Source organism: Castellaniella defragrans, from assembly GCF_014203015.1.
Classification (GTDB): Bacteria; Pseudomonadota; Gammaproteobacteria; order Burkholderiales; family Burkholderiaceae_B; genus Castellaniella; species Castellaniella defragrans.
The window spans coordinates 56,853-102,184 of sequence record NZ_JACHIB010000020.1 but is presented as its reverse complement, the minus strand read 5'-3'; the positions used below and the strand labels follow the sequence as shown (position 1 = coordinate 102,184).

General features: G+C 69.6%; 42 protein-coding genes, 1 tRNA gene and 2 pseudogenes (1 of these 45 only partly in view). 32 read left to right on the top strand and 13 right to left on the bottom strand.

The annotated features are described in order from the left end of the window. Window positions 1–123: 123 nt before the first annotated feature. The 6 genes from HNR28_RS15965 to HNR28_RS15940 all read left to right on the top strand — a co-directional run bounded on the left by HNR28_RS15965 (window position 124) and on the right by HNR28_RS15940 (window position 5,010). Window positions 124–1,746 (top strand): PHA/PHB synthase family protein, encoded by a 1,623-nt coding sequence (locus HNR28_RS15965; RefSeq protein ID WP_151025515.1) that lies wholly within the window; start codon window positions 124–126, stop codon window positions 1,744–1,746. A 13-nt stretch (window positions 1,747–1,759) separates the two neighbouring features. Then, complete coding sequence (locus HNR28_RS15960) at window positions 1,760–2,497, top strand: 3-ketoacyl-ACP reductase (RefSeq protein ID WP_043683491.1); 738 nt, start codon at window positions 1,760–1,762, stop codon at window positions 2,495–2,497. A 2-nt stretch (window positions 2,498–2,499) separates the two neighbouring features. Then, the gene (gene phaR / locus HNR28_RS15955) at window positions 2,500–3,072 is read left to right on the top strand and encodes a polyhydroxyalkanoate synthesis repressor PhaR (protein ID WP_043683488.1); all 573 of its coding nucleotides are present in this window, start codon (window positions 2,500–2,502) and stop codon (window positions 3,070–3,072) included. A gap of 142 nt (window positions 3,073–3,214) precedes the next feature. Continuing rightward, the gene (locus HNR28_RS15950) at window positions 3,215–3,751 is read left to right on the top strand and encodes an iron transporter (RefSeq protein ID WP_151025514.1); all 537 of its coding nucleotides are present in this window, start codon (window positions 3,215–3,217) and stop codon (window positions 3,749–3,751) included. A gap of 16 nt (window positions 3,752–3,767) precedes the next feature. Next, window positions 3,768–4,127, top strand: a complete 360-nt coding sequence (locus HNR28_RS15945; protein WP_409360373.1) for a cupredoxin domain-containing protein — start codon at window positions 3,768–3,770, stop codon at window positions 4,125–4,127. Between the two features lie 25 nt (window positions 4,128–4,152). Next, window positions 4,153–5,010, top strand: a complete 858-nt coding sequence (locus HNR28_RS15940) for an FTR1 family iron permease (protein WP_151025513.1) — start codon at window positions 4,153–4,155, stop codon at window positions 5,008–5,010. Between the two features lie 118 nt (window positions 5,011–5,128). Here HNR28_RS15940 and HNR28_RS15935 read toward each other — a convergent pair whose 3' ends face one another. After that, entirely contained in the window at window positions 5,129–6,148 is a 1,020-nt protein-coding gene (locus HNR28_RS15935; RefSeq protein ID WP_151025276.1) for a zinc-binding alcohol dehydrogenase family protein, read from the bottom strand. Between the two features lie 80 nt (window positions 6,149–6,228). On the opposite strand from HNR28_RS15935, the gene HNR28_RS15930 reads away from it, so the two are divergent. Further along, complete coding sequence (locus HNR28_RS15930) at window positions 6,229–7,647, top strand: 4Fe-4S binding protein (protein WP_151025277.1); 1,419 nt, start codon at window positions 6,229–6,231, stop codon at window positions 7,645–7,647. Window positions 7,648–7,838: 191 nt separating this feature from the next. Then, window positions 7,839–11,000, top strand: a complete 3,162-nt coding sequence (locus HNR28_RS15925) for a bifunctional diguanylate cyclase/phosphodiesterase (RefSeq protein ID WP_151025278.1) — start codon at window positions 7,839–7,841, stop codon at window positions 10,998–11,000. Between the two features lie 117 nt (window positions 11,001–11,117). Here the strand turns inward: HNR28_RS15925 and HNR28_RS15920 are convergent. Then, window positions 11,118–11,194, bottom strand: a tRNA-Met gene (locus HNR28_RS15920). Window positions 11,195–11,261: 67 nt separating this feature from the next. Here HNR28_RS15920 and scpB point away from each other — a divergent pair. The 8 genes and pseudogenes from scpB to typA all read left to right on the top strand — a co-directional run. Then, window positions 11,262–11,930, top strand: a pseudogene (gene scpB / locus HNR28_RS15915) (SMC-Scp complex subunit ScpB); the annotation flags it as partial. A gap of 82 nt (window positions 11,931–12,012) precedes the next feature. After that, window positions 12,013–13,683: a pseudouridine synthase gene (locus HNR28_RS15910; protein ID WP_151025280.1), complete on the top strand. Its 1,671-nt coding sequence runs from the start codon at window positions 12,013–12,015 to the stop codon at window positions 13,681–13,683. Window positions 13,684–13,999: 316 nt separating this feature from the next. After that, on the top strand, window positions 14,000–14,470 hold the full coding sequence (gene rimP / locus HNR28_RS15905) for a ribosome maturation factor RimP (protein WP_043683471.1): 471 nt from the start codon (window positions 14,000–14,002) through the stop codon (window positions 14,468–14,470). Further along, complete coding sequence (gene nusA / locus HNR28_RS15900) at window positions 14,467–15,951, top strand: transcription termination factor NusA (protein ID WP_043683469.1); 1,485 nt, start codon at window positions 14,467–14,469, stop codon at window positions 15,949–15,951. Before rimP ends, nusA begins: the two co-directional genes overlap by 4 nt. Before the next feature lie 55 nt (window positions 15,952–16,006). Then, window positions 16,007–18,904 (top strand): translation initiation factor IF-2, encoded by a 2,898-nt coding sequence (infB, locus tag HNR28_RS15895; protein WP_184143051.1) that lies wholly within the window; start codon window positions 16,007–16,009, stop codon window positions 18,902–18,904. 16 nt (window positions 18,905–18,920) lie between these two features. Further along, entirely contained in the window at window positions 18,921–19,331 is a 411-nt protein-coding gene (gene rbfA, locus HNR28_RS15890) for a 30S ribosome-binding factor RbfA (protein WP_043683465.1), read from the top strand. A 35-nt stretch (window positions 19,332–19,366) separates the two neighbouring features. Next, on the top strand, window positions 19,367–20,125 hold the full coding sequence (truB, locus tag HNR28_RS15885; protein WP_043683462.1) for a tRNA pseudouridine(55) synthase TruB: 759 nt from the start codon (window positions 19,367–19,369) through the stop codon (window positions 20,123–20,125). Then, complete coding sequence (gene typA / locus HNR28_RS15880; protein ID WP_043683459.1) at window positions 20,122–21,942, top strand: translational GTPase TypA; 1,821 nt, start codon at window positions 20,122–20,124, stop codon at window positions 21,940–21,942. Before truB ends, typA begins: the two co-directional genes overlap by 4 nt. Before the next feature lie 137 nt (window positions 21,943–22,079). On the opposite strand, the gene HNR28_RS15875 is transcribed toward typA, so the two are convergent. Together HNR28_RS15875 and HNR28_RS15870 are read right to left on the bottom strand one after the other, a co-directional pair. Beyond that, entirely contained in the window at window positions 22,080–22,994 is a 915-nt protein-coding gene (locus HNR28_RS15875) for a DMT family transporter (protein WP_151024416.1), read from the bottom strand. A 143-nt stretch (window positions 22,995–23,137) separates the two neighbouring features. Further along, window positions 23,138–23,812, bottom strand: a complete 675-nt coding sequence (locus HNR28_RS15870; RefSeq protein WP_151024417.1) for a helix-turn-helix domain-containing protein — start codon at window positions 23,810–23,812, stop codon at window positions 23,138–23,140. Window positions 23,813–23,980: 168 nt separating this feature from the next. On the opposite strand from HNR28_RS15870, the pseudogene HNR28_RS18875 reads away from it, so the two are divergent. Beyond that, window positions 23,981–24,709: pseudogene (locus tag HNR28_RS18875) on the top strand (YqiA/YcfP family alpha/beta fold hydrolase); the annotation flags it as partial. Beyond that, entirely contained in the window at window positions 24,683–25,162 is a 480-nt protein-coding gene (locus HNR28_RS15860) for a GNAT family N-acetyltransferase (protein WP_242404322.1), read from the top strand. The pseudogene HNR28_RS18875 and the gene HNR28_RS15860, both read left to right, overlap by 27 nt. A 102-nt stretch (window positions 25,163–25,264) precedes the next feature. On the opposite strand, the gene HNR28_RS15855 is transcribed toward HNR28_RS15860, so the two are convergent. Further along, window positions 25,265–26,278, bottom strand: a complete 1,014-nt coding sequence (locus HNR28_RS15855; protein WP_151024418.1) for a DUF4351 domain-containing protein — start codon at window positions 26,276–26,278, stop codon at window positions 25,265–25,267. Window positions 26,279–26,552: 274 nt separating this feature from the next. Between HNR28_RS15855 and HNR28_RS15850 the strand changes: the two genes are divergently transcribed. The 3 genes from HNR28_RS15850 to HNR28_RS15845 all read left to right on the top strand — a co-directional run bounded on the left by HNR28_RS15850 (window position 26,553) and on the right by HNR28_RS15845 (window position 27,365). Beyond that, the gene (locus tag HNR28_RS15850; RefSeq protein ID WP_151024419.1) at window positions 26,553–26,783 is read left to right on the top strand and encodes a hypothetical protein; all 231 of its coding nucleotides are present in this window, start codon (window positions 26,553–26,555) and stop codon (window positions 26,781–26,783) included. Window positions 26,784–26,785: 2 nt separating this feature from the next. Continuing rightward, window positions 26,786–26,911, top strand: coding sequence for a hypothetical protein (locus HNR28_RS18730; protein ID WP_276808398.1), 126 nt, complete (start codon window positions 26,786–26,788; stop codon window positions 26,909–26,911). A gap of 79 nt (window positions 26,912–26,990) precedes the next feature. Next, window positions 26,991–27,365 (top strand): hypothetical protein, encoded by a 375-nt coding sequence (locus HNR28_RS15845; RefSeq protein ID WP_043683453.1) that lies wholly within the window; start codon window positions 26,991–26,993, stop codon window positions 27,363–27,365. A 24-nt stretch (window positions 27,366–27,389) separates the two neighbouring features. Here HNR28_RS15845 and HNR28_RS15840 read toward each other — a convergent pair whose 3' ends face one another. The 5 genes from HNR28_RS15840 to HNR28_RS15820 all read right to left on the bottom strand — a co-directional run bounded on the left by HNR28_RS15840 (window position 27,390) and on the right by HNR28_RS15820 (window position 31,358). Beyond that, window positions 27,390–28,157: an ABC transporter ATP-binding protein gene (locus HNR28_RS15840; RefSeq protein WP_043683450.1), complete on the bottom strand. Its 768-nt coding sequence runs from the start codon at window positions 28,155–28,157 to the stop codon at window positions 27,390–27,392. 21 nt (window positions 28,158–28,178) lie between these two features. Continuing rightward, the gene (hisM, locus tag HNR28_RS15835) at window positions 28,179–28,889 is read right to left on the bottom strand and encodes a histidine ABC transporter permease HisM (protein ID WP_151024420.1); all 711 of its coding nucleotides are present in this window, start codon (window positions 28,887–28,889) and stop codon (window positions 28,179–28,181) included. Then, complete coding sequence (locus HNR28_RS15830) at window positions 28,886–29,575, bottom strand: ABC transporter permease (protein WP_043683445.1); 690 nt, start codon at window positions 29,573–29,575, stop codon at window positions 28,886–28,888. Before HNR28_RS15830 ends, hisM begins: the two co-directional genes overlap by 4 nt. Before the next feature lie 170 nt (window positions 29,576–29,745). After that, on the bottom strand, window positions 29,746–30,534 hold the full coding sequence (locus HNR28_RS15825; RefSeq protein ID WP_151024421.1) for a transporter substrate-binding domain-containing protein: 789 nt from the start codon (window positions 30,532–30,534) through the stop codon (window positions 29,746–29,748). Between the two features lie 152 nt (window positions 30,535–30,686). Next, window positions 30,687–31,358 (bottom strand): LOG family protein, encoded by a 672-nt coding sequence (locus tag HNR28_RS15820; protein WP_043683440.1) that lies wholly within the window; start codon window positions 31,356–31,358, stop codon window positions 30,687–30,689. On the opposite strand from HNR28_RS15820, the gene polA reads away from it, so the two are divergent. Further along, window positions 31,357–34,077, top strand: coding sequence for a DNA polymerase I (gene polA, locus HNR28_RS15815; RefSeq protein WP_043683438.1), 2,721 nt, complete (start codon window positions 31,357–31,359; stop codon window positions 34,075–34,077). The two genes, HNR28_RS15820 and polA, sit on opposite strands and share 2 nt — an antisense overlap. 70 nt (window positions 34,078–34,147) lie before the next feature. On the opposite strand, the gene HNR28_RS15810 is transcribed toward polA, so the two are convergent. Together HNR28_RS15810 and htpX are read right to left on the bottom strand one after the other, a co-directional pair. Next, entirely contained in the window at window positions 34,148–35,803 is a 1,656-nt protein-coding gene (locus tag HNR28_RS15810) for a Na/Pi cotransporter family protein (protein ID WP_043683437.1), read from the bottom strand. A 25-nt stretch (window positions 35,804–35,828) separates the two neighbouring features. Continuing rightward, on the bottom strand, window positions 35,829–36,704 hold the full coding sequence (htpX, locus tag HNR28_RS15805; RefSeq protein WP_043683435.1) for a protease HtpX: 876 nt from the start codon (window positions 36,702–36,704) through the stop codon (window positions 35,829–35,831). Between the two features lie 80 nt (window positions 36,705–36,784). Here htpX and HNR28_RS15800 point away from each other — a divergent pair, with 80 nt between their 5' ends. After that, the gene (locus tag HNR28_RS15800; RefSeq protein WP_084330665.1) at window positions 36,785–37,660 is read left to right on the top strand and encodes a DMT family transporter; all 876 of its coding nucleotides are present in this window, start codon (window positions 36,785–36,787) and stop codon (window positions 37,658–37,660) included. 25 nt (window positions 37,661–37,685) lie between these two features. Next, complete coding sequence (locus HNR28_RS15795) at window positions 37,686–38,552, top strand: sulfurtransferase (RefSeq protein ID WP_043683432.1); 867 nt, start codon at window positions 37,686–37,688, stop codon at window positions 38,550–38,552. A 46-nt stretch (window positions 38,553–38,598) separates the two neighbouring features. Here HNR28_RS15795 and HNR28_RS15790 read toward each other — a convergent pair whose 3' ends face one another. After that, a complete protein-coding gene (locus HNR28_RS15790; RefSeq protein ID WP_151024422.1) occupies window positions 38,599–39,756 on the bottom strand; it encodes an aromatic ring-hydroxylating oxygenase subunit alpha in 1,158 nt (385 codons plus the stop codon). A gap of 292 nt (window positions 39,757–40,048) precedes the next feature. On the opposite strand from HNR28_RS15790, the gene HNR28_RS15785 reads away from it, so the two are divergent. The 8 genes from HNR28_RS15785 to rplI form a co-directional block, all read left to right on the top strand. After that, window positions 40,049–40,327 carry an exodeoxyribonuclease VII small subunit gene (locus tag HNR28_RS15785; RefSeq protein ID WP_151024423.1) on the top strand — a complete coding sequence of 93 codons (279 nt, stop codon included), beginning with the start codon at window positions 40,049–40,051 and terminating at the stop codon, window positions 40,325–40,327. After that, the gene (locus tag HNR28_RS15780) at window positions 40,324–41,241 is read left to right on the top strand and encodes a polyprenyl synthetase family protein (protein ID WP_151024424.1); all 918 of its coding nucleotides are present in this window, start codon (window positions 40,324–40,326) and stop codon (window positions 41,239–41,241) included. Before HNR28_RS15785 ends, HNR28_RS15780 begins: the two co-directional genes overlap by 4 nt. Window positions 41,242–41,266: 25 nt before the next feature. Beyond that, on the top strand, window positions 41,267–43,129 hold the full coding sequence (dxs, locus tag HNR28_RS15775) for a 1-deoxy-D-xylulose-5-phosphate synthase (RefSeq protein WP_151024429.1): 1,863 nt from the start codon (window positions 41,267–41,269) through the stop codon (window positions 43,127–43,129). Then, the gene (folE2, locus tag HNR28_RS15770) at window positions 43,126–43,938 is read left to right on the top strand and encodes a GTP cyclohydrolase FolE2 (protein WP_043683426.1); all 813 of its coding nucleotides are present in this window, start codon (window positions 43,126–43,128) and stop codon (window positions 43,936–43,938) included. Before dxs ends, folE2 begins: the two co-directional genes overlap by 4 nt. A 214-nt stretch (window positions 43,939–44,152) precedes the next feature. Beyond that, on the top strand, window positions 44,153–44,521 hold the full coding sequence (rpsF, locus tag HNR28_RS15765) for a 30S ribosomal protein S6 (RefSeq protein ID WP_151024425.1): 369 nt from the start codon (window positions 44,153–44,155) through the stop codon (window positions 44,519–44,521). A 19-nt stretch (window positions 44,522–44,540) separates the two neighbouring features. Beyond that, entirely contained in the window at window positions 44,541–44,834 is a 294-nt protein-coding gene (priB, locus tag HNR28_RS15760) for a primosomal replication protein N (RefSeq protein ID WP_043683422.1), read from the top strand. A 49-nt stretch (window positions 44,835–44,883) separates the two neighbouring features. Then, the gene (gene rpsR / locus HNR28_RS15755; RefSeq protein WP_043683419.1) at window positions 44,884–45,156 is read left to right on the top strand and encodes a 30S ribosomal protein S18; all 273 of its coding nucleotides are present in this window, start codon (window positions 44,884–44,886) and stop codon (window positions 45,154–45,156) included. A gap of 16 nt (window positions 45,157–45,172) precedes the next feature. Then, window positions 45,173–45,332 carry the 5' portion of a 50S ribosomal protein L9 gene (rplI, locus tag HNR28_RS15750; protein WP_043683416.1) on the top strand. The gene runs 296 nt beyond the window's last position, so 160 of the gene's 456 nt are visible here — the first part of the coding sequence; the start codon lies at window positions 45,173–45,175; its stop codon lies off the right edge, out of view.

Sequence of the window (45,332 nt, the reverse complement as noted above, 5' to 3'; positions counted from 1 at the left end):
CAGTTCTGCTGCCATCGGGCAGCCGTTCGTTCAACCGTAGGGGGGGTCAGTTTTAGGTGTCGCCAGGGGGTCAATTCCTGGTGTCGCTTGACACGGGGTCCTTGCAGTACAAGGGATGGTGGAATGGCTGATCGGAATTCTTCACACAGGCGGACGCCGCCCGGGGTCGCACCCGCCCAACTGGCGTCCATTCAGTCAGATTTCACCCAGGCGTGGCAGGCGCTGCTGGACCGGTTCCGGCAAGGCGCGCTGACCCCGCCGGCCGACCGCCGTTTCGCTTCCGACGCCTGGGCCGCCAGTCCCCAGGCCCTGTTCTCGGCGCATGCCTATCTGCTCATGGCCGATGCGCTGCGGCGCCTGGCGCAGGCCGCCGATCTCGAAGAGGCCGCGCGCGAACGCCTGCAGTTCTCCGTCATGCAATGGATCGAGGCCGCTGCGCCGTGCAATTTCCTGGCGTCCAACCCCGACGCCCTGAAGGCCCTGGCCGACAGCGGCGGCGAATCCCTGCAGCGCGGGCTGGCGAACCTGATGCGCGACATGACGCGCGGCCGCATCACCCAGACCGACGAATCCGCCTTCGCGCCGGGCGAAAATCTCGCCGTCACCCCGGGGACGGTGATCCACGAAAACGCCCTGATGCAGCTCATCCAGTACCGGCCGCAGACGGCGAAGGTCCGCCGGCGGCCCCTGCTGATGGTGCCGCCCTGCATCAACAAGTTCTACATCCTCGACCTGCAGCCGGCCAATTCCCTGGTGCAGCATGCCGTGCAGGCCGGCTTCGAGGTCTTCATGGTGTCCTGGCGCAACCCGCTGCCGGACGACACCGACGGCATCGAGTGCAAGACCTGGGACGATTACGTCGAGGACGGCGTGCTGCGGGCCATCGAGGTCGTGCGCGACGTGACCCGCCAGCCGCAGATCAACGCCCTGGGCTTTTGCGTGGGGGGCACGCTGCTCGCCAGCGCCCTGGCCGTGGCGCGTGCGCGCGGCGAAGACCCGGTGGCCGCGCTGACCCTGCTGACCACCTTCCTGGATTTCCGCGAGACCGGCATCCTCGACGTCTTCGTCGACGAGCAGCATGCCCGCGCGCGCGAGCAGCAGCTGGGCGCGGGCGGCCTGATGACGGCGGGCGAGCTGGCCACCACCTTCTCGTTCCTGCGGCCTTCCGAACTGGTGTGGAACTACGTCGGCTCCAACTACCTGCTGGGCGAATCCCCCCGGGCCTTCGACCTGCTGGCCTGGAACGCCGACGGCACCAACCTGCCGGGGCCGTTCTTCACCTGGTATTTCCGCAATACCTACCTGGAAAACCGCCTCATGACCGGGCAGCTGCGCATCTGCGGCGAAGCCGCCGATCTCGGTGCCCTGGACATGCCCGCCTACCTGTACGCCTCGCGCGAAGACCACATCGTGCCCTGGACCTCGGCCTACGCCTCGACGCGGCTGCTGCGCGGGCCGCTGTGCTTCGTGCTGGGCGAATCGGGCCACATCGCGGGGGTGGTCAACCCTCCCGAGCGCGGCCGCCGCGGCTACTGGTCCCAGGATCGGGACGCCGCCCTGCCGGGCGATCCGGACGCCTGGCTGGAACAGGCCGCCCATGCCCGCGGCAGCTGGTGGCCCGACTGGCTGGAATGGCTGGCCGGGCACTCGGAGGACTGGCGGCCCGCCCGCCGCACCCCGGGCAATCGAAAATATCCCGCCATAGAGCCCGCACCCGGGCGCTATGTCAAAGTCAAAGCAGTCTGAAAAGGAGAACACCATGAGCGGCAAACTGGCTTACGTGACGGGGGGCATGGGCGGCATCGGAACGTCGATCTGCCAGCGCCTCGCGAAAGAAGGCTTCACGGTGGTGGCCGGTTGCGGTCCGAGCCGGGACCACGCCAAGTGGCTGGACGAGCAGGCCGCGCTGGGCTACAAGTTCAGCGCCTCGGTGGGCAACGTGTCCGACTGGGATTCCACGGTCGAGGCCTTCGTCAGGGTCAAGGAACAATTCGGTCCGGTCGACGTGCTGGTGAACAACGCGGGCATCACGCGCGACGGCGTCTTCCGCAAGATGAGCCAGGAAGATTGGCGCGCCGTCATCGACACCAACCTGAACAGCCTGTTCAACGTGACCAAGCAGGTCATCGACGACATGGTGGACCGCCAGTGGGGGCGGATCATCAACATCAGTTCGGTCAACGGCCAGAAGGGCCAGTTCGGCCAGACCAACTATTCCACCGCCAAGGCGGGCATCCACGGCTTCACCATGGCCCTGGCCCAGGAAGTCGCCAGCAAGGGCGTCACCGTCAACACCGTCTCGCCGGGCTACATCGGCACCGACATGGTGCGGGCCATCCGCCCCGACGTGCTGGAAAAGATCGTCGCCACCATCCCGGTCAAGCGCCTGGGCACGCCGGAGGAAATCGGCTCCATCGTCGCCTGGCTGGCGTCCGACGATTCAGGCTTTGCCACGGGGGCGGATTTCTCGCTGAACGGCGGCCTGCACATGGGTTGATCATGGCACGCCACACCCATCCACCCCAGGCGGAACGGCTGATCAAGAAATACCCCAACCGCCGCCTCTACGACACCCAGTCCAGCGCCTACATCACGCTGGCCGACATCAAGCAGCTCGTCCTGGACAACGCGGTGTTCAAGGTCGTCGACGCCAAGACCGGCGACGACCTGACCCGCAGCATCCTGCTCCAGATCATCCTGGAAGAAGAATCCGGCGGCGTGCCCATGTTCTCGGCCGAGGCGCTGGCGCAGATCATCCGCTTCTACGGCCACGCCATGCAGGGCGTGATGGGCACCTTCCTGGAAAAGAACATCCAGGTGCTGATGGACATCCAGGACCGCATGGCCGAGCAGTCCCAGGGGCTGTACCAGCAGCATTTCGGCCCGGAAGCCTGGGCCCAGCTGATGAGCATGCAGACCCCGGCCCTGCAGAACATGATGAACAACTACATCGAGCAAAGCCGCGGCCTGTTCGTCCAGATGCAGGACCAGATGCAGGACCAGACGCGCACCATGTTCTCGGCCTTTCCCTTCGCCGGGCAGCCGCCCGAAGGCGGAAAGAAAAAGAAATGACCGCGGGCCGGCCGGGCCCCGCGTCCGGTCGCGCCGCACCTCCGCGGCGCATTCTTTTTGATCCAACCCCGTTCCAATCCGGCCTCCGGGTGTTATAGTTTCGTAACGAGAATCATTCCTCTTATTACCACGGAGATCGTTCATGGTGAAAAAACTGTTCGTCGCGCTGGCCGGCATCGGCCTGGCTTCTTCCGCCCTGGCGGCCGAATACCCCATCGGCGAGCCCAGCGAGCTCAACGGGCTGGAAGTGGCGGCGGTCTATCTGCAGCCGGTGGAAATGGAACCGGAAGGCATGATGCGCGCCGCGAAGGATTCCGACATCCACCTGGAAGCGGACATCCACGCCACGGCGGACAACAAGAACGGCCTGCCCGAAGGCGCCTGGGCGCCGTACCTGAACATCCAGTACGTGCTGCAGAAGCAGGGCAGCGACAAGGTCCTCAAGGGCGACCTGATGCCCATGGTGGCCAACGACGGTCCGCACTACGGCGACAACGTCAAGCTCGAAGGCCCGGGCAAATACAACCTGACCTTCGTCATCGGCTCGCCCGAGACCGCGCACAACAACCACTTCGGCCGCCACGTGGACAAGGAAACCGGCGTCGCGCCGTGGTTCAAGACCTTCGAGGTCAAATACGAGTTCGTCTATGCCGGCACCGGCAAGAAGGGCGGCTACTGATCGCGGGGCGGCTGTCATGACGACACGCATGCGCGTCTGGATGGCCCTGGCGGCCCTGGCGTGGGCGGGCTGGCTGGCGCCGCTGCCGGCGGCCCGCGCCGCCGACATGCCGGTCTACACGCTGACCTTCAAGGCCGACGGCACCTTCGAGCCGGCCCGCCTGGAAGTACCGGCGGGCCGCTTCAAGATCGTCCTGGTCAACGAAAGCAGCGAGGCCGTCGAATTCGAGAGCCTGCCGCTGCGCAAGGAAAAGGTGCTCGGGCCGGGGGTCACCTCGTTCGTGGTGCTGACCCTGTCGCGGCCGGGCGAATATCCCTTCTTCGACGACTTCCATCCCCAGGTGAAGGGCACCCTGGTGGTGCTGCCCAAGCCCTGACGAGCATGGATGGATCCTGATCATCATGGAACAAGTCGGCTTCATCGTCTGGCGTGAAAGTGTCGAGGCCCTGCTGGTCGTCGGCATCCTGTATTCCTGGCTGCGCGCCTCGCCGGAAGGCCGGCGCGGCCTGCCCTGGCTGTGGGGCGGTGTCGGCGCCGGGCTGCTGCTGGCCGGCGCGCTGGCGCTGGTGCTGCTGGGGATTTCCTCCTGGCTGTCCGACGAGGGCCAGGAATGGTTCCAGGCCCTGATGGCGCTGGCGGCCTGCGGGCTGGTGGTGCAGATGGTCGTCTGGATGCGTGCCCACGGGCGCGGCCTGAAGCGCGAGCTGGAATCGGGCGCGTCCGAGCAGGTCGGCGGCGATCACTGGTGGGGCCTGCTCGCCCTGGTCATGATCGCCGTCGCGCGCGAAGGCAGCGAGACCGTGGTCTTCCTGTATGGCACCGTCCTGTCCTCGCAGGACGCGGGCGGCGTCGGCGCCATGGTGCTGGCCGGGCTGGGCGGGTTCGCGGCGGCGCTGCTGACTTTCTGGCTGCTGCAGCTGGGCGGGCGGATCATCACCTGGCGGCGCTTCTTCAAGCTGACGGAAATTCTTTTGCTGCTGCTGGCCGGCGCGCTGCTGGTGTCGGCCACGGACCGGCTGATTTCGCTCGACGTGCTGCCGACCCTGATGGACCCGGTGTGGGATACGTCCTGGCTGCTGGACACCGAAGGCGGGCTGGGCAAGGTCCTGGCCGATTTCGCCGGCTACCGCGCCTACCCCGCGCTGTCGCAGCTGCTGATCTGGCTGGCGTACTGGGGCATCGTGGCGTGGCTGCTGCGCCGCGCCTCGCGCGGGGCCGCGCCGGCCGCCGCCGGGGCCAAGGCGGGCGCGGCGGCGTAGCGCGCCGCGGGTCTGGCGCGCCGCGGGTCGCTGGTCCCCACGCGCCGTCGGGCCCGTTCCTCGGCTCCCGGTCGCCGGCGCCCCGTCCGCGGCGTCCGGGCCCGGGGGCCCCGGCCCTTCAGGTCCGGAAGCCTTCCAGCACGATCTTGCCCCGGGCGCGGCCGCTTTCCAGCAGGGCGTGCGCCTTCCGCAGGTTGGCCGCGTCGATCGGCCGCAGGGTCTCGGTCAGCGTGGTGCGCAGCCGGCCCGCGTCCACCAGGCGGGAGACCTCATCCAGCAGGCGGCCCTGTTCCTCGATGTCCACGGTCCCGAACATCGAGCGGGTGTACATGAATTCCCAATGGATGGACACCGACTTGCGCTTGAACAGCTTCACGTCGATGGCCTCGGGGTCGTCGATCAGGCCCAGGCGGCCCTGCGGGGCGATCAGCTCGGCGATCTGCGCCGCGTGCCGGTCGGTCGCGGTCGTCGAGAAGACGAAGGCGGGCTGGCCGAGGCCCAGGGCCGCCACCTGCGCGGCCAGGGGTTCGCGGTGATCCACGACGTGGTCGGCGCCCAGCGCCTCGACCCAGGCCCGGGTCTCCGGACGGGACGCGGTGGCGACGACGGTCAGGTCCGTGAGCGCCTTGGCGAGCTGGATGGCGATCGAGCCCACGCCGCCCGCGCCGCCGACGATCAGGACGGCGTTCGCCGCGCCGGGCACCGGACGCCGCACGTCGAGCCGGTCGAACAGCATTTCCCAGGCGGTGATGGCCGTCAGGGGCAGGGCGGCCGCCTCGGCGTCGCCGAGCGAGCGGGGCTTGCGGCCGACGATGCGTTCGTCGACCAGGTGGAATTCGCTGTTGGCGCCCGGCCGGTCCAGCGCGCCGGCGTAGAACACCGCGTCGCCAGGCTGGAAGCGCGTGGCCTCGGGGCCGGCGGCCGCGACCCGTCCGACGGCGTCCCAGCCCAGCACCTTCCACTGGCCGGGCTCGGGCGACACGTTCCGGCGGATCTTGGTATCCACCGGGTTGACGGACACCGCCGCGACTTCGACCAGCAGGTCGCGGCCCCGGGGCGCGGGGCGATCGAGTTCGATGTCGACCAGCGCGTCGTCGCGGTCGAGGGGGCCGGCCTGCCGGTATCCGATGGCTTTCATGAGGCAACTCCTGTTTGCTTGGAAGAGGGGATGCGGGGAGAATACCGCCTTGGCCTCAAGACGTGAAATGGCATAGCCGCATGATTTCGTCACATTCCTTCCGTTCCGGCGTCGCGCGCGCGGGGGATTTCCTGCGCGACCACCAGCGCGCGATCCGGCGGATGCAGTGGGCCATCGTCGCCGTCTACGTCGCCCTGCTGGCGATTCCGGCGGCCATGCCGCTGCCGGACCGCACCGCCTCCGTCTTCAACAACCTCACCGTCCTCGCCCAGTTCGCCTTCTGGGGCATCTGGTGGCCCTTCGTGCTGGTGTCCATCCCTCTGTTCGGGCGCGCCTGGTGCGGCCTGTTCTGTCCCGAGGGCGCGCTGACCGAATGGGCCAGCCGGCACGGGCGCGGGCGGGCCATCCCGCGCTGGATGCGCTGGGGCGGCTGGCCCTTCGTGGCCTTCAGCCTGACCACGATCTACGGCCAGCTGGTCAGTGTCTACCAGTATCCCTGGGCGGTCGCGGCCGTGCTGGGCGGCTCCACCGTGGCCGCCATGATCGTCGGCTGGCTCTACGGGCGCGACAAGCGCGTCTGGTGCAAGTACCTCTGCCCGGTCAACGGGGTGTTCAACCTGCTGGCCAAGCTCGCGCCCTGGCACTACCGGGTGGACGCCGCCGCCTGGCGCGCGCCCGTGCGGCGGACCGAAACCATCAATTGCGCGCCGCTGCTGCCCCTGCGCAACATGCAGGGCGCGGCCGAATGCCACATGTGCGGCCGCTGCAGCGATTACCGCGGCGCCATCACGCTGACGCCGCGCTCGCCGGAGGCCGAGATCGTCCACGTGGCCGAGGGCGGCGGCTGGCAGACGGCGCTGATCGTCTTCGGCCTGATGGGCCTGGCGGTGGGCGCCTTCCTGTGGAGCGCCAGCCCCTGGTTCGTGTCCCTCAAGCAGTCCGCCGCGGCCTGGCTGGTGGCGCGGGACATCTACTGGCCCCTGGCCGACAATGCGCCCTGGTTCATCCTGACCCACTATCCGGAAGTCAACGACAGCTTCAGCTGGCTGGACGGCGCCGTCATCCTGTGCTTCATCGGCGGCGCGGCGGCCGTCGTGGGCGGGGCCGTGTTCTGCGGCCTGTGGCTGGCCGATCGCGCGCTGCCGGCCGCCGAGCGGCCCGGCGTCCGCGATGCGGACGGCCGGCTGCTGCGCAGCCGCCTGGCGGGCGTGCACAAGCTCGCCCAGGGCCTGATCCCGGCCGCGGGCGCCGGGGTGTTCCTGGGGCTGTCGGCCACGACGCTGACCCTGCTGCAGCACGAGGGCGTCTCCACCGGCTGGGCCAATCCGGTGCGCTTCACGCTGCTGGCGCTGGCGCTGGCCTGGAGCCTGCGCTTCGAGTGGCGGCTGGCGGGCCTGCGCACGTGCCAGCCGCTGCGCAGGCTGGCGGCCGTGGTCCTGGTGGCCGCCGGCCTGCTGCCGTTCTGCTGGGCCTGGGTGCTGTTCTTCGTGCGCTGGTGAATCCGCGGCGACGCCGGCGGGGCCGTGGTTCCGCCGGGACGCGCGTTTCGAGGCCGCAAGCGCCGCTATTTGAAACATTCCACGACAACCGCGGAAAAACCGCTATTCTTATCCCAGGAGCGCCGCCGCCCGGCGGGGTGCGCATGAATTCCCCCCTGCGTCTTTGCCTGCCCTTACGATCGAGGAGCCTCATGGCGGCATTTTCCGCAAGACGAACATTCAGCCTCTGGTTTCCCGGCCTCGTGGTGGCCGTGTTCGGCTTCGGTCTCACCTACGCGCTGGCGCTGCAGCAACGGGATACGGGGCGGTCGATCGCCCAGCTCCGGTTTTCCGAGGAGGTCCGCTCTTCCACCGACGCCATCGCCCAGCGCATCGTGGCCTATGCCGAGGTCGTGGCCGGCCTGCGCGACCTGTTCACGGTGAATCCCGAGCTGGACGACCGGCTGTTCGACCGCGTGGTGACGCAGCACGACGTCCGCAAGAACTATCCCGAACTGGTGAACCTGTCCTTCGTGCGCTGGGTGCCCGCCCGCGAACTGCCCGCCTACGAAGCGCGGCTGCGCGCCCGCAGCGGGGCGCCTGCCGGTGCCTCCGTGCCCGTCATCCATCCGCGCATCGAACGGCCCGACCACTACATCGTCGAATACCTCTGGCCCAGGGAGGGCAACGCGGGCGTGTGGGGCCTGGACATCGCCTCCCAGCCCGCCAACCTGGCCTCCCTGCTGATGGGGCGGGCGACTGGCCATCCGGCCGCCTCCGCGCCTTTCGCCCTGCTGCAGGAAAAAGAGGACAGCACGGCCTTCGTCCTGCGCTTCCCGGTGTTCCATCGCGGCGAGGGCGACCGCTTCATCGGCGCGGTCGCCGCCGTGGTGCGGGTCAGCGGGATGCTGGACGCCATCCGCGCCTCCGGCTTCCTGCGCGGCCTGTCGGTGCGGCTGGAGGACGTGGGCGGCACGGGCGTGCCGGGGGTGCCGGCCGCGCTGGGCGTCTCGGTGCTGCCGCCGGACGATTCCGCCTCCCTGCTGGGGCTGGAGGAAACCCGCCTGCTGGACGTGATGGGCCGCACCTGGCGCCTGAGCTTCACGCCCAGCCATCCCCTGCTGTCTCCCACCGAGCGCCGCATGCCCTGGTGGATCGGTGGCGCCGGCGCGGTCCTGACCCTGCTGCTGGCGGCGCTGGCCACCCTGGCGGCGCGCCAGCGCACGCGCGCCTACACCGAAGTCGCCTCCACCCACGAGGCCCTGCGGCGCAGCGAGGAACGCTTCCGCGCCGTCTTCAACCAGGCGGCGGTGGGCGTATCCCTGACCGACGTGAAGACCGGCCGCCTGGTCCGCGTCAACCAGAAATACTGCGACATCCTCGGCTATGCGCGCGACGAACTGCTGCGGCTGGACTTCCGCCAGCTGACCCATCCGGACGACCTGGCATTGGACCTGGAACAGATGCAGCGCGTCCAGGCGGGGGAAATCCGCGAATTCCGCATCGAGAAGCGCGTGCTGCGCAAGAGCGGCGAGCCGATCTGGGTGGACCTGACGGTCTCGCCCATCTGGCAGCCGGGCGAGGCGCCCGACTACCACATCGCCGTCATCCAGGACATCGACGAGCGGCGCCGCATGCAGGACGCGCTGCGGGAGCGGGAGCGGCGCCTGCGCAGCATCCTCGACCACCTGCCGGTGGGCGTGTGCCTGGTGCGGCACGACGAACGCATCGCGTTCCGCAACCGGCAGTTCGTGCAGATCTTCGGCTACACCGAGCAGGATGTCCCGGACGTGCAGGCCTGGTGGGCGCGGATCTGTCCCGACCCGGCCGTGCGCGAACGGGCGCGCCAGCGCTGGTCGCGCCTGTGCGACGCGGCCCGCCGGTCGGGCGAAGGCGTCATCGCGGCGGGCGAATACCGCATCCTGTGCGGCGACGGCCGCCATCGGACGATCGAGGTCGCCGGCGTCCTGCTGGGCGACGACTACCTGCTGACCCTGGAGGACCTCACCCAGCGCCGCGCGGCCGAGGAGGAAATCAACTACCTGGCCTTCTACGATTCCCTGACCGGCCTGCCCAACCGCCGCCTGCTGCTGGACCGGCTGCAGCAGACCCTGGCGTCGGCGGCGCGCCATCAGCGCTGGGGCGCGCTGCTGATGCTGGACCTGGATCATTTCAAGACCCTGAACGAAACCCGCGGCCACGACAGCGGCGACCTGATGCTGCGCCAGGTGGCCGAGCGCCTGCGGACCAGCCTGCCCGATTCGCAGACCGTGGCGCGGCACGGGGACGACGAATTCGTGGTCGTCCTGGAGGACCTGGGCGCCTCGCCCGAAGAGGCCGCCGCCCAGGCGGAGGAAATCGGCCAGCGCATCCTGGCGCTGCTGAGCGCGCCCTATCTGCTGGGGGCGGAGCACTACCACGCCACCGTCAGCATGGGGGCGGCGGTGTTCCAGGGGCTGGAGCAGGGCGTGGACGAGCACATCAAGCGGGCCGACCTGGCCATGTACCAGGCCAAGGCGGCGGGGCGCAACACGCTGCGCTTCTACGATCCGCTGATGCAGGCCGCGGTGCACCGGCGGGCCACGCTGGAGCTGGACATGCGCATCGGCCTGGAGCGGGGCCAGTTCGAGCTGTTCTACCAGCCGCAGATGGACCGGGACCGCATCATCGGCTGCGAGGCGCTGCTGCGCTGGCACCATCCCCAGGACGGCTTCGTCTCGCCGGCCGCCTTCATCCCCCTGGCCGAGGAAACCGGCCTGATCCTGCCGCTGGGCGAATGGGTGCTGCGCGCCGCCTGCGAGCAGCTGGCCCGCTGGGCCCGGGATCCCGTGTTCGCGCACCTGAGCCTGGCCGTCAACGTCAGCCCGCGCCAGTTCCACCAGCCCGGCTTCGTCGATCAGACCCTGGCGGCCCTGGCGGGCAGCGGCGCGGACGCGAGCCGGCTCGAACTCGAACTCACCGAAGGCCTGCTGCTGCGGGACGTCGAGGACACGATCCGCAAGATGGTGCAGCTCAAGGGCTATGGCGTGGGCTTCTCGCTGGACGATTTCGGCACGGGCTATTCGTCGCTGGCCTACCTGAAGCGCCTGCCGCTCGACCAGCTGAAGATCGACCAGAGCTTCGTGCGCGACGTGCTGACCGATCCCAACGACGCGGCCATCGCGCGCACCATCGTCGCCCTGGGCATCAGCCTGGGCCTGCGCGTCATCGCCGAAGGGGTGGAAACCGAAGCCCAGCGCGCCTTCCTGGAGCGGCACCACTGCCATGCCTGGCAGGGCTACCTGCTCAGCCGCCCGCTGCCGGCCGCCGAATTCGAGGCCCTGGTGCGGCAGCAGGCCATGCGCTCGCACGCCCCCCCGGGGGTCGGGGCGTAGCGGGGAGGATGGGCGGTCTGGGGTTGGCGGTCGGGGGTCGGAATACCGGGGTCGGATACCCGCACCCGAAACGAAAACAGGCCGGATTCCACGGGAATCCGGCCTGCGTTCTGAATCTGGTTGCGGGGACAGGATTTGAACCTGTGACCTTCGGGTTATGAGCCCGACGAGCTGCCAGACTGCTCCACCCCGCGTCTGGAAAGCAAGACTATAGCAAGTCTGCGAAAATAATGCAAGCAACCGAGCGGAGTTCAAGCTAAAATGACGGAAACGGAAATCCTGCGCGTATTGGAAACGGCCTTGTTGTGCGCCGATGCGCCTCTCTCGGTCGCCGATCTGCGCAGTCTCTTTGAAGACACGATTTCCGGGGACGACATCCGCCGCCATCTGGCTGCCCTGCAGCTCGACTGGCAGGAACGGGGGCTCGAACTGGTGCAGATCGCCAGTGGCTGGCGCTTCCAGAGCCGTCCCGACATGCAGCGTTACCTGGGGCGCCTGAACCCCGAAAAACCGCCTCGCTATTCTCGCGCCGTGCTCGAAACGCTCGCCATCATCGCATGGCGGCAGCCCGTGACGCGCGGGGACATCGAGGACATCCGCGGCGTCACGGTCTCGGCACAGATCATCCGCACCCTCGAAGACCGGGGTTGGATCGAAACCCTGGGCTATCGCGACGCGCCGGGGCGTCCGGCCCTGCTGGGGACGACGCGCCGTTTCCTCGAAGACCTCGGGCTGCGGGCGCTGGACGAACTGCCCGCGCTCGACGCGGAGGACCCTGCGGAAGCGCTGGGCGTCCTGGCGTTCGACGCGGCGGAAGGACCGCGGGCCGCGCAGGAAGCGGACGCCGTGGTTGACGGGGACGGAGCCGGCGAGGCGGCCGGCGCGGATGCGGCCGGGCCGGCGCCCGCGCAGGAAGCTGCGGCGCGCGCCGATGCGCTCGATCCCCCGGCACCGCGGCCGCGAGGCCCCGACGAATGAAGAACAGAATTTTGTGTAGGAGTCACCGAACCCCATGACAGCAGAAATAGAGACGATGCCGCGCGCCGGAACGGACGCGCCCGAAACCCCGCCCGCCGCCGACAGCCGGCCGGAAAACGGCAAGCCGCGCGGACGCAAGCTGCGTACGCCGTTTCGCCGCCGCCGGGGAGACGCGCAGCAGGGCGATGCCCCGGGCGCCGAAGCCCGGGCAGCCGATCCCGGCGCGGGCATCGATGCGGGCACGGCGGAAGAAGCCGACCGCGCCCTGAACTACCTGAACGACGCCCACCCGACCGCCAAACGGCTGGACCGCTACCTGAACAGCGACGTCCTCATGCCGAAGCTGCACAAGGTCCTGGCCGACGCGGGCGTGGGTTCGCGGCGCGAGATGGAAGAGCTGATCATCGCCGGCCGCGTCTCCGTCAACGGCGAGCCCGCCCACGTGGGCCAGCGCATCGGCCCGGACGACAAGGTCCGCGTCAACGGCCGCCTGGTGGCGCGCCCCAAGGCGGGCAAGCTGCCCCGCGTCATCCTCTATCACAAGCCGGCCGGCGAGATCGTCAGCCACGACGACCCCGAAGGCCGCGCCTCCGTGTTCGCCCGCCTGCCGCGCATCCGCACCGGCAAATGGCTGTCGGTGGGACGCCTGGACCTGAACACCGAAGGCCTGCTGATCCTGACCACCTCGGGCGACCTCGCCAACCGGCTGTCGCATCCGCGCTACGGAGCCGAACGCGAATACGCGGTCCGCGTCCTGGGCGAGCTGGGCGAAGACGCGCAGGCCCGCCTGACCAGCGGCATCCAGCTGGAAGACGGCGAGGCCCATTTCAATTCCCTGGACTACATCGGCGGCGAAGGCAGCAATCGCTGGTACCGGGTCACGCTCAGCGAAGGCCGCAACCGCGAGGTGCGGCGCATGTTCGAGGCGGCGGGGGTGACCGTCAGCCGCCTGATCCGCACCCGCTTCGGCGACGTGATGCTGCCCACCAATCTGCGCCGCGGGCGCTGGGACGAGCTCGATTCCAGCCTGGTCGGCGCGCTGATGGTGCAGCTGGGCCTGCTGCGCGGCGCCGACGAGGACGACAGCCAGTCCGAGCGCCAGCCGCTGTCGCACGCCAGCGCCCTGCCGCCGGGGTTCGGCACGCCGGGCCAGAACGGCCAGAACGGCGCGCGCCTGAACCGCCGGGGGAAAGTGTCGGGCGGCCGCAAGGGCGGCATCGATCCGTTCACCACCGGGCTGCTCATCAGCGGCGGACTGGCCAACGGCCATCCCGACGGCGGCAAGTCCGGCCAGGCCGCGAAGCCCGGCCGCAAGCCGGCCCGGAAATCCCATGCCCCCGGCTTCGAGGCCGCGGAGACGCATGCCGAAGGCCGGCCCGCGAAGGCCCGTCCCGCGCGTCCCGGCAAGCCGGGCAAGCCCGTGGGCAAGGCGGCCGGAAAACCGGCGGGCAAGTCCGCCGGCAAGCCGGCCCGCTCCGGCAAGTCGGGCAAGCCGGCCCAGGGCGGGGCGGGGCAGCCCCCCGCCGAGGGCGCGCCCGCGGCGGCGCGTCCGCCCAAGGCGGCCCAGAAATCCGGCCGCAAGCCGGGCGCCAAGCCAGGCGGCAAGCCCGCGCGCAAGCAGGCGGGCGGCGAGGGCGGCGAACGCCAGCCCCGGGGCGCCCATGCGCACGAGTCCCGTTTGGGCTTCCTCGGCCGCGGCCGCTGATTTCGCGGAAGGCCGCGGGCGGCGGGTACGGGGCGAAGCGGCGGTCCGCCCCGTACCCCGCAGGATCCGGCCCGTGCGCGGGCTTCCATGAAAAAGGGTCTTCGGGCAAAGAAATGCTGTTATAATGTAAGGCTTTACAGCACCTTTGTGCTGTGTCCACCGGGGGTTTTGCCAGCGTGCGCGCCAGCGGCGCCACGTCAGCCAGCATGCCGGCCATTGTGCCGACACATGCGAGCCGCCGGCGGTTCCTGAATGGGCTTCGGGTTTTCCCGGGGCGAACAAAGGGCTGCGGGACAGCCCCTTTTTTTTGGAATTTATGGCGGATATCTTGACGGTCGCCCAGCAGGCCCTGCTGGGTTTCGATGTGGAACTGGTCGATGTGGAACGCGCGCCCCTGGGGCTTTTGCGTGTGGTGATCGATCGCCCCGGCGGGGTGCGCATCGAGGACTGCGAACAGGTCTCCCGCCAGTTGTCGCATGTGTTCGAGGTCGAAAACATCGACTACAAGCGCCTGGAGGTCAGCTCCCCCGGCGTGGACCGGCCCCTGCGCCGCCTGGCGGACTACGTCCGCTTCGCCGGCGAGCGCATCGAACTGCGCCTGCGCGAGCCGGTCGATTCCCGCAAGACCTTCACCGGCATCCTGCGGGCCAGCGGGGACGAACCGCCCGTGCTCAGCCTGGATTGGGAAGACCCGTCCGGCCAGCCACGGACGCTGCCGTTTTCTTTTGACGATGTGGACCGGGCTCGGCTGGACCCCGTTCTCGATTTCAAGGGTAAGAAGCGATGAGTCGCGAAATTCTGCTGTTGGTCGACGCCCTGGCGCGTGAAAAAAACGTCGAACGCGAAGTGGTGTTCGGCGCTCTCGAAAGCGCGCTGGCCTCGGCCATGAAAAAGCGGTTCAAGGAAGACGTGGACATCCGCGTGGCCATCGACCGCCAGACCGGCGAGCACGAAGGCTTCCGCCGCTGGCTGGTCGTGCCCGACGAGGCCGGCCTGCAGGAGCCCGACGCCCAGGAACTCCTCACCGACGCCCAGGACATCGTGCCGGGCATCGAGGTCGGCGAATACATCGAAGAACCCCTCGAACCCATCGAATTCGGCCGCATCGGCGCGCAGGCCGCCAAGCAGGCCATCCTGCAGAAGATCCGCGACGCCGAGCGCGAGCAGGTGCTCAACGACTTCCTGGACCGGGGCGAGACCATCGTGTCCGGCACCGTCAAGCGCCTGGACAAGGGCGACGCCATCGTCGAGATCGGCAAGGTCGAGGCCCGCCTGCCGCGTACCGAGATGATCCCCAAGGAAAACATCCGCGCCGGCGACCGCGTGCGCGCCTACGTCCTGAAGGTCGATCACGCCGCGCGCGGCCAGCAGGTCATCCTGTCGCGCACTTCGCCCGACTTCATCCGCGAGCTGTTCGAGAACGAAGTCCCCGAGATCGAGCAGGGCCTGCTCGAAATCAAGGCGGCCGCCCGCGACCCGGGCGTGCGTGCCAAAATCGCCGTCGTGGCGTACGATAAGCGCATCGATCCGATCGGCACCTGCGTCGGGATGCGTGGTTCGCGCGTCACGGCCGTGCGCAACGAGCTCGGCGGCGAGCAGGTGGACATCGTCCTGTGGGCCGACGACCCGGCGGAATTCGTGATCGGCGCGCTGGCGCCGGCGCACGTCGAATCGATCCTGGTGGACGAGGACAAGCACGCGATGGACGTGGTGGTGGACGAGGAAAACCTCCCCAAGGCCATCGGCGCGCGCGGGCAGAACGTCCGCCTGGCGTCCGAGCTGACCGGCTGGCAGATCAACATCATGACGCCCGAGGAAAGCCAGAGCCGCCAGGATGCCGAACGCGCGGCGCTGCGCCACACCTTCATCACGAAACTCGACGTGGACGAGGAAGTCGCCGACATCCTCATCGACGAAGGGTTCACCGGTCTCGAGGAAATCGCCTACGTGCCCCTGCAGGAACTGCTGGATATCGAGGCCTTCGACGAGGAAACCGTCAACGAATTGCGCACGCGTGCGCGCAACGCCTTGCTGACCGAGGCCATCGCCCAGGAAGAGCGCGTGCAGACCGCCCGCGACCTGCTGGAAATCAAGGGCATGGACCCGGCCCTGGTGGCGAAGCTGGCCGAAAAAGGCATCACCACGCTCGACGACCTGGCCGAACTGGCCGCGGACGAGCTGGCCGAACTGACCGGGCTGCCCGAGGACACCGCCAGCGACATGATCATGCAGGCGCGGGCCCACTGGTTCGAGGACGACGAGGCCTGATCGCCACGTCGCATCGAACCGCGCAGCCCTTCAACGTAGTGAAAGAGAGAGTCGAATGCCGAGTAACACCGTCGCCCAATTCGCCGAAGAACTGAACATGCCCGCCAACGTCCTGCTGGATCATTTCCGCTCGGCCGGCGTCGAGCTGGACTCGGTGAACGCCGACGTGACCGAAGCAGACAAGAGCGCCCTGCTCGAATCCCTGCGGCGTTCGCACGGTTCCGACACGGGCAAGAAGGTCGTGCTGACGCGCCGCAAGACGTCCGAGATCCACCAGGCCGACAGTTCCGGCCGTTCGCGCACGATCCAGGTCGAGGTGCGCAAGAAGCGCGTGCTGGTCAAGCGCGACCGCCCCGAGCCGGCCGAGGCCGCCCGGGCCGAAGCCGCCGCCCAGACCGCAGCGCCTGCCGCCCCGGCCGCCCCGGCCGCCGCCGCGCCGGCGCCGGAAGCGCCCGCCGTCCGGACCGAGCCCGCCGCCGCGGCCCAGCCGGCCGCCGAGAGCCGCCCGGCCGGGCCCGCTGCGCCCCAGGCGGCGCCGGCCGCGCCGGCCGCGCCGGCGGCCGAGGCCGCCCCCGCGCCGGCCGAGCCCGACGCACAGCAGAACGAACCCGCCGAGGCCCAGGCCCCGACCGCAACCAAACAGGACACCGTGAGCACAACCCCTGTTGCCGAGCCCGCGGCCCAGGCGCCCGCCGCGCTCGAACCCGCGCCGGCCGCCGAACCGCCGGCTTCGCGTACCGAACCCGCAGCCGCATCCTCCGCGCCGGTGGCTGCGCCGCAGGCCACGCCGGGCAAGGCCCGCCGCGCGCCGGCCGACGCCGACCGCGAGCGCGCCCGCCGCGCCGCCGAGGCCGAGGCCGCCGCCCTGCGCGAAATGATGCGCCAGCCGCGCAAGGTCCTGCGCGCGCCGGAACCCGAGGAGCCCGCCACCACCGGCACGCTGCACAAGCCCGCCGGCACCAAGGCGGCTCCCGCCAAGAAGGAATCCGAGGGCAAGAAGGTCATCAAGACCGCCGACGTGTCCTCGAGCTGGTCCAACGACGGCCGCAAGAAGCCTTCCAAGGCCGAGACGCTGTCGCCGGGCGCCGGGCGCGATGCCTGGCGCGCGGGCGGCAAGGGCGGCCGCAGCAGCGGCAAGGGCGCGCGCGGCAAGGGCCGCCGCCAGGCCGAGCACCAGGAACCGATGCAGGCCGAATTCATCGCCCGCGAGATCCACGTGCCGGAGACGATTTCCGTCGCCGACCTGGCCCACAAGATGTCCGTGAAGGCGGCCGAAGTCATCAAGCATCTGATGAAGCTCGGCCAGATGGTCACCATCAACCAGATCCTGGACCAGGAAACGGCCATGATCGTGGTCGAGGAACTGGGCCACACCGCCATCGCCGCGAAGCTGGACGATCCGGAAGCCTTCCTCGCCGACACCGAATCCTCCGACGAGGCCGAGGCCCTGCCGCGCGCGCCGGTGGTCACCGTCATGGGCCACGTCGACCACGGCAAGACCTCGCTGCTGGACTACATCCGCCGCACCAAGGTCGCCACCGGCGAGGCCGGCGGCATCACCCAGCACATCGGCGCCTACAGCGTCAAGACCGACCGCGGCGTGGTGGCCTTCCTGGACACCCCGGGCCACGAGGCCTTCACGGCCATGCGCGCCCGCGGCGCCCAGGCCACCGACATCGTCATCCTGGTGGTGGCGGCCGACGACGGCGTCATGCCCCAGACCCGGGAAGCCATCCACCACGCCCGCGCGGCCAACGTGCCCCTGGTCGTGGCGATCAACAAGATCGACAAGCCGGAAGCCAATCCCGAGCGCGTCAAGCAGGAACTGGTGGCCGAGCAGGTCGTGCCGGAAGAATACGGCGGCGACGTGCCCTTCATCCCCGTATCCGCCAAGACCGGCCAGGGCATCGACGAGCTGCTGGAAAACGTCCTGCTGCAGGCCGAGATCCTGGAACTCAAGGCGCCCGTCGACGCGCCGGCCAAGGGCATCGTCATCGAGGCCCGGCTGGACAAGGGCCGCGGCCCCGTGGCCACGATCCTGGTCCAGAGCGGCACCCTGCATCGCGGCGACGCCGTGCTGGCGGGCGTGGCCTTCGGCAAGGTGCGCGCCATGCTGAACGACACCGGCAAGCCCACGTCCGAAGCCGGCCCCTCGACCCCGGTCGAGATCCAGGGCCTGGCCGAGGTCCCGGCCGCCGGTGACGAGGTCCTGGTCCTGAACGACGAACGCAAGGCGCGCGAGATCGCCCTGTTCCGCCAGGGCAAGTTCCGCGACGTCAAGCTCGCCCGCCAGCAGGCGGCCAAGCTGGAGTCCATGTTCGACAACCTGGGCGAGGGCGTGCGCACCCTGCCGCTGATCGTCAAGACCGACGTCCAGGGTTCCCAGGAAGCGCTGGTGCAGTCGCTGCTCAAGCTCTCCACCGACGAGGTCCGGGTGCAGGTGGTGCACGCGGCCGTGGGCGGCATCTCCGAAAGCGACGTCAATCTGGCGATCGCCTCGGGCGCCGTGGTGATCGGCTTCAACGTGCGGGCCGACGCCTCGGCCAAGAAGCTGGCCGAGACCAACGACATCGACCTGCGCTACTACAACATCATCTACGACGCGATCGACGACGTGCGCAACGCCATGTCGGGGATGCTGGCGCCCGAAAAGCGCGAGGAAGTCATCGGCCTGGTCGAGATCCGCGAGATCTTCACCGTGTCGCGCGTGGGCAACATCGCCGGCTGCATGGTGCTCGAAGGCCTCGTGCGCCGCGATTCCCAGGTCCGCCTGCTGCGCAACCACGTGGTGCACTGGACCGGCTCGCTGGATTCGCTGCGCCGCTTCAAGGACGACGTCAAGGAAGTCAAGGCGGGCTTCGATTGCGGCATCACGCTCAAGGGCAACAACGACATCCAGGTGGGCGACCAGCTCGAAGTCTTTGAAATCAAGGAAGTCGCCCGCACGCTCTGAGCGCGCGGCATGAATCATGGGTCGTCATAAATCCAAGCCGAATCCCGGACGCAACACGCGCCTGGCCGACCAGATCCAGAAGGACCTGGCGGCCCTGGTGCAGCGCGAGCTCGACGTCGCGCGCGCCGGCCTGATCACGCTCACCGGCGTCGATCTGTCGGCCGACTACGCCCATGCCAAGGTCTACTTCACCGTGCTGGGCGCCGAGCCCGAAGCCGCCGCCCAGGCCCTCAACGACAAGGCGGGCTGGCTGCACTCGCAGCTCTTCCGGCTGCTGCACATCCATACGGTGCCCACCCTGCGCTTCGTGCACGACGCGCAGCTGGCACGCGGCATCGAACTCACGCAACTGATCGATCGGGCCAACCGTCCCCAGGCGGGCGCTTCGGACATCCCCGAACTCGAAGACCCGGACGGCCAGCCCTGACAGGGCGGTCGTCACTCATCTGGACGGATTGAACGATGGCTTCCCGACGCGGGCAGATGCTCGACGGAGTCCTGTTGCTGGACAAACCGGAGGGCCTGTCGAGCAACCATGCGCTGCAGCGCGCCAAACGCACGGTGGACGCCCGCAAGGCGGGCCACACCGGCACGCTGGACCCGTTCGCCACGGGCCTGCTGATCTGCTGCTTCGGCCGCGCGACGAAGATTTCCGCCGCCATGCTGGAGGCCGACAAGGTCTACGAGGCGACCCTGGCCTTCGGCGAGGAGACCGACAGCGGCGACCTGACGGGCCACGTCACGGCGCGCGCGCCGGACGATTTCGCCGGCGTGGACGCCGCCGCGCTGGAAGCCGCGCTGGCTCCGTTCCGGGGCGAGATCGAGCAAATCCCGCCCATGGTGTCGGCGCTCAAGCGCGACGGCAGGCCGCTGTACGAATACGCCCGCCAGGGCATCGAGCTGGAGCGCCCGCCGCGCCGGATCGTGATCCATGCGCTGGAGCTGCTGGCCTGCGACGGCCGCAGCGCCCGGCTGCGGGTGCATTGCAGCAAGGGCACCTACGTGCGCACCCTGGCCCAGGACATCGGCCGCCGCCTGGGCTGCCTGGCGCACCTGTCGGCCCTGCGGCGCACCGCCGTCGGGCCGTTTTCGATCGAGCAGGCCGTGGGGCTGGAAGCCCTGCAGGCCATGGAAGCGCCGGCCGCGGCGCTGATCCCTTTACACGCCTTGCCGGACGGTCTGCGCCCGGCAAGCGCTTCCACCGAGGACAACATTCTATGAAACGAGCTTTGCGCAACGTGGCCATCATCGCCCACGTGGACCATGGCAAGACCACACTGGTCGACCAGCTGCTGCGGCAGTCCGGCACCTTCCGCGACAACCAGCAGGTGTCGGAGCGGGTGATGGATTCGGGCGATATCGAGCGCGAGCGCGGCATCACGATCCTGGCCAAGAACTGCGCCGTCGAATACGAAGGCACGCACATCAACATCATCGACACCCCGGGCCACGCCGACTTCGGTGGCGAGGTCGAGCGCGTGCTGTCCATGGTGGACGGCGTGCTGCTGCTGGTCGATGCCGTCGAAGGCCCGATGCCGCAGACCCGCTTCGTCACGCGCAAGGCGCTGGCGCTGGGCCTGAAGCCCATCGTGGTGGTCAACAAGGTCGACCGCCCGGGCGCGCGCCCGGACTACGTGGTCAACGCCACCTTCGACCTGTTCGACAAGCTCGGCGCGACCGAGGAGCAGCTGGATTTCCCGGTGATCTACGCCTCGGGCCTGTCGGGCTACGCCGGGCTGACCGACGACGTGCGCTCGGGCACCATGCGGCCCCTGTTCGACGCCATCCTGCAATACGTGCCGCAGCGCGACGACGACGCCGACGGTCCCCTGCAGCTGCAGATCATTTCCCTGGACTACAGCAGCTACGTCGGCAAGATCGGTGTGGGCCGCATCAACCGCGGCCGTCTGCGCGCCGGCCAGGACGTGGCGGTGAAGTTCGGTCCCGAGGGCGAGTCCTTCAAGGGCCGCGTCAACCAGGTGCTGAAGTTCAAGGGTCTGGAGCGCGAGCTGGTGAACGAGGCCGAGGCCGGCGACATCGTGCTGATCAACGGCATCGAGGACATCGGCATCGGCTGCACCCTGATGGACCCGGCCGTGCCCGAGGCGCTGCCCATGCTGCGCATCGACGAGCCCACGCTGACCATGAACTTCATGGTGAACACCTCGCCCCTGGCCGGGCGCGAGGGCAAGTTCGTCACCAGCCGCCAGCTGCGCGACCGCCTGGACCGCGAGCTGAAGTCCAACGTCGCCCTGCGCGTGAACGACACCGACGACGACACCGTGTTCGAGGTCTGCGGCCGGGGCGAACTGCACCTGACCATCCTGCTGGAGAACATGCGCCGCGAGGGCTACGAGCTGGCGGTGTCGCGTCCGCGCGTGATGTTCAAGGAGATCGGCGGCGTCAAGTGCGAGCCGTACGAGCTGCTGACCGTGGACGTGGAGGATGCGCACCAGGGCGGCGTGATGGAAGAACTGGGCCGGCGCAAGGGCGACCTGCAGGACATGCAGCCCGACGGGCGCGGCCGCACCCGTCTGGAATACCGCATCCCGGCGCGCGGCCTGATCGGCTTCCAGAGCGAATTCATGACGCTCACGCGCGGCACGGGCCTGATGAGCCACATCTTCGACGACTACGCGCCGGTGCGCGAGGGCGGCGTCGGCGAGCGCCGCAACGGCGTGCTGATCAGCCAGGACGACGGCACCGCCGTGGCCTACGCCCTGTGGAAGCTGCAGGAGCGCGGCCGCATGTTCGTGTCGCCCCAGGATCCGGTCTATGAAGGCATGATCATCGGCATCCATTCGCGCGACAACGACCTGGTGGTCAATCCGATCAAGGAAAAGAAGCTGACCAACGTCCGCGCCTCCGGCAAGGACGAGCACATCGACCTGGTGCCGCCCATCGCCATGAGCCTGGAATACGCCGTCGAGTTCATCGCCGACGACGAGCTGGTCGAAGTCACGCCCAAGTCGATCCGCCTGCGCAAGCGCTACCTGCAGGAGCACGAGCGCCGCCGCAGCCTGCGCGAATCGGCCTGATCGAATCGGCCTGATCCTCGGGCCAGCCGAACCAGCGAAGACCCCGCCTCATGGCGGGGTCTTCGTGTTTGCACGGGTTTGCATCGGCCATATCGCGCCGTGGCTTGCCTCGCGCCTCGGTCGAATGCGGGCCCGGATCAGCGGGTTTCCGCCCGGATCACGATGGCCAGTCCCGCCAGCAGTGCCGCCAGGCCGGCGTAGGCCAGCGCGCCGGGACGCTCGCCCACCACCACCAGGGCGAGCAGGAAGGCGGTGACGGGCTCCATCAGGGCCAGCGACACGCCGCTGGCGGCGCTGATGCTGCGCAGGCCCGTGGTGAACAGCAGGTAGGCGACCCCCGTCGAGGCGATGCCGAGGAATCCCACCACCAGCCAGCCCGAGGGCGTGATCTGCAGCGGCCCGGCCCACAGTGCGGCGGCCGGCAGGGCCAGCAGGGCGCTCACCAGGAACACGCCCAGCGTGGTGACGGCCGGCGCCGAGCGATCCACCAGCCGCTTGTTCAGCAGGGTGTAGAGCGCGTAGGCCAGGCCGGCGGCCAGGCACAGGGCGATGCCCAGCGGATCGGCCTGGAGGTCGCCGGCGCGGCCGAACACCAGCAGCACGCCGCCGCCCACCGCCAGCAGCGTGCCCGTCCACCAGCCGGCGCCAGGCCGCGCGCCGCCGGCCAGCTGCAGCAGGCCGGCCCAGATCGGGCCGCTGCCGATGGCCAGCGCCGTGCCCACCGCCACGCCCGTGGATTTCACCCCGGCGAAGAACGCCAGGTTGTAGCCCGCGATGCAGGCGCCGGCCCAGGCGGTGCGCCGCCAGTCCAGGCCCGCCAGCTGGCGGGCCAGGTGGGGCAGGCCATTGACCGAGCCGGCATAGGCCAGGAAGAAGAGGGCCGCCACTCCCAGGCGCAGGGCGCCCACCCAGTAGGGCGAGAGCGCGCCGTCGGAGAAACTCTGGGCCGTGCCCGTGGTGCCCCACAGCATGCCGGCGCCCAGCACCAGCAGGATGCCTTGCAGGGGCCGCGCCTGCGAGGCGGCGGGGGAAGGATTCGATGTCGTGCTCATGCCCTCATGATGGCGTATCCAGCGCCGGGCGTCTGTCGAGAAACGCTCATGGTCCGTCCGGGGGCTGGCGGCGATGGTGCGGGGACGCCCGGGCGTGTGCCGCGCCGTGGCGGTGGCCGGAGGCGTTCGCGCCGCAGGCGGATTCAGGATGCGGGCTGGCGCAGCGCGCGGGCGCCGGTCCCCCGGTCGCGCCGCAGCGCATAGGCCAGGGCGCTGCCCGAACGGTAGCCGACCTGCGCGGCGACGGCTTCCAGCGTCGCGCCGCGCGCCAGCGCCCGGCTGGCGCGCCCCAGCCGCAGGGCGCGCAGGTGGTCGCCCGGCGTGCGGCCGGTGAGCTCCAGCAGCCGGGCGTGGAAGCGCTGCGGGCTGAGGTTGAACAGCCGCGCCATGCGGGCCGTCGGCCAGGCCTCGTGCAGCGCCCCGGCCAGGGCGGCGTCCAGGCGCGCCAGATCCAGGCCCCGGCGCGAGGCCAGCACCGTGGGCAGGTCCAGCAGCAGGGCCAGCTGCCGCGCGGCATCGCCCTGGCCGCCCAGGGCGCGGCAGGCCGGCGTCAGGGCGAAGCGCCGCAGCCGCTCCAGCCCGGCCGATTCGGGCGCGTCGATCACCAGGATGCGGGTGCCGGGCCGCGCGCAATAGGCGTGCCGGGCGCCCGCCGGAATCAGCATGCCGCAGGACGGATCCGTGAACAGGGCATGCCCGTCGACTTCCAGTTCCATGCGCCCGGCCAGCGGCATCATCACCTGCGCATGATCGTGGACGTGGACGTCCGCCTGTCCATCGTAGGTGCGCAGCGTGCTGACCGGTTCGAGTAGCGGCATGGCGGGGGAGGGATCGGGATGCGGAAATGCGGATGCGTCGATCTTACAGCGTCTTGCGGCGCGCCGGCGGTGTGCCGCACGGCGCTGCTGGCGGCGGGGCCGCTTAAAATGGGCCCACGGCTCCGTCGCGCGCCGCCGTGGCGCCCGGAACGCCGCGCCGCGTTTTTCATGATCCTCTACCTGCACGGATTCCGATCCTCTCCCGATTCCTTCAAGGCCCGCCTGATGGCCCGGGCCCTGGCCGAGCGCGGCCTGGCGTCCGACTGGTGCTGCCCGCAGTTGCCCGCCAGTCCGGCCGCCGCGCTGGAACTGGCCCTGGGGCTGGTGCGGGACCGCCTGGGCGCGGGGGCTGCCGGCTCATGCCCAGGCGCGGCGCCCGAAGCTGCCGATGCGCCGTCCGGCGACGGACGTTCGGGCGGTGCGCCGCCAGCCGGCGACGATACGCCCGCCGGAGAGGGGGAGGGGGGCCGGGCGCCGTCCGGCGAGGACGCTGTGGCCCGCCTGACAGTCGTCGGCTCGTCCCTGGGCGGCTTTTACGCCACCTGGCTGGCCGAGCGCCTGGGCTGCCGCGCCGTGCTGCTCAATCCCGTCGTCCATGCGGCGCGCGACCTGGCGACCCAGGTCGGCTCGCACCGCACCTTCCATGGCGACGCGCCGTTTGAATTCCTGCCCGGCTACGTGGAGGAGCTGGCGCGGGCCGAGGCCGACATCCCGGTCTTGACGCGGCCGGAACGCTATTTTCTGCTGGCCGCCACCGGCGACGAGGTCCTGGACTGGCGCGAGATGCGGGCGCGCTTCGCGGGCTGCCGCCAGCGCATCATCGAGGGCAGCGACCACGGCATGTCCGATTTCGCCGACTGGCTGCCCGAGGTGCTGGATTTCGCCCTGGGCGATCCGGGGTCATCGGCCGAGGCAGCGCGGGATGCCGCTGGCCGGTGCGTCGTCACGGGCAACTGGGACGCGCTGGGCGTCGAGGCCAGCCGCATCCGCCTGGAGGTCTTCGTCGAGGAACAGCGCGTGCCGCTGGAAGAAGAGCTGGACGCCCGCGACGCGCAATGCCTGCACGCCATCGCCTACGATGCCGACGGGCAGGCCATGGGCACCGGCCGCCTGCTGCCCGACGGCCACATCGGCCGCATGGCCGTGCGCAGGGCCTGGCGCGGCCAGGGCGTCGGCTCGCTGCTGCTCACCGCATTGATGGATGCGGCCCGCCGCCGCGGCGATGCGGAAGTCGTGCTGGACGCGCAACTGCAGGCCCGGCCCTTCTACGCCCGCCACGGTTTCGTGGAGGAGGGCGACACCTTCATGGACGCGGGCATCCCGCACCGGGTGATGCGGCGGCGGTTCTGAAGGCTGCCGGAGCAGCCCCGCGAGGGCGTGGGCGCGAATATCATCCCGCGCCGGGTGATGCGGCAGCGGTCTTGAACGATGCGGGAGCGATCCCGCCAGGGATCAGGAGCGGAAGATCTCGTCCAGGGTCGTGGCGTCCACGAAGTTCAGCGACCAGGCTTCCAGATCGTCCGCGCCGGCGGCGCGGATGCGCTGCTCGATGGCGGCATCCACCGCCCCGAAGCGGCGCTGGATCTGGCGCAGCAGCAGGTCGGCCTGGCCCTCGGTGCGGCCCTTTTCCACGCCTCTTTGCGTATACAGCCGCTCGGCGATCGTCACGTAGCTCATCTTGCGCTCCTGTTCCAGGCGTTCCACCGCCGCCAGATAGGCCGGCTCCTGCTGTGCGGGCAGCCGCAGCATCCATTCGATCAGCCGCAGCAGCGGCTGGATGTGTTCCCGGTCGTAACCGTACCCGTACAGCAGCCGCACCAGCGAGACAGTGGGCTCCAGCCGCTGCGCCCCGGTCCGATACCGCAGGGCCTGCAGCTGCGCCATGATCACCACGGCAAACGGGTTCGTGCGCGCCAGCGATTCCAGCTCGCTCCAGCGGCCCAGCCACTGGGACAAGTGTACGGCATGAAAGGAAAAATACACACCCTGGCCGAGGAACTCGCGCCGGTATTCCAGGCGTTCGGGACCCGAGCGGCTGGCCACCAGGATGGCCAGGCTGAACAGCGCCGGCGGCGCGCGCCCCGCGCGGGCGTTCAGGCCTTCGTGGCGGTGTTCGATGCGCGTCCTGTAGCGGTACATGCGCTGCGCGATCCGGGACAGGGCGCGGGCGCCCATGCCGCCGCCCTGGACTTCGACGTGGACCAGGATCCAGGCGTCGGCGCCGTCCTTGTGGCGTACCCGCACCAGCTTGTCGGCATGCAGGCGGCCATGGCCGGGCGGGCCATCCGGGACGCCCAGGGCCTGCAGTTCCTTGTCCAGGAATTGCGGGGCCACCGACCAGTCGATGACCTGGTAGAGGGCGTGCGCCAGCAGTTCGATGGCCTGGCGGAAGAAGAGTTCCAGGGCCTCCTTCCAGGGACTGTCGTGGTCGTCGGCGGGGACGGCAGCGGCAGCATCCGCCGCCATCGCGGCGGGGACAGCCGAAGCAGCCGCAGCAGGGGCAGCAGTAGAAGCAACAGCGGCAGGCGAAGCGTCGTTCCGATCGGGCATGGCGGGCTTCCGGATGCAGGAAGCCTCATTCTGGGCAGGCCCAGATTCCCCCGCCAGACTGGGAAGTACGAACGGACGAAAATATCCCAGGCATGGAACGCGCAGTCCCGGCTTTCGTTCGATGCGACACGAAATGTCGCGCCCCGCGCCTAGCATCGATCCGTGGACATTCCAAAGCAGGAGCCGCCCCATGCTCGTTCCGCCCAAACCTTTCATGCTGCAATGTCCGGCCTGCGGCTGGAAGCGGGTCCACCGGCCCGCCAGCCGTCCCGCCGGCAACGTGTTCTGGCATGGCCAGACCAGCGGCATGCTCCCGCATTCCCCGGTCTGCGCGCGCTGCGGCCACAGGCCCGTCAAGACCCGCCGCCTGACCGCTCTGGAAAAGGCGGTGGATGCCGCCCTTCATCCTTTCAGGAGTTGACCATGAAGAATCTGCTGGCCATCATTGGACTCTACGCCGTCCTGCGCAAAGGCTGGGAGCTGTACGAAAGCCACGAGGCGCTGAAAAAGGAAAACGAGTCCCTGCGCAGGCAGCGGGAGGACGCCTGAACCCCGCGCGCTAGCGGACTCCCCCCGACCGATCCCCCGAAAGGATCACCCGAAAGAACCGCCCGAAAGGATCACGCCCGTGTTCGACTTCAAAGAAACCTCGCAGAACTTCGGCCAGGCCCTGGAAACGGCGGCGACCGACATCCTGGACGCGAACCTGCCCAAGGTCCAGGAAGCGCTGGACCGCTCCATCCAGCAGGCGGCCGCCCAGTTCGACGCGGCGGCCGGCAACAACATCCGGACGCTGTCCGGCGAACTGCACGAGCAGATCCAGTTCGCCAAGCGCGAGTTCGACGACACGATCCGCGTGGCGAAGGGGGAGATGGTGGATGCGGTTCAGATCCTGCTGCGGGATTTCAGGAAATACGTCATCGCGCCGCTCTGGGCGATGCTGTTCATCTTCGGGATGGCCATTGCGGGCCTGGCCGGTTTCGTGATCGGCCACGGATGGTGAATCGTTCCGGCACGGGGCCGGGCCCTACTTCAGGTTCCCCGACAGAAACTGCCGCAGCCGCGGGCTTTGCGGGTTGTCGAAAATATCGGCCGGGGCGCCGACCTCCTCGGCCACGCCCTGGTGCAGGAACATGACCTGCGACGCCAGGTTGCGCGCGAAGCCCATTTCGTGGGTGACGACCAGCATGGTGCGGCCTTCCTCGGCCAGCTTCTGCATGACCTTCAGCACCTCGCCCACCAGCTCCGGGTCCAGCGCGGACGTGGGCTCGTCGAACAGCATGACCTCGGGCTCCATGGCCAGGGCGCGGGCGATCGCCACGCGCTGCTGCTGGCCGCCCGACAGGGACGAGGGATACTGGGTTTCGACCTTGGGGTCCAGGCCGACCTTGGCCAGGTAGTGGCGGGCGCGTTCGACGGCTTCGGCGCGGCCCAGCTTCAGCACCTGGATCGGCGCCTCGATCACGTTGCCCAGCACGTTCATGTGCGCCCATAGATTGAAGTGCTGGAACACCATCGCCAGTTTCGAGCGCAGGCGGCGCAGCTGGTCCAGGTCGGCGGCGTGGGGCTCGCCGTGCTTGTCGTGGACGATCTTCAGCATTTCGCCGTTGAGCGACACCGAGCCCTGATTGGGCTTTTCCAGGAAGTTGATGCAGCGCAGGAAGGTCGACTTGCCCGAGCCGCTGGAGCCCAGGATGCAGATCACGTCGCCGGCGTTGGCCGTCAGGGAGACGCCCTTGAGGACCTCGTTGTCGCCGTAGCGCTTGTGGATGTTGAGTACTTCGAGTTTGGACATGGGGATCGGTATGAACAGGCCCTAGCGGTGGGTGCCCAGGTAGGCCAGCGTGCGGCGCTCGAACCGGCGGAACAGCCAGATGAGTGCGAACGACAGGCACAGGTAGAGCAGGGCGGCCAGGCCGTAGGACGCGAAGGTCTGGTAGGTGGCCGAGTTGGCGTCGCGGGCGACTTTGAGGATGTCGGGCACGGTGGCGGTGAAGGCCAGGGAGGTGGCGTGCAGCATCAGGATGACTTCGTTGCTGTAGGCCGGCAGCGCGCGGCGCAGGGCCGAGGGCAGGATCACCCGGCGGTACATCGCGAAGCGCGTCATGCCGTAGGCGCGCGCGGCCTCGATCTCGCCGGCGCTGGTGGCGCGGATGGCGCCGGCGAAGATCTCGGTGGTGTAGGCGACGGTGTTCAGCGTCAGGGCCAGCACCAGGCAGTTGAAGCCGCTCTGGAAGAACGCCGCCAGCGGCGGGGTGCCCTTGACGAAGTCCAGGCTGTAGATGCCGGCGTAGATGAACAGGATCTGCACGTACAGCGGCGTGCCGCGGAACACGTAGCTGAAGGCCCACAGCGGGACCGACAGCCAGCGGCGCGAGGACACCCGGGCCACGGCGAGGAAGATCGAGACGAAGAAGCCCATCGACACCGACAGCACCAGCAGCCACAGGGTGATGGCCATGCCCGACGGGCTGCCGTTGCTGGCGTACAGGTAGGCGCGCCAGAACTGTTCGAGCACGTCGGTCATAGCTGCGCCTCGCGCACGCCCACGCTGTAGCGGCGGTCCAGCCAGTACAGGATGCCGTTGGACAGGGTGGTCAGGGCCAGGTAGATCAGGCCGGTCAGGCTGATGAACAGGAACACCCGGAAGGTGACGTTGCCGGCGTCCTGGGCGACCTTGACCAGGTCGGTCAGGCCGATCAGCGACACCAGCGCGGTGGATTTCAGCAGGACCTGCCAGTTGTTGCCGATGCCGGGCAGGGCGTGGCGCATCATCTGCGGGAACAGCACGCGGCGGAAGACCTGGAATTCGCGCATGCCGTAGGCCGTGGCGGCCTCCATCTGGCCGTAGGGCACGGCCATGAACGCGCCGCGGAAGGTCTCGGCGAAGTAGGCGCCGTAGATGAAGCCCAGCGTCAGCACGCCGGCGCCGAAGGGATCGATGTCGATCGGGTCCAGCCCGAGCAGGTCGGTCAGGTCGTTCAGGTAGATCTGCATGCTGAAGAAGATCAGCAGCATCAGCACCAGATCCGGGACGCCGCGGATGAGCGTGGTGTAGGCGGTGGCGGCCAGGCGGGCGCCCCACGAGGCCGACAGCTTGGCCCAGGCGCCCAGCAGCCCCAGCCCCACGGCCACGGCCAGGGACAGCAGCGCGAGCTTGATGGTGACCCACGTCCCCTCCAGCAGCAGGGGACCGTAGCCGTCTAGAAACATGGGTATCGGGGATGGACGATGGAGTGGAGGATTCCGGCCCGCGGGCCGGTGCGGCGGCGCCCTGCCCGGGATGCGCCGGCCGCGCCGCGCCGGACGGAGCCCGCCAGGCCGCCTCCGGGGAGGCCGGGCCCGGGCGCGCGCTCAGGCGGCATGGCGCGGCGGGCGCGAAATCACTGGGCGGGGAACTGGATCAGGCCTTCGGCGAAATATTTCTTCGCGTAGCCCTGGATCGTGCCGTCGGCCAGCATGGCCTTGAGGGTCTTGTCCACGTCGGCCTTGACCGCATTGCCCTTGCGGATGCCCATGGCGATGGGCTCGTTCAGGATCGGGTCGTCCAGCGTCATGTCGGCGAGCTCGTAGCCGGCGCCTTCGGGCTTGTTCAGGAAGCCCTCGACCGCGCTCTGGGCTTCCTGGAAGGTGGCGTCCAGGCGGCCGGCCGTGACGTCCACGTAGGCGTTGGTGTAGCTGGGATAGGCGACGACCTCGACGCCCTTGGGCGCCCAGTGCTTGCGCGCGTAGGTTTCCATCGTGGTGCCCTGCTGCACGCCGACGCGCTTGCCCTTCAGGGATTCGGCGGTGGGCTGCAGGCCGCTGCCCTTCTTGACCATCAGCTTGACCGGCACGATGTACATGGGCGTGGAGAAGTCGATGACTTTCTTGCGCGCCTCGGTGGCGGTCATGGTGGAATTGGCGAGGTCGAACTTGCGCGCCTGCAGGCCGGGAATCAGGCTGTCGAAGGACTGGTCGATCCACACGCAGGTGCGGTTCAGGCGCTTGCAGAGCTCGTTGCCGATGTCGATGTCGAAGCCTTCGAGCTGGCCGTTGGGGTTGCGGTATTCAAACGGCGGGTAGCCGGCTTCGGTGGCGATCTTGAGTTCCTTGGCGTCGGCGGCGGCGCCCACGGCGGGGATCAGGCCGGCCGCGATCAGCAGCGCGGCCCCGAGCAGGGTGGTTTTCATCGCATGGTTCTCCTGGGTGGTCGGGCGGCGGGTGGCGCCGGCCGACGGTGACAAGGCGTGATGTTAACCCAGGTTTTTGCCGGGGCGCATCGAGCATTACCCCTAGGGATGCCCGGCCCCGGCCGCGGAGCCGGCGCCGGCCGCGGCCGGATTCAGGTCGGCAGCGCCGGTTCGCGGCGCTGCTCGATCTGGGCGGCTTCCTGGATGAGGCGCACGATTTCGTCGATGTCGTCGGAGACCAGCAGCAGGTCGAGGTCGAAGGGGCCGATCATGCCGTGGGTGAGCAGCTGGTCGCGGACCCAGTCCATCAGGCCGGACCAGAATTCCACGCCCACCAGGATGATGGGGGCGGGCGGCTGCTTCATGGTCTGCACCAGCGTGATGGCCTCGAACAGCTCGTCGAGCGTGCCGAAGCCGCCGGGCAGCACCACGTAGGCCAGGCTGTGCATGAAGAACGAGGCCTTGCGCGAATTGAAATATTCAAAGTGCAGGCTGTCGGTCTGGTAGGAATTGTCGGTCTTTTCGCGCGGCAGGCGGATGTTCAGCCCGACGCTGCGCCCGCCCGCCTCGAAGGCGCCGCGGTTGGCGGCCTCCATCAGGCCCGGGCCGCCGCCGGCGATCACCGGCAGGCCCAGCTGCGCGATGCGCGCGCCCAGTTCCATGCCCAGGGCGTAGAAGGGGTGGCCGCGGGGAACCCGGGCGCTGCCGAAGATGCTCACGCCCAGGCCGATTTTCTGGAAGGCCGAGGCCGCCGCGCGCATCTCTGCAATAATCGTGGGAATCTGTTGTTCGGCCGAAACGCGTTTCGTCTTATTGTCCGTCATGAAAAAAACCTTGTTGCTCGTGGATGGGTCCAGCTACCTGTACCGCGCCTATCATGCGATGCCCGATCTGCGCAATGCGCGCGGCGAACCCACCGGAGCCCTGTATGGCGTCGTCTCCATGTTACGGAGGCTGTTGCTGGATTACAAGGACGTGGCGACTCACGGAGCCTGCGTGTTCGACGCCCCGGGCGGTTCGTTCCGGGAAACGATCTACCCCGACTACAAGGCCCATCGCCCTTCGATGCCCGACGACCTGCGCGCCCAGATCGAACCGATCCACGAGGCCGCCGCCGCGCTGGGCTGGACCGTGATCGCGGCGCCGGGCGTGGAGGCCGACGACATCATCGGCACCCTGGCGCGCCAGGCGGGCGAAAACGACTTTTATACCATCATTTCGACGGGCGACAAGGATCTGGCCCAGCTGGTCAACGACCGGGTGGAGCTGATCAACACCATGTCGGGCGAGCGCCAGGACCGCGAGGGCGTGATCCGCAAGTTCGGCGTGCCGCCCGAGCGCATCGTCGACTATCTGATGCTGACCGGCGACGCCGTGGACAATGTGCCCGGGGTGGAGAAGGTCGGCCCCAAGACCGCCGTCAAGTGGCTGAACGAATACGGCGACATCGACACCCTGGTCGCCCATGCGGGCGAGATCCGCGGCGTGGCCGGGGAAAACCTGCGCGCGGCGGCGCCGAATTTCCCCATGACGCGCGACCTGCTCACCGTGCGCCTGGACTGCGAGCTGCAGGACGGCTGGGTGCCGGCGGCGCTGGGCCTGCGGCCGCCCGACCACGAGACGCTGGTGCGGCTGTACGAGACCTATGGCTTCCGGACCTGGCTGCGCGAGGAAACCGGCGAGCCGGGCCGCATTCCGGTCCAGGACGCCCGCGCGGCGCGCGAGGTGCCGCCCGCGCCCGACGCCATCGATTACGAAACCATCCTCGACGAGGCGGCGCTGGACCGCTGGCTGGCGCGCCTGCGGGCGGCGCCCCTGGCCGCGCTGGACACCGAGACCACCAGCCTGGATCCCATGGCGGCCCGCCTGGTGGGGCTGTCCTTCGCCATCGAGCCCGGCCGCGCGGCCTACGTGCCGGTGGGCCATCGCGGGCCGGGCACGCCCGAGCAGCTCGACCGCGCCCTGGTGCTCGAACGCCTGCGCCCCTGGCTGGAGGACCCCGCCGCGCCCAAGCTGCTGCACCACGCCAAGTACGACGCCCACGTGTTCGCCAACGAAGGGGTCGCCCTGCGCGGGGTGCGCCACGACACCATGCTGCAGGCCTACGTGCTGCAGTCCCACCGGCGCGTGAACCTGCAGGAACTGTGCATCCAGTGGCTGGGGCTGACGGGCACGACCTACGAGGACCTGTGCGGCAAGGGCGCGCGCCAGATCGGCTTCGACGAGGTCGCCCTGGACCAGGCGGCGCATTACGCCGCTGAGGACGCCGACTTCACCCTGCGCCTGCACCAGGTCCTCCTGCCCAAGGTCGAGGCCGAGGCCGGCCTGAAGCGCATCTACGAACTGGAGATCCGCACCTCCGACGTGCTCACGCGCATCGAGCGCAACGGCGTGGCCATCGACGCCAAGGTGCTGGCGGCGCAGAGCCACGAGCTGGGCCGGCAGATGATCGACCTCGAGGCCCAGGCCCACGCCCTGGCGGGCCAGCCCTTCAACCTGAATTCGCCCAAGCAGCTGGGCGAGATCCTGTTCCAGCGCATGCAGCTGCCGGTGCTGCGCAAGACGGCGGGCGGCGCGCCCTCCACCGACGAGGACGTCCTCACCCGCCTGGCGGCCGACTACCCCCTGCCGCGCCTGCTGCTCGACTACCGCGGCATCGCCAAGCTGAAATCCACCTACACCGACAAGCTGCCGCGCATGATCGATCCGCGCACCGGCCGGGTGCACACGCGCTACGCCCAGGCCGCCGTGGTGACCGGACGGCTGGCCTCGTCCGACCCGAACCTGCAGAACATCCCCGTGCGCACGGCCGAGGGCCGGCGCGTGCGCTCGGCCTTCGTGTCCAGCCTGGGGAAGATCGTGTCGGCCGACTACTCGCAGATCGAATTGCGCGTGATGGCCCACGTGTCGGGCGACGCCAATCTGCGCCAGGCCTTCGCCCAGGGACTAGACATCCACCGCGCCACGGCGGCCGAGGTCTTCGGCCTGCCCCTGGACCAGGTCGACGCCGAGCACCGGCGGGCGGCCAAGGCCATCAACTTCGGTCTGATCTACGGCATGGGCGAGTTCGGCCTGGCGAGCAACCTGGGCATCACCCGGGCGGCGGCCAAGTCCTACATCGACCGCTATTTCATGCGCTACCCGGGCGTGGCCGACTACATGGACCGCATCCGCCGCCAGGCCCGCGAGCAGGGCTACGTGGAGACCGTGTTCGGACGGCGCCTGTATTTCCCGGAACTGTCCGGCGCCAAGGGGCCGCGCGCGGCCGCCGCCGAGCGGGCCGCCATCAACGCGCCCATGCAGGGCACGGCGGCCGACCTCATCAAGATGGCCATGGTGGCGGTGCAGGACTGGCTGGACGCCGAGGGCCTGCGCAGCCTGATGGTGATGCAGGTCCACGACGAACTGGTGTTCGACGCCGCCGACGACGAGATCGAGGCCCTGCGCGAGCGGGTGCCGGTGCTGATGGCGGGGGTGGCGGAACTGGCGGTGCCGCTGGTGGCCGAGGTCGGCGTCGGCCCCGACTGGGGCGCCGCGCACTGAGCGGCGGTGCGCGGGCGCGTCCCGCGGCCGGCAGGCTCGTGCCGCGTGCGCCGCGCACGGCGCGGCGGGCTCACTCCGATTCGCGCAGCCGGTTGGGGCGCAGTTCGCCGTGGCGGTCCAGCACGGGGTAGGCCGCCGCGTTGACCAGGCAGGCGTTCACCCCGCCGGCGTCGCGCAGGATTTCCAGGTAGAAGGCGCCGATGTCGGCGGCGTCGATGCGGCCGGTCTTGATGCGGTCCAGGTGGCGCTCGGCCGCGCGGGCTTCCAGGGCGCGGAAGTGTTCCTTTTCAAAGGCCAGGGCGCGCGCCGCGGCGCGGTCGCCCGAGACGAACACGGCGGCGGCCTGGCGCAGGTTGCGCTGCAGCCGCTCCAGGACGTCGGCCAGCTCGGCCTGCTGCTCGGGATCCAGCTCCCAGTGCTTCTTGTGCAGCCGCCCCGCGTGGCCCAGCAGGCCCATGCCCGACACGTCGGCGGCGTGGGCGACGTTCATGGAAAAGGTCAGGATGGATTTGAGGTACTGCGCGTCGTCGGCGCTGAGGCTTTCCTGGTCCTGGGTCGCCAGGTAGGCGGTCACCGAGCGGTCCAGCTGGCTGATGGCGCCGTTCAGGTAGCGCGCCTGGCTGGTCGCCCGGGGATCGTCGCGCAGCAGGGCCTGCCCGGTCAGCCGCAGCGATTCGCGCAGCAGGTCCGTCAGCCGCAGGGCCTCGCGGGCGGCCTGGCCCAGCGCCACGGACGGGACTTCGCGCGCGGATTCGTCCAGGTATTGGGGGCGGGCCGGGTCGTGGGGATCGGCGCGCGCCGGCAGCAGCCGCTGCAGCAGCCGGGCGTAGGGTTCCAGCGCGGGCATGAAGCAGGCGGCCACCACGAGGTTGAACAGCAGGTGGAAGTTCGCCACGGCGTGCGCAGCGTCGCCCAGCGCCGCCATGATCGGGCCGGCCCAGGGCAGCAGGGCCAGACCCAGCAGGCAGCCGGCGGCGCGCGTGCCCAGGTTGCCGATGGGCAGGCGCCGGGCGGCGGGGTTGCCCTCGCCGCCGCCTTCCAGGACCGGATTGATGGCGGTGCCCAGGTTGGCGCCCAGCACCAGCGCGTAGGCCAGCTCCGGCGGGACCAGGTCGTGATGGGCGAGCGACATGATCAGCACCACCACGGCCACGCTGGAATGCGAGGCCCAGGTCAGCGCCGCGCTGGCCGCCAGGGCGATCACCGGCGCGTCGGCCAGGGCGAGCAGGGCGCCGCCCAGCAGCGGCGCGTTCTGCAGCGGCTCGAACAGCGTCACCAGCTCGTGCAGCGCCAGCAGCAGCAGGCCCAGGCCGACCAGGGCCCGCCCCAGGTCGCGGGCGCGGCCCGGCTCGTAGTGGCGGAACATCCAGACGCCGACGAGCACCAGCCCGGGCGCCAGCGCGGTGGGGTCGAAGGACAGGGCCTGGACGATCAGGGTGGTGCCGACGTTGGCGCCCAGCATGGCCGCCAGACCCGGCACCAGGGGCACCAGGCCGTCCAGGGCGAAGCCGGTGATCATCAGCCCGGTGGCCGTGCTGCTCTGGATGGCGGCGGTGATGAGCAGCCCCGTGCCGAAGGCGCGCGGGGGCGAGCCCATGGCGCGGCCCATCCACAGGCCCAGCGCCTTGCCGAAGGCCCGCTGCACGCCGGTCTGCACCATGTGCACGCCCCACAGCAGCAGGGCGACGAAGCCGCCGAAGGCGACCAGGACCTGGAGTTCGCGCACGGCGGGCGGCCGTCCGGTGCCCGCCCTAGGCCGCCTGCCGGCGCAGGGCTTCGATGCGCTGTTCGATCGGCGGATGCGAGGCGAACAGGGCGCCGAGGGCGCCGCCCGTGATGCCCGAGGCGGCGAAGGACTTGGGCAGTTCGCCGGCCTCGATCCCGCCCAGGCGGGCGAGCGCGCGGATCATGGGCTCGCGCGCGCCCAGCAGGTGCGCCGAGCCCGCGTCGGCGCGGAATTCGCGCCGGCGGGAGAACCAGGCGACGATGATCGAGGCGAGCACGCCGAAGAGGATCTCGCAGACGAAGACGCTGGCGTAATAGCCGATGCCGACGTCGCGTTCGTTCTTGAGCACGGCGCGGTCGATGAAGTAGCCCACCAGGCGCGACAGGAAGATGACGAAGGTGTTGACCACGCCCTGGATCAGGGTGAGGGTGACCATGTCGCCGTTGGCGATGTGGGCGACTTCGTGGCCCAGGACGGCGGTGACTTCCTCCTCGGTCATGGACGAGAGCAGGCCGGTGGACACCGCCACCAGGGACTCGTTGCGGAAGGCGCCGGTGGCGAAGGCGTTGGGCGCGCCTTCGTAGATGGCGACTTCGGGGCGGCCGATGCCGGCCCGGTCGGCCAGCTGGTGCACGGTGGCCACCAGCCAGGCCTCGCGCCGGTCGCGCGGCGCCTGGGGATCGATGACCCGGGCGCCGGTGCTGGTCTTGGCCATCCATTTGCTCATCAGCAGCGAGATGAACGAGCCGGTGAAGCCCACCAGCGCCGCAAAGACCAGCAATGCGGCCGGATCGATGCCGTTGGCCGTGAGATAGCGCCCGACCCCCAGGAGGTTCATGGCGATGTTGAGCACCAGCACGACCGCCAGATTGGTCGCGAGGAACAGGATGATGCGCTTCATGTGGGGCAGGGCTCCGCAGGAAAGGAACGATGATGGCCAAAGTGTATAGTATCGGCTTCCTGTTCGTGTCGTGGTGACGCATGCAGTCTTTGTGGATGTTGCTGGCCTGCGCCATGTTCGCCGCGATGGGGGCCTTCGTGAAGGTCGCCGCCGACATCGGCGCCACGCTGCCGGAAATCGTCCTGTTCCGTGGCATCCCCTCCGTCCTGCTGCTGTATTTCTGGGCGCGCGCCACGCGGCGCACGATCCGTCCGTCCAGCTGGCGCCTGCACGTCTGGCGCAATCTCAGCGGCATCACGTCCATGTGGCTGGGCTTCTTCGCGCTGTCCCGCCTGCCCCTGCCCACGGCCGTCAGCCTGAACTACACCGCGCCGCTGTTCATCGCCGGCTGGATGCTGTTCTTCGGCGGCGCGCAGCGCGACCCGGTGCGCGTGCTGGCCGTGCTGGCGGGTTTTCTCGGGGTGCTGGGCGTGCTGCGCCCCAGCATTCAGCACGACCAGTGGATCGCGGCCCTGATGGGGCTGGGGGCGGGCGGCCTGGCGGCCGTCGCCATGATGCAGATCCGCCAGCTGGGCCAGATCGGCGAGCCCGAATGGCGCACGGTGCTGCTGTTCTCCCTGGGCGTCTGCCTGAGCGGCCTGGGCGGCATCGCGCTGCAGGGCTGGCGCACCACGGACCCCCTGGCCTTGCTGGCGCTCGTCGGGCTGGGCGTGGCGGGGCTGGTGGGCCAGCTGGCCATGACCCGGGCCTTCGGCTTGGGGTCTACCCTGTTGACGGCGGCGCTGCAGTACATGACCATCATCTTTGCCGCCTTGATCGGCGTCCTGTTCTGGGGCGACCGGCCGGCGCCGCTGGCCTGGGCCGGCATGGCGCTGATCATCGGTTCCGGCCTGCTGTCGGTCTGGCGCACATACACCGAGGCGCGCGCCCTGCGGGGCGTCCGCGGCGCGGCCTAGTTTTCACGAAGGAGGTAAACCCGTCATGACCGCATTGCTGATTCAGCCCGAGGCCCTGCGCGAGCGCCTGACCCGGCCGGGCTGCCTGGTCTTCGATGTGCGCCACGACCTGGCGGACCATCAGGCGGGCCGGCGGGCTTACGAAGCGGGCCACATCCCCGGGGCCCTGTACCTGGACCACGAAACCCAGCTGTGCGCCCTCAAGACCGGGCGCAACGGCCGCCACCCCTTGCCGGATCGCGCCGATTTCGCCGCCCTGATGCGGGCCCAGGGCCTGACGGCCCGCACCGACGTGGTGGTCTACGACGCCGGCAACGCCATGTTCGCGGCGCACCTGTGGTGGATGCTGCGCTGGCTGGGGCACGAATCGGTCTCGGTGCTGGACGGCGGCTGGGCCGCCTGGCTGGCGGCCGGCGGCGCCGTCGAGACCGGCGCGCGCGCGCCCTCGCTGAGCGAGGCGCAGGCGATCCAGGGGCTGGTCCTCTCGGGCAAGCCCTCGATGCCCGTGGTCGATGCCCGCGCCGTGCTGTCCAACCTGGACGAGCCGCGCTTCACGGTGCTGGATGCGCGCGCGCCCGAGCGCTTCAGCGGCGCGGTCGAGCCCATCGATCCGGTGCCGGGGCACATCCCGGGGGCGCTGAACCGGCCGTTTGAACGCAATCTGGGCCCGGACGGGCGCTTCAAGCCCGCCGCCGAACTGCGCGCGGAATTCGAGTCCCTGCTGGGCGGCCGGCTGGACCGCGGCATCGTCCATCAGTGCGGCTCGGGCATCACCGCCTGCCACAACCTTTTCGCCATGGAACTGGCCGGCCTGCGCGGCTCGGCCCTGTATCCGGGATCCTGGAGCGAATGGTGCGCCGACGCCGCCCGGCCGGTGGCGAAAGGCGATTGACTCCCGCCTCGCGCCTTGCAAGGCGCTCCGATTCACCAGGCACGGATCAGTCCGCAGGGAACTGATCCGTGACGGGGTTCATCATGCGGCGGTACCAGGCGTGGAAGTGCGCCATGCCGTCCTCCAGGGGGCTCTGGTAGGGGCCGCATTCGTTTTCGCCGCGCTCCATCAGGGCGCGGCGGCCGGCGTCCATGCGCTCGCCGATCTCGTCGTCCTCGATCGCCGTCTCCAGGTAGGCCGCGCGCTGGGCCTCGATGAATTCGCGCTCGAAGGCGACGATTTCCTCGGGGTAGTAGAACTCGATCACGTTGACGGTCTCCTGGGGGCTGACGGGGTGCAGCGTGGACAGCACCAGGACGTGGGGATAGAGCTCGATCATGTGGGTGGGAAAATACGTCACCCAGATCGCGCCGAAATCGGGCGCGGCGCCCGAGCGGTACTGCAGCAGGCGGTCGTGCCACTGGCGGTAGACCTCGGTGCCGGGCTGGCCCAGGGCCTGGTGGACGCCGACGCGCTGCATGCTGTGGAATTCGCCGAATTCCCATTCCAGGTCGTCGCAGGTGACGAAGCGCCCCAGCCCCGGGTGGAAGGGGCCGACGTGGTAGTCCTCCAGGTAGACTTCGATGAAGGTCTTCCAGTTGTAGTGGCAGGGGTGGACTTCCACGTGGTCCAGCACGTAGTCGGAAAAATCGAATTCCGGCCGCTCGAACAGGCCGCCGAGGTCGCCCAGCGGATCGCGCGCGCCCTCGAACAGCAGGCCATGGCAGTTGCGCAGCGGGAATTCCCGCAGCCGCAGGTCCGGTTTCTCGGGAAACAGCGGGGCGTTCAGCAGCCGGCCCTGGGTGTCGTAGCTCCATTGGTGGATCGGGCACAGGATGCGCCCGCCCGTGGCGCACAGGTTGCCGGCCGAACAATCGGCGTCGCGCCCCGTCTGGCTGCCCAGCATCAGGGCCTGGCGGTGGCGGCAGACGTTCGACAGCAGGCGCACGTCGGTCCGGTCGCGCAGCAGGACCCGGCCGCCGCCCTCGTGGGCCAGGGTGCGCCAGTCGCCGGGGTCGGGCACCATCTTCTCGTGGCCCACGTAGCACGCGCTGCGCTCGAAGATGTGGCGCCGTTCCCGGGCCAGGACGGCCGGATCGAAGTAGTGGTGGACCGGAAGCTGGCTGGCCAGATCGGCGCCGGAAGGGATGTAAGGGTTGGTCATTGGTTCCCCCCGCAAGAATGGAACCGCCCGGAGCGCCGCCGGGACGTCCCGGCACCGGCGGTTCCGGCGGTCGGGGCGGGGGATGGACGGCGGCCGGGTCGGCGCGAAGAAAAACGCCCGAGCCGGTCGGCCGCGAAAAGCGGCCGGACCGCATGGCCCCGGCACCACGTGAAGCCCGGTCCGGGGCAGGGGTCGAAATTGTACCCCACCCCGCAGATGATCGGGCCCGGGGCGGTTTCATGGTCCGGCGGGGTTCCCGTACAATCCAGTCTGGAATGCTCAGATGAAACCCATGGTCAACGATCAAACCCCGCCGCCGGCCCCGCCATCCCGGCCCGCCGATCCATTGCCCCAGGACTTCGAGACGGCGCTGGCCGAACTCGAGGACCTGGCCGGCCGCATGAACGACGGCAACCTGGGCCTGGACGAGTCCATCGCCCTGTATCAGCGCGGCGTGGCGCTGGCCCAGGTGTGCCAGCGGCGGCTGGAAGCCGTCGAGCAGCAGGTCCAGGTGCTCCAGGGCCAGCTGCTCCAGCCCTTCGACGACGCCGCGGCGCGGGACGCGACATGAGCGCTGTCGCGGGGAATTTCGACGCCTGGCTGCGCGAGCGGGTGGACCACACCGCGGCGGTGCTCGACGACCTGCTGCCGCCCGCCGAGGACGATCCCGCGCGCCTGCACGAAGCCATGCGCTATGCCGTCCTGGGGCCGGGCAAGCGGGTGCGGGCCGCCCTGGTCTACGCCGCCGGCGAAGCCAGCCGCACTCCCAACGGCACGGCCGCCGCGCAGGATCTGGCGCTGGACGCCGCCGCCGCCGCCGTGGAGCTGATCCACGCCTATTCGCTGATCCACGACGATCTGCCCTGCATGGACGACGACGACCTGCGGCGCGGCCGGCCCACCGTGCATCGCCAGTTCGACGACGAGGCGCTCGCCATGCTCGCCGGGGATGCGCTGCAGCCCCTGGCCTTCGACTGCCTGGCGCAGATGCCCATCGCGCCGGCCCTGACGGTCCAGGCGGTCCGGCTGCTGGCCCGCGCGGCGGGCAGCGAGGGCATGGTCGGCGGCCAGGCCATCGACTGCGCCAGCGTCGGCCAGGCCCTGCCGATCGAGGCGCTGCAGCACATGCACCGCATGAAGACCGGCGCCCTGCTGGAAGCCAGCGTGCTGCTGGGCGGGGTGGTGGCCGGCGCCAGCAGCACCGTGCGCGCCGGCCTGGAATCCTACGCCTCGGCCATGGGCCTGGCCTTCCAGGTGGTGGACGACATCCTGGACGTGACCGCCGATTCGGCCACCCTGGGCAAGACCGCCGGCAAGGACGCCGCCCAGGGCAAGCCGACCTACGTCTCCATCATGGGGCTGGACGGCTCGCGCGAACTGCTGGCCGGCCTGCGCGAGCAGGCCTGCGCCGCGCTGCTGCCGCTGGGGCCGTCGGCCTGCCGCCTGCGCGAGCTGGCCGACTACATCATCGGCAGGTCCCATTAGCGTGGACAGACCCTGCATCCAAGGCATCATGACTAGACTATTGGAAGGCATTCAGTCGCCGGCGGACCTGCGCCGGCTGGACCGCCGGGAGCTCAAGGACCTGGCCGTCGAACTGCGCGCGTTCGTGCTGGACTCCGTGTCGCGCACCGGCGGCCACCTGTCCTCGAACCTGGGCACGGTCGAGCTCACCCTGGCGCTGCACTACGCGTTCGACACGCCCCACGACCGGCTGGTCTGGGACGTGGGCCACCAGTCCTATCCGCACAAGATCCTCACCGGGCGCCGCGAGGCCATGGCCGGCCTGCGCCAGCGCGGCGGGATCTCGGGCTTCCCCAGGCGCGCCGAATCGCCGTACGACGCCTTCGGCACGGCGCATTCCTCGACCTCGATCTCCGCCGCGCTGGGCATGGCCGTGGCCTCGCGCAACGCCGGCATCGATCGCCAGCACGTCGCCGTGATCGGCGACGGGGCGATGACGGCCGGCATGGCCTTCGAGGCCCTGAACAACGCCGGCGTCACCCCCGACGTGAATCTGCTGGTCGTGCTGAACGACAACGACATGTCGATCTCGCCGCCGGTGGGCGCGCTGAACTACTACTTCGCCCGCCTGCTGTCGGGCCAGTTCTACGCCCGCGCCAAGAACATGGGGCGGGCCATGTTGCAGCACGTGCCGCCCGTGCTGGCGCTGGCGCGCAAGCTCGAAGGCCACGCCAAGGGCATGCTGTCGCCGGCCACCCTGTTCGAGGAACTGGGCTTCAACTACATGGGCCCGATCGACGGCCACGACCTGGACGTGCTCATCCCCACCCTGGAAAACCTGCGCCGGCTCGGCGGCCTGCAGTTCCTGCACGTCGTGACGCGCAAGGGCCGGGGCTACAAGCTGGCCGAGGCCGATCCGGTGCTCTACCACGGCCCGGGCAAGTTCGATCCCTCGGTCGGCATCCAGAAGCCCGCCACACCCGCGCGCCGCACCTTCACCCAGGTCTTCGGCGCCTGGCTGTGCGACATGGCCGCCGCCGACGCGCGCCTGATGGGCATCACGCCCGCCATGCGCGAAGGCAGCGGCCTGGTCGAGTTCGAGCGCCGGTTCCCGCGGCGCTACTTCGACGTCGGCATCGCCGAGCAGCACGCCGTGACCTTCGCCGCCGGCCTGGCCTGCGAGGGCTGCAAGCCCGTGGTGGCCATCTACTCCACCTTCCTGCAGCGCGGCTACGACCAGCTGATCCACGACGTGGCGCTGCAGAACCTGGACGTGACCTTCGCCCTGGACCGGGCCGGCATCGTCGGCGCCGACGGGGCGACCCACGCCGGCAACTACGACATCGCCTACCTGCGCTGCGTCCCGAACCTGGTGATCGCCACGCCCTCGGACGAACGCGAGGCCCGGCTGCTGCTCAACACCTGTTTCCTCCATCCCGGCCCGGCCTCGGTGCGCTACCCGCGCGGCGCGGGCTGCGGCGCCGATCCCGGCGACAGCCTGGAGCCGGTCGAACTCGGCCGCGCCGTGGTGCGGCGCGAGGGCCGGGACGTGGCGCTGCTGGTGTTCGGCACGCTGCTGCCAGAAGCCGCGCGGGCGGCCGAGGCGCTGGACGCCACGCTGGTGGACATGCGCTTCGTCAAGCCGCTGGACGAGGCCCTGCTGCGGCGGCTGGCCGACACCCACGGCCTGTTCGTCACGGTCGAGGAGGGCGCCGTCATGGGCGGCGCCGGCAGCGCCGTGGCCGAATGGCTGAACCGGGAGGCGATCGTCCGCCCGATCCTGCAGCTGGGCCTGCCGGACGAATTCATCGATCACGGGGACCAGAAGGCCATCCTCGCCGGGCTCGGCCTGGATGCCGGTGGAATCGAGGCGTCGATACGCCAGCGCTTGAAAAGGAATGCTTCATGAACACCCTGCTGGATCCGGTGGCGATGTCGATGCCGGACGTGCAAAGCGGACCCGACACCCGCCGCATCGCCATCGAACGGGTGGGCGTGCGCGGCGTGCGCCACCCCCTGGTGGTCGCGTCCGGCGCCGGCCGGCCCCAGGCGACCGTCGCCGACTGGGAAATGACCGTGGCCCTGCCGGCCGACGAAAAAGGCACGCACATGTCGCGCTTCATCGCCCTGCTGGAAGCGCACCGCGGCGAGCCCATGACGCCCGCGGCCCTGTGCGCCCTGGCGCGGTCCATGCTCGACCTGCTGCACGCCGACGCGGGCGACGTCGCGGCCGGCTTTCCCTATTTCATCGAGAAGCCCGCGCCGGTGTCGGGCGTGCGCAGCCTGATGGACTACCAGGTACGCTGGCGCGTCGGCGTGCGCCGCGGCGAGGCGCCGCGCTTTTCCCTGTCCGTCCAGGTGCCGGTGACCAGCCTGTGCCCGTGCTCGAAGGCGATCTCGGACTACGGCGCCCACAACCAGCGCTCGCACGTCTGCGTGGACCTGGAATACGACGCGGTCGATGCCGTGGACCTGGACGCGCTGATCCGCGGCGTGGAATCGCAGGCCTCGTCCGAGCTTTGGGGGCTGCTCAAGCGCGCCGACGAAAAGTTCGTCACCGAGCGCGCCTACGAGAACCCGAAATTCGTCGAGGACCTGGTGCGCGACGTGGCCGTGATGCTGCAGCGCCTGCCCGGCGTGGCGTCCTACCAGGTCACGGCGGAAAACTTCGAGTCCATCCACAACCATTCCGCCTACGCGGTGGTGCGCAGCGCCTAGCGCCGGCGCCGGAACGCCGGCGCGTCACCCCTCGGAGGGACGATGCGCGCCGTCCACTCCCTCACCCCGGCCGATGTGCTAGAATGCCGGGTTACTTGCTCGACCGTGCTTGTGGCATGCCGATTTTTGGCGTGTCCGTGATTCCCAGGACGGGATTTCGCATCGTGCCGGCGGGCTGTCTGTCCACACCACAGATATCCACAAGGAGTCTTACATGCGCCACTACGAAGTAGTGTTCATCGTGCATCCCGATCAGAGCGAGCAGGTGCCCGCCATGATCGAGCGCTACCAGGCCATGGTCACCAGCAATGGCGGCCAGATCCACCGCGTCGAGGACTGGGGCCGCCGCCAGCTGGCCTACCCGATCCAGAAGCTCGTCAAGGCCCACTACGTGTGCTTCAACATCGAGTGCGGCCAGGCCGCCCTGGACGAACTCGAACACTCGTTCCGCTACAACGACGCGATCCTGCGCCACCTGTTCGTCAAGACCAGGCACGCCCACACCGAGCCGTCGATCATGATGAAGTCGGTCGAGCGCGAGGAAGCCCGCAAGGCGACCGCCACCGAGTCTACGAATTCCTGATCCGGAGCCCGCGCATTCCGTGAACCGGGTCGAAATCGCAGCGCGCGTGGCCGAGGCCGAGCCGCTGCGCCACACGCCGGCGGGCACGCCGGTGCTGCGGCTCCGGATGGCACACGAATCCGAGGTCCTGGAAGCCGGATCCCCCCGCACCGTCCGCATGGAACTGCAGGCGGTGGCCCTGGGGGACGTGGCCCGGGAACTGGCCGGGACGCCGATCGGCGCGCTGGTCCAGGCCGTCGGATTCCTGGCGCCCCTCCGGCAGGGCTCGGACCGGCTGGTGTTCCACATCCAGCGGATCGCGCAGGCACACTGAATGAACATGCCGGGCAGGGCCCGGCCCTAGAGAGATAAAGGCAACCATCATGGCTTACTTCAAGAAAACCAAGGAAAAGCGCAAGTTCGGGCAGCAGAATCCGCTGTTCAAGCGCCGCAAGTTCTGCCGCTTCACCGTCGCCAAGGTCGAAGAGATCGACTACAAGGATCTGGACACCCTGCGCGATTTCATCCAGGAAAACGGCAAGATCATCCCGGCCCGCCTGACCGGCACCAAGGCGCACTACCAGCGCCAGCTGGACACCGCCATCAAGCGCGCGCGCTTCCTGGCCCTGTTGCCGTACACCGACAACCACAACTGATCCGAGGTCTCCCGTCATGCAAGTCATCCTGCTTGAAAAAGTCGTCAATCTCGGCAACCTCGGCGACGTGGTTCGTGTGCGCGACGGCTACGCCCGCAACTACCTGATCCCCCAGAAGATCGCCCGCCGCGCGACCGACGCCGCCCTGAAGGAATTCGAGGCCCGCCGCGCCGAAC

Excerpts from the sequence above, each read along its gene's own strand:
- HNR28_RS15965 (WP_151025515.1), top strand. The coding sequence starts at position 124 with ATGGCTGATCGGAATTCTTCACACAGGCGGACGCCGCCCGGGGTCGCA.
- HNR28_RS15960 (WP_043683491.1), top strand. The coding sequence starts at position 1,760 with ATGAGCGGCAAACTGGCTTACGTGACGGGGGGCATGGGCGGCATCGGA.
- phaR (WP_043683488.1), top strand. The coding sequence starts at position 2,500 with ATGGCACGCCACACCCATCCACCCCAGGCGGAACGGCTGATCAAGAAA.
- HNR28_RS15950 (WP_151025514.1), top strand. The coding sequence starts at position 3,215 with ATGGTGAAAAAACTGTTCGTCGCGCTGGCCGGCATCGGCCTGGCTTCT.
- HNR28_RS15945 (WP_409360373.1), top strand. The coding sequence starts at position 3,768 with ATGACGACACGCATGCGCGTCTGGATGGCCCTGGCGGCCCTGGCGTGG.
- HNR28_RS15940 (WP_151025513.1), top strand. The coding sequence starts at position 4,153 with ATGGAACAAGTCGGCTTCATCGTCTGGCGTGAAAGTGTCGAGGCCCTG.
- HNR28_RS15935 (WP_151025276.1), bottom strand. The coding sequence starts at position 6,148 with ATGAAAGCCATCGGATACCGGCAGGCCGGCCCCCTCGACCGCGACGAC.
- HNR28_RS15930 (WP_151025277.1), top strand. The coding sequence starts at position 6,229 with ATGATTTCGTCACATTCCTTCCGTTCCGGCGTCGCGCGCGCGGGGGAT.
- HNR28_RS15925 (WP_151025278.1), top strand. The coding sequence starts at position 7,839 with ATGGCGGCATTTTCCGCAAGACGAACATTCAGCCTCTGGTTTCCCGGC.
- HNR28_RS15910 (WP_151025280.1), top strand. The coding sequence starts at position 12,013 with ATGACAGCAGAAATAGAGACGATGCCGCGCGCCGGAACGGACGCGCCC.
- rimP (WP_043683471.1), top strand. The coding sequence starts at position 14,000 with ATGGCGGATATCTTGACGGTCGCCCAGCAGGCCCTGCTGGGTTTCGAT.
- nusA (WP_043683469.1), top strand. The coding sequence starts at position 14,467 with ATGAGTCGCGAAATTCTGCTGTTGGTCGACGCCCTGGCGCGTGAAAAA.
- infB (WP_184143051.1), top strand. The coding sequence starts at position 16,007 with ATGCCGAGTAACACCGTCGCCCAATTCGCCGAAGAACTGAACATGCCC.
- rbfA (WP_043683465.1), top strand. The coding sequence starts at position 18,921 with ATGGGTCGTCATAAATCCAAGCCGAATCCCGGACGCAACACGCGCCTG.
- truB (WP_043683462.1), top strand. The coding sequence starts at position 19,367 with ATGGCTTCCCGACGCGGGCAGATGCTCGACGGAGTCCTGTTGCTGGAC.
- typA (WP_043683459.1), top strand. The coding sequence starts at position 20,122 with ATGAAACGAGCTTTGCGCAACGTGGCCATCATCGCCCACGTGGACCAT.
- HNR28_RS15875 (WP_151024416.1), bottom strand. The coding sequence starts at position 22,994 with ATGAGCACGACATCGAATCCTTCCCCCGCCGCCTCGCAGGCGCGGCCC.
- HNR28_RS15870 (WP_151024417.1), bottom strand. The coding sequence starts at position 23,812 with ATGCCGCTACTCGAACCGGTCAGCACGCTGCGCACCTACGATGGACAG.
- HNR28_RS15855 (WP_151024418.1), bottom strand. The coding sequence starts at position 26,278 with ATGGCGGCGGATGCTGCCGCTGCCGTCCCCGCCGACGACCACGACAGT.
- HNR28_RS15850 (WP_151024419.1), top strand. The coding sequence starts at position 26,553 with ATGCTCGTTCCGCCCAAACCTTTCATGCTGCAATGTCCGGCCTGCGGC.
- HNR28_RS18730 (WP_276808398.1), top strand. The coding sequence starts at position 26,786 with ATGAAGAATCTGCTGGCCATCATTGGACTCTACGCCGTCCTGCGCAAA.
- HNR28_RS15840 (WP_043683450.1), bottom strand. The coding sequence starts at position 28,157 with ATGTCCAAACTCGAAGTACTCAACATCCACAAGCGCTACGGCGACAAC.
- hisM (WP_151024420.1), bottom strand. The coding sequence starts at position 28,889 with ATGACCGACGTGCTCGAACAGTTCTGGCGCGCCTACCTGTACGCCAGC.
- HNR28_RS15830 (WP_043683445.1), bottom strand. The coding sequence starts at position 29,575 with ATGTTTCTAGACGGCTACGGTCCCCTGCTGCTGGAGGGGACGTGGGTC.
- HNR28_RS15825 (WP_151024421.1), bottom strand. The coding sequence starts at position 30,534 with ATGAAAACCACCCTGCTCGGGGCCGCGCTGCTGATCGCGGCCGGCCTG.
- polA (WP_043683438.1), top strand. The coding sequence starts at position 31,357 with ATGAAAAAAACCTTGTTGCTCGTGGATGGGTCCAGCTACCTGTACCGC.
- HNR28_RS15820 (WP_043683440.1), bottom strand. The coding sequence starts at position 31,358 with ATGACGGACAATAAGACGAAACGCGTTTCGGCCGAACAACAGATTCCC.
- htpX (WP_043683435.1), bottom strand. The coding sequence starts at position 36,704 with ATGAAGCGCATCATCCTGTTCCTCGCGACCAATCTGGCGGTCGTGCTG.
- HNR28_RS15800 (WP_084330665.1), top strand. The coding sequence starts at position 36,785 with ATGCAGTCTTTGTGGATGTTGCTGGCCTGCGCCATGTTCGCCGCGATG.
- HNR28_RS15795 (WP_043683432.1), top strand. The coding sequence starts at position 37,686 with ATGACCGCATTGCTGATTCAGCCCGAGGCCCTGCGCGAGCGCCTGACC.
- HNR28_RS15790 (WP_151024422.1), bottom strand. The coding sequence starts at position 39,756 with ATGACCAACCCTTACATCCCTTCCGGCGCCGATCTGGCCAGCCAGCTT.
- HNR28_RS15785 (WP_151024423.1), top strand. The coding sequence starts at position 40,049 with ATGGTCAACGATCAAACCCCGCCGCCGGCCCCGCCATCCCGGCCCGCC.
- HNR28_RS15780 (WP_151024424.1), top strand. The coding sequence starts at position 40,324 with ATGAGCGCTGTCGCGGGGAATTTCGACGCCTGGCTGCGCGAGCGGGTG.
- folE2 (WP_043683426.1), top strand. The coding sequence starts at position 43,126 with ATGAACACCCTGCTGGATCCGGTGGCGATGTCGATGCCGGACGTGCAA.
- rpsF (WP_151024425.1), top strand. The coding sequence starts at position 44,153 with ATGCGCCACTACGAAGTAGTGTTCATCGTGCATCCCGATCAGAGCGAG.
- rpsR (WP_043683419.1), top strand. The coding sequence starts at position 44,884 with ATGGCTTACTTCAAGAAAACCAAGGAAAAGCGCAAGTTCGGGCAGCAG.